Here is a 57671-nt window from a genome sequence, read left to right as displayed (position 1 = left end):
GGGCAAGCATCTGGCACAGGAAGCGCCGGTTGAAGCCGATGTTGTTGTGCCGGTGCCGGATGGGGGCACCCCTGCTGCTATAGGCTATGCACAGGCAAGCGGCATCCCGTTCGAGCTGGGCATTATCCGCAACCACTATGTCGGCCGCACCTTCATTGAACCGACGCAGCAGATCCGGGCCTTTGGTGTAAAGCTGAAACACTCTGCCAACCGTGCAATGATTGAAGGAAAGCGTGTTGTGCTGGTGGATGATTCCATTGTTCGCGGCACAACCTCGCTGAAAATTGTGCAGATGATCCGCGACGCTGGCGCAAGCGAAGTGCATATTCGCGTTGCCAGCCCGATGATTTTCTATCCGGATTTTTACGGCATCGACACGCCGGATGCTGAAAGGCTGCTGGCAAACCAGTATTCCTCGCTGGACGCCATGTGCAAATATATCGGGGCGGACTCCCTTGCCTTCCTGTCGCTGGACGGGCTGTACCGGGCCGTGGGTGGCGAGTCGCGCAATGATGATGCTCCACAATTCACTGATCATTATTTTACAGGCGACTATCCCACGCGCTTGCAGGATCAGGAAACACCGCCTAGCACGGTGCGCAAACTGTCTGTCATGGCAAATTACGGCTGAAGCATTTTCCGGTGAAAACATTCGCGTTTCACTGGCAGGACAATGCGACACATGAGAGTCAGAGCCATTCAGGTGATCGTATGATCATAAATTGGCTCTGGATACCGCGCTCGCATATGCGGCAAAACAGATCCGCGGCGGATTGGCATGTTCACTATGCCGAAACGCCGCGAAATATTGTGACAAGGGCATCAAATGGCCGACAAGCTTAACGGGCGGATAGCCCTTGTTACCGGCGCATCACGCGGTATCGGATATTTCATTGCAAAGCAGCTTGCAGCGGAAGGCGCGCATGTGATCGCCGTAGCGCGGACAGTTGGCGGTCTGGAAGAACTGGACGATGAAATTCAGGCCGCTGGTGGCACCGCAACGCTGGTGCCGCTGGATTTGACGGACATGGCGGCCATAGACCAGCTTGGCGGCGCGATTCACGAACGCTGGGGCAAGCTGGACATTCTGGTGGCCAATGCCGGTGTTCTGGGCGTTCTTGCACCGCTGGGACATATTGAGGCCAAGACGTTTGAAAAAACGATGTCCATCAACGTCAACGCAACGTGGCGAATGATCCGCACCGTTGATCCTCTCCTGCGCATGTCGGATGCAGGGCGCGCTGTTTACCTTTCATCTGGCGCAGCGCACAGCACGAAGGCGTATTGGGGCTTGTATGCGGCGTCAAAGGCGGCGGGCGAGGCGATGATACGCTCCTGGGCGAATGAGACGGTCAATACTCCGCTGCGTGTCAACTCTGTCAATCCAGGGGCGACACGCACTGCCATGCGGGCATTGGCAATGCCGGGGGAAGACCCGGACACCCTGCCCCGCCCGGCTGATGTTGCGGCAAAAATTCTTCCGCTGCTTTACCCGGAAGTCACACGGACCGGCCAACTGTTCGATGTGCCGCAAAACCGTTTTCTCAGCTACCGCGTGCCAGAGTGAGCATTTCCCGTTGAAACTTTTGTTTCAACGAAAGGACAATGCGACCAGAGAAAAACCAGCATTTCCCGTTGAAACTTTTGTTTCAACGAAAGGACAATGCGACCAGAGAAAAACCAGCATTTCCCGTTGAAACTTTTGTTTCAACGCACGGACAATGCGACAAGAGAAAACCAGCATTTCCCGTTGAAACTTATGTTTCAACGCACGGACAGTCCTACACGACAAAGTGCCAGCATCGGCCGCTGAAGCGACATCGTTTCAACGGCATGCCTGTGAGACAGAAAAGTCAGAGAGCTTCAACTGATACGCTGATCAGGTGAAGCTCTCATCATTCGGTTTCGTGATGTTTGGCCAGGGCAATGCGATATGAACGTATGGCGAGGGGCATGGCTGCGTAATAAGCCAGCGAAGAAACAACCAGCGTTTCCCAGAAGTAGCTGAGCAAAAGACCGATATAGAGCACTACCACCAGAACCAGCGGAACCACATGTTCGCGTTTGACCGGAATGGCCATTGTCTTGCCGGAATAGGTCGGAATGCGGCTGGCCATCAACAGGCCGACAACGACCAGATAGACCGAGGCAAACATTGCAGTGATCTGCGGAAAACCGGTGCTTTCGCCGCTGAACCCAAGATAAACGGGAAACAACGCCAGGGCCGCTCCGGCAGGTGCGGGCACGCCAACAAAGTAAGCGCTCTTCCATGCAGGCCGGTTGGGCTCATCCAGCATCGTGTTGAAGCGCGCCAGCCGCAGGGCAGAGCCACTGGCGTAAAGCAGGGCTGCTATCCAACCCCCGGCACCGGCATCGTGAAGTGTGAACGCATACAGCACCAGGGCTGGCGCAACGCCGAAATTGACCACATCCGCCAGCGAGTCCATCTCAGCGCCAAAGCGGCTTTGGCCGTTGACCAGACGCGCAATACGCCCGTCAATCCCGTCCAGAAACGCAGCACCCAGCACCAGAACAACCGCCAGCTCAAAGCGACCCTCAAATGCGTAGCGAATGCCGGTCATGCCTGCGCATATCGACAGAATGGTGATGAGATTTGGTAGAATGTGGCGCACGGGAATGCGGGAGTAATAGCGAATGGTCGCTGGTTCTTCCGGTCCGCCTGCTGGATCCTGCATCAATATCAATCCCTGCGTGCTGGCCAGCTTGCCAATTCCTGCCCGTGTTCGGCAAGCACTGTTTCCCCGGCAATCGCGGTCTGGCCCTCAGCCACACGTGGCACAACTCCATCTGGAAGATAGACATCCAGCCGCGAGCCAAATCGAATAAGTCCAAAACGCTGGCCGGCTTCCAAAGTTTCACCCTGTTTGACAAAGCTGATAATTCGCCGGGCCACCGCACCGGCAATCTGCACCACGCCAACCTCACCAAATGGGCCTGCCAGTATCATGGATGAACGCTCATTAACCTCACTGGCTTTGTCCAGCTCTGCATTTTTAAACTCACCTTCGCGATAGGCCGTGCGCAGGATCGCGCCGCGCACCGGGGCGCGGTTAACATGGCAATTGAACACATTCATGAAAATCGAAATCCGCAGCATTGGCTCATCACCCAACTGCAATTCAGTCGGTGGCACAACATGACCAACCAGCGACACGGTGCCATCAGCCGGGCTGACAACAAGATGGTCGGCCTGCGGCACGATTCTTTCCGGATCGCGGAAGAAATAGGCACACCAGATTGTCAGAACCAGACCGATCCAGAACAGCGGTTCCCACAAAAACCCCAGAATGAGCGAGGCAACAAAAAACCCGGCGATGAACGGGTAACCCGCGCGGTGCACGGGCACCAGAGCGTTGCGAATTGACTGAAGCATGTTCATGGAATTTTTCCTTCAAGCAATTTCACGCACATCTGCCCGTGCAGTTCGCGTTATAAAATTGCGACTGTTCTGTTACAGCGATGTAAAGGGCTTATTGGCCGGGTTCAAGCGGGTCTGACACCCGCTTGCGTTCAACCACACCAAGCGCATCCGCCGCACGGGCGCGCTCCAACGCCTCTTCAGCCTCGTCCACTTCGCGCTGCATGCTCCACATTTCGGCATATAGGCCGCGTTGTGCCAGCAAGGATGCGTGCGTTCCCCGTTCGGCAATTTCGCCGGCGCGAAGCACGATAATTTCGTCCGCATCAACAATGGTTGAAAGGCGGTGAGCGATGGTCAGTGTGGTGCGCTCGCGGGAAACAAGGGTAAGAGCACCCTGGATCTCCTGTTCGGTGTGCGTATCCAATGCCGAGGTTGCTTCATCCAGCACCAGAATTGGCGGCGCCTTCAAAATCGTTCGGGCAATTGCGACACGCTGCTTTTCTCCGCCCGAAAGCTTCAGCCCGCGTTCGCCCACCATGGTTTTATAGCCATCTGGCAGCGATTCTATGAAGTTGCCAATCTGCGCCAGCGCTGCCGCTCTATAAACCTCAGCCTCGGTGGCACCTGGTCGGCCATAGGCGATGTTATAGGCAATGGAGTCATTGAAAAGCACTGTATCCTGAGGAACAATGCCAATGGCAGCCCGCAAGCTGTGCTGGCTGACCTTGGCGATGTTCTGGCCATCAATGGTGATCTGCCCGGAAGACGTATCATAGAAGCGGAACAGCAAGCGTGAAATGGTGGACTTTCCAGCGCCGGAAGGGCCAACAATTGCCACGGAGCTTCCGGCCGGCACGTCAAAGCTGATGCCTTTGAGAATCTCACGCTCCGGATCATAGGCAAAGCGCACATTTTCAAACCGGATTGCGCCCGCAGTCACTGTCAGCGGTGGCGCATCCGGATCATCCTTGACCTCCTGCCGCACGGTCAGCAGGTCAAACATCTGCTCCATATCCGTCAGACCCTGGCGAATTTCGCGGTAGATAAAGCCAATGAAGTTCAGCGGAACCGAAAGCTGCATCAACAAAGCGTTGATAAAAACAAAATCGCCCAGATTTTGCGTACCGGCCTGAACCTCACGCGCGGACATGATCATGATAATGCCCATGCCGATGGCAAAAATGACCCCTTGTCCGAAGTTCAACCAGCCGAGCGAGGTCCAGGTCTTTGTTGCCGCGCGTTCAAACCGGGCCATGGAGCGGTCAAACCGCTCTGCTTCCATGGTCTCATTGCCAAAATACTTCACGGTTTCAAAATTGAGCAGGGAATCAACCGCCCGTGTGTTGGCCTCTGTGTCACTGTCGTTCATCTCGCGGCGAATCACGGTGCGCCAATCACTGGCCCAGACGGTGAACCACGAATAAAGCGCCACGGTCATGGCCACCACAAGCATGTAGGACACGCCATATGTCAGGCCGAAAATTGCTGCTGTCAGCAGGAATTCCAGCAAGGTCGGCATTGAATTGAGAATGGTGAACCGGACAATGGTCTCGATGCCACGGGTTCCGCGCTCGATAATCCGGCTCAGGCCACCTGTTCGCCGTTCCAGATGAAAGCGCAGCGACAGAGCATGCATGTGCACAAAGGTGCGGTAAGCCAGTCGGCGCACAGCATATTGCCCGACGCTGGCAAACAGCGCATCGCGCAGCTGGTTAAATGCGACTGAAATGACCCGCGCAACATTGTAGGCAATAACAAGCGCCACTGCTCCCGTCAGAAACAGCGGCAACCAGCCCGGCGTTGCATTTCCCTGATCCAGCGCGTCCGTTGCCCATTTGTAAAAATAGGGCACGCCAACGGTCAGCACTTTGGCTGTCAGCAGAAAAACGCTGGCCCACACCACCCGCGCGCGCAGATCCGGGCGCTCGGCTGGCCACATATAAGGCCACAATTTGCGAAGTATTCTGAATGTCGCTCCCCCGTCACTTAAGTGGGGGTGCTGGCTCATATCTGTCAAAACGAATATCCGGAAGGCATTTGGGGATGGTGCTTTATGCTTAACTGGCTATGCGATAGCGCATTTGCCAGCCCGCGGCAGCAACAAATACAGTGTCAGCCGCCGGTTGCCCGGTCGCCATCGCCCTCGGGCATAACGAAAATCTGGCCGGGATAAATCAGGTGCGGATTGCGGATCTGGTCACCATTGGCCAGATAAATCACCGTGTAGCGACTACCATCACCATAGGTATCGCGTGAAATCCGCCAGAGCGTATCGCCTTTGCGGATGATGACACGGCCGCCAACCGGCTGCAGAGCGCCATCGGCCGCTGCAAGCTGAGTGGAATCGGCTTTTTCGGCAGCAGAGGCACCCGGCAAGGCAGGCGAAGAGGCCACTGCCGCCATCCTATCCCCCTCAGGCCGGTTGAATGGCACTTCGGCACGCGCCATAACCTGCCCGGCCCGATCCACGACATCTGCCCGCACAACATGCTGGCCAACCGGTACTTCCTGAACTGCGCCAGCCAGAAACTCCCGCTTGTCGCCTATTTCCGTTTCCGTCACGAATTCATCGTTCAGATAAACGCGAACCTTGTCGCCCTTTGCCGCAGTGCCGGCAATGAAAAGCTGGTCACCGTCAATTTCCACCGCACCAATGGCTGGTGCATCCGGGTCGGCAACCGGGGCCTGTGCGGTTGCTACCGCACTGTCCGCCTGCTGCGGGGCAGTGCCAGCCACTTGCGGCGCCGTGCTGGGCGCTGCAATGACCTGAGATGGCCGGTTGGGTTCCTGCAGCATCACCAGAAGCTCTTGTTCACGCCCCGGCATGGGCACGCTGACCAGCACCCGCTGTGCAGATTCAATGGCGCCCTCTCCTTCACCGGACACAATTCGCAGTGAGTGATCGCCGACAACCAGGGGCTGCTCCAACGTCAGAGCAAATTCGCCAGCAGAATTGCTGCGGGCTTTGGCCACAAGCCGCTCGCCGCTGTATATGAAAATGTCGCTGTCCGGCGCACCACGCCCGGCAATCACCGCAGAGCCGTCTGGCTCGACACGAATGATATCAAATTCCGGAATTTCCGCGGCTGCCTGTGCGGGCGCTGCGGGTTCAGGCGATGCGGCAGAAGCAGGAGCGCCGTTTGCCAGTGGCGCGGGCGCAGCCTCGGGCTTTGCCAGAGCAACCTTTTCGTCTGACTGAAGCCGCGCCCCGTCAAACTGCCAATAGCCCACGACAAGACCCACGACGCCAACCGCGCATGCAGTCGCCAGAATGACGCCGTTCTTCCGTTTCATCTCATCTCCGCCAGCATGGGTTGTTACAAGTATACGCTCATAAGCCCCCATGTGACAGTTTATCAAATGAAAACATCATGCAACAAGGTGAATATTCCCTCATCTTTCTGACGTATGCCGGCGAAAAACATGACAATGGCGGAAAAGTTCGGGCTGCCACAAAGCACCGGATCGCCTATGTAGATGTGCAGCAGAACAGGGAATGAAAAGTTATGGGCGCAGAACAGGGTTGGCTGACAATCTTCCGGCTGGCGCTTGTGCAAACAGCAATCGGGGCCGTTGTTGTCCTGACCACGTCTACACTCAACCGGATTATTATTGTTGAATTGGCCCTGCCGGCAATTCTGCCAAGCATGCTGATTGCCGTTCATTATGCCGTGCAGCTGTCGCGCCCGCGTTTTGGCTATGGCTCGGATAGCGGGCAGCGGCGCACGCCCTGGATTATTGGCGGCGTTGCGGTTCTGGCATGTGGCGGCGTCATGGCAGCCCTGGCCACTCAACTCATGAACAATGGCGGCTGGAGCGGTATAGCACTGGCATTTCTGGCATTTTTGATCATCGGTGCGGGTGTCGGCGCGGCGGGCACTTCACTTCTGACCTTGTCTGCAGCCGTTGTCAGCCCGGCCCGTCGCGGTCCGGCCGCAACCATCATGTTCACTATGATGATTGGTGGTTTTGTTCTGACAACGGCTCTGGCTGCGCATTTTCTGGAGCCGTTTTCCTTTTCGCGCCTTGTTCTGATTTCCGCTGTTGTTGGACTTATCGCAACGATAACCGCATATTTTGCCACGCTTGGCATTGAACAGAATTCACAAACAACACCCTCAGCCAGCAAAGGAAAAGCCGGTTTCAATGCGGCCATGCGCGATGCATGGCGCGAACCGGCAACACGCCGCTTTGCCTATTTTGTCTTCGCCTCCATGTTGGCCTATAGCGGGCAAGACGTCGTGCTGGAACCGTTTGGCGGCCTGGCCTTCGGCCTGTCACCCGCTCAGACGACACGACTGTCAGCCTGGCAGAACGGCGGAATTTTTATTGGCATGGCGGCTGTGGCCGTGGCCGGCGGTGTTTTCGCGCCGCGCTGGCCCAATGTTTTGCGCTCTACTGCGCTTCTTGGTTGCGGCGTTTCGGGCATATGTCTGACCGCACTGGCGCTGAGTCCGCTTTACGGCCCGGATTTTCCGTTGACCGGGGTGACTTTTGCGCTTGGCCTTGGTCTGGGCGGTTTCACGGTTTCGGCCATTGGCGCCATGATGGCACTGGCGGGTGCTGCCGGAAATGGACATGAAGGCTTGCGGATGGGCATATGGGGCGCGGCACAGGCGCTTGCCTTCGGATCCGGCGGGTTGCTTGCCGGCGCTATCGTGGATGTAGTTAGCTGGACCCATGGAACACTGGTGACCGGCTATATGCTGGTGTTTCTGCTTGAGGCGGGGCTGTTTGCAGTGGCAGCATGGCTGGCAGTCAATGCCATACAACTGGCAGGCACAAATGCCGCTGCCGCATTTCGCTCCAGCCCTTCACATCACAAAGCCGCATAATTCAGCGACAAACGTGAATAGCTGTCAGCGTGAAAATGCTCTAGCGAAATTCTATTGCATCGCAAAAGCAGGAATATCCAGGATGAACAGCCCTATTGCCTTTATTGATCTGGCTTCACAACAAAAGCGCATCCGAGAGGGCGTCGAAGCGCGGCTGAAGGCAATATTGGACAGTGGCGCCTATATTCTCGGTCCTGATGTGGCGGAGCTGGAGCAGAAACTGTCTGCCTTTGCAGAACTTGAGCACACACTGGGTTGTGCGTCGGGCACGGATGCATTGCTGTTGCCTTTGATGGCTTGGGAATTTGGCCCGGGCGATGCAATTTTCGTTCCAAGCTTCACCTTTGCCGCAACAGCGGAGGTTGCAGCCCTGGTCGGTGCAACACCCGTTTTTGTTGATGTTCTGCCAGACACATTCAACATCGATCCCGAGGGGCTTGAGCGCGCCATTCTGCAGGTTCAGGCGGAAGGCAAACTCACGCCGCGGGCCATCATCGCCGTAGACCTGTTCGGGCAGATTGCAGACTATCCGGCACTGCGCAAAATTGCAGACAAGCATGGGCTTAAACTGGTGGCAGATGCCGCCCAGGGTTACGGCTCCACGCTGAATGGCCAACAGGCAGGCAAATTTGCCGATGTGCTTTCCACCAGCTTTTACCCGGCCAAGCCTCTGGGCTGCTACGGAGATGGCGGCGCGGTGCAAACGGATGATAAAGAGCTCGCCTCGATCATGCGTTCTCTTAGCGTTCACGGACAAGGCATTGATAAATACGACAATTTGAGAATTGGTATAACCGGCCGTCTGGACACATTCCAGGCAGCGGTGCTTCTGGAAAAGCTGCCGCTTTTTGCCGAGGAAATCGCAACCCGCCAGGCAATCGCCGCACGCTATACCAGCACATTGTCTGATATTGTAACCCCGCAAAGACTGCCGGACGGCGTGGTTTCCACCTGGGCTCAATACACCATTCGTGTACCCGGCGGTCACCGTGATGCCTTCATGGCGCATATGCGCGAGGCCGGCGTGCCGACCGTGATCTATTATGGCAAGCCGCTGCATCTGCAGACGGCCTACCGCGCATTCCCGGTCGAATCCGGGCAACTGCCAGTGAGTGAAGCCCTGTCGAAAGAGGTCGTCAGCCTGCCAATGCACCCATACCTTGATGAGCCGACTCAGAACCGCATCATCGACGCTGCGCGCAATGCGATGACGCGCTTGCTGGCTGCCTGATTTTTGTTGCCCTGCAGCCCGGTTTGTTTGCATCTTGCGTGCATCTTGATCAAAGTGGATGCTGCCTGACGAGATAGAGGTCGTATTTTGCCGAATTATCCTTTTGAGGGCTTGGCAAATAAACGAACTGCGACATTCTCTATAAGAGACAAAGACCGGGGGTTGTTGCGCATGCCGTTCGATGAAATGCTGACGAAGGATGGCGGTGTACGGCAGGCATATGACCAGTTCCAGAGCTGGTTTCAGTTACAGGAAGCCAAATCCCTTGCGTTGAAAGCCAGTGAGGCAGAGGGCCTTTTCCGCCGCACTGGCATTACCTTCAACGTCTATGGCGCACAGGATGCGGCAGAGCGGCTTATCCCTTTTGATCTGGTGCCACGCATTATTTCCGGTCAGGAATGGGCACCGCTGGCTGAAGGCATCGAGCAGAGGGTGCAGGCGCTGAATGCCTTTCTGCATGACATCTACCACGATCAGGAAATTGTGCGGGCCGGGATTGTGCCGGCACGCCTGATTGAGGGCAATGAGGCGTTTCTGCCGCAAATGGTTGGCTTTCGTCCACCCGGCGGCGTTTACACACACATTATCGGCGTCGACATTGTTCGAACGGAAGAAAACCGCTTCTACGTGCTGGAGGACAATGCGAGAACGCCCTCCGGCGTGTCATATATGATCGAAAACCGCGAAACGATGATGCAGATGTTTCCGGAACTTTTCGCCCAGAACCGCGTCCGCCCCGTTGAAAATTACCCCCGGCATTTGCGCCGCTCTCTGGCAGGGGTGGCACCATCTGCCTGCAACGGGCCGGTGCGCATCGCCGTTCTGACACCGGGCATCCACAACTCCGCATATTATGAGCATGCTTTCCTGGCCGATCAGATGGGCGTTGAGCTGGTTGAAGGCGCCGATCTGATGACGGTGGACGGACGCATTGCCATGCGAACAACGCAGGGCTACCTGCCCATAGACGTCCTGTATCGCCGTGTTGATGACGCCTATCTGGATCCTGAAGTGTTCAACCCGGAATCGATGCTCGGCGTGCCAGGAATTATGGATGTCTATAAAAACGGTGGCATCACCATTGCCAACGCTCCGGGCACCGGCATTGCAGATGACAAAGCCATCTATTCCTACATGCCGGAAATTGTTCAGTTCTACACCGGACGCAGCGCCATTCTGGAAAATGTGCCGACCTGGCGCTGCACAGAGGCAGACAGCCTTGCCTATGTGCTGGAACATCTGGACGAATTGGTGGTGAAGGAAGTGCACGGTTCCGGCGGCTATGGAATGCTGGTCGGCCCTGCAGCATCCAAGGCGGAAATAGAGCTTTTTGCCGCAAAACTTCGCCAGCGCCCGTCCAATTACATTGCACAGCCAACTTTGGCGCTTTCCACCGTGCCCATTCTTACGGAAGCAGGCCTAGCCCCGCGCCATGTTGATTTGCGGCCATTCGTGCTGGTGGGCGAAACTATCAAAATCATTCCTGGTGGCCTGACGCGCGTGGCGTTGCAGGAGGGTTCCCTGGTGGTTAATTCCAGCCAGGGCGGCGGCACCAAAGACACCTGGGTGCTGGAGGCCTGATTCATGCCATTGCTAGGTCGCACAGCCAACGGGCTGTTCTGGATGCAGCGTTATATTGAGCGAACAGAAAACACTGCGCGCCTGATCGATGCGGGCTTGCGTCTTTCGCTGACGAATCTTTCATCCGAACCCGATGAGTGGAACTCCATTCTGGTAACCGCCGGTGTGCTGGATGAGTATCTGGCCAAACATGGCAGTTTTGATCCTGATAAAATTGCTGATTTCATGCTGCGGGATCCGGCAAATTCATCCAGCATTCTCAACTCCATGGCAGCAGCCCGTACGAACGGTCGCATGGTTCGCACCGCACTGACCCAGGAAACATGGGAAGCGTTGAATGAAAGCTGGATGGTGCTGCGTGACCAGCTTTCCAGGCCCAGATGCGAACTGCCTGTGCTGTTGGGCCTGGTCAAACAGCGGACCGCACTGATCCGCGGCTGTTTCTACGGTACCATGCTGCGCAATGAGATTTTTGATTTCTGCAACATCGGCACATTTCTGGAACGCGCCGACAACACCGCGCGCATTCTGGATGTGAAATACTGGGTGCTGCTGCCGGAACATTCCTCTGTCGGCTCATCACTCGACAATTATCAGTGGGGCTCCATTCTGCGCTCGGTTTCGGCGTTGCGTGCCTATGCATGGGAATATGATGCAGAGCTGAAAGCCGTGGATATTATCGACTTTCTTATCCTCAACCGCCGCATGCCCAGATCTTTGGCCTATTGCTACCGGTTGATTGAAGAGAGCCTCGTCTATCTGGCCCGCACCTATGGCGAAACGCATGAATGCCATGAGACGGTGCACACCATTGTAGCCCGGCTGGAAAACACCACTGTCGGAGATATCATCGATGGTGGGCTTCACGAGTTTCTGGAGCAGTTCATCATCGACAGCAATCGCCTGTCTGATGAAATTGCCAAGGCCTACCGGTTCTATCACTAGACCATTCCGGCTGATGGTCTGCCATGTTGAACGACTGCAACCTCTGGTTTGCCCGCATTCATGCGAAATGCGGCGGACCGGCAGCCGATAGTCCGGGATAACCGGGTATACTCAGTTGCAAGAGCGGCAATTCTGCGCATATTTCAATTTCTGATATCTTGCTGACTGCGCAAAAATCCAGAATCATCGGGTTTTTATGCATAGTTTTTAGCGGCTGCGGCAGATGTCCGTTGCGTGATTGAAATAGAGCGAACAGGCGCGGTTTTGCAGCTCCCAGTGCAGCAACTCGCCGGGGAATTGACGAATGACTTATTGTGTCGGGCTGCTGGTCAATGCGGGCTTGGTTTTCATGTCGGACACCCGCACCAATGCGGGCGTCGACAATATTTCCACTGTCACCAAAATGAAAAGCTGGTCCCTGCCGGACGACCGTTTTCTTTGCCTTCTGTCGGCTGGCAATCTGGCGACCACGCAGGCCGCTGTTTCGTTGCTGGAAGAGCGCGGGCTTCACCCGTCAGAACGCCGCCCATCGCTGTTTACCCAGCCTTCAATGTTTCAAACCGCCAAGCTGGTGGGCGATACGCTCAAAGAGGTTATTGCCTATACCAGCCCATCGGGCCAATCTGCAGACAGTCGCTTTGCCGGCACATTTATTCTGGGTGGGCAGATCAGGGGCGGCAAGCCGCGGCTGTTCATGATCTATCCTGAGGGCAACTTCATCGAAGCCAGTGCAGACAACCCGTTCTTTCAGATTGGCGAGCACAAATATGGCCGTCCAATCATCGTTCGCACCTATGATCCTGAAATGTCGCTGGAGGAAGCCTCGAAGCTGCTTCTGGTTTCATTTGATTCAACCATCAAATCCAACCTGTCCGTAGGCATGCCGCTGGATCTGCAGGTTTATGAGGCGGACTCACTGCAAGCGGGCTATGCGCAACGCTTTGATGAGCGCGACCCATATTATCAAAGCATTTCCGATGGTTGGTCAGATGCGTTGAAACAGGCGTTTGAACGTCTGCCGCCCTTTGTCCCGAACAGGCATCAGGGCTGACAGAGCTCAAGGGCAGCTCAGGGATCGCACGATCCGATCAAACGATGCGCTCTACCGGCTCAATCCCTTCTGCGTCAGTTCGTCGAGGTAGGACTGCCACCGGGTTTCATGCTCGCTGGCAAGCTGTGCCAGATATGCCCAGCTATACAGACCGGAATCGTGGTGATCATCGAACACGATGCGAATGGCGTAATTGCCGACGGGGCGCACATCGGCAATTTTGACATTGCGCTTGCCACCCACCGTCACCCTCTGCTCCGGAGAATGACCCTGCACTTCGGCAGACGGTGACAAAACCCGCAACATTTCGGCTGAGAAGCTGTGCTCTCCCTCCTGGGGACCCACAACCGTCAGAACCGCACGGTCTTTTGAAACGCGAATTTCACGCGGGGGCGCTACTGTTTGACTCATAACACTCTCCAAACCATGTCTGTCTCTTGACCCCGAGGTAGCGCGCTTCCACATTGTGCACAACTGAACGCTGCGGAAAACCGGCATGAACAACGCAAGCAGATTTTTGACAAACCCTCAGTTGGAGGGCGCGATGGTGGACCCGTTCGGGCGGGAAATCACCTATCTGCGTGTTTCTGTGACGGATCGGTGTGATTTGCGTTGTGTTTACTGCATGTCGGAACATGCGCAGTTTCTGCCCAGAAAGGATTTGCTCAGCCTTGAGGAGCTGGACCGTCTGTGCAGTGCGTTTATTGAACGCGGCGTGAAAAGACTGCGGCTGACCGGCGGCGAACCGTTGGTTCGCAAAAACCTGATGTCACTCATTCGCTCGCTGTCGCGCCATTTGCAAAGTGGCGCCTTGCAGGAGTTGACATTGACGACCAATGGCACGCAGCTGGCCCAATATGCCAGCGAGCTGGCAGCCTGTGGAATAAAGCGGCTGAATGTTTCCCTCGACACACTGGACGCCGGAAAATTTCACATGATCACCCGTCGTGGTGACTTTGCCAAGGTTATGCACGGCATTGAAACGGCATTGAAAACCGGCATTTCCATCAAGCTCAACACTGTGGCCCTGCGCAACTTCAATGAGGGCGAAATCCCCCATATGATCGAATGGGCGCACAGCATGGGCATGGATATGACGCTGATTGAAACCATGCCGCTCGGCGAGGTGGATGAGGATCGCACGGAGCATTATCTGCCACTGACGGTGCTGCGTCGCCAGCTTGAGCAGCGACACGGTTTTTCACTTGCAGAATCGAGCCACAGAACGGGCGGGCCAGCCCGCTACTACAACGTTGCGCACACCGGCGGCCGGCTTGGATTCATAACCCCCATGACTCACAATTTCTGCGAAAGTTGCAACCGTGTCCGCATCAGTTGCACCGGCACTCTCTATATGTGCCTGGGGCAGGATGACGCTGCGGACCTGCGAGCGCCTTTGCGCAGCTCGGAGAGCGATGAGGCTCTGCATGCAGCAATTGGAGAGGCGATTGCCCGCAAACCCAAAGGTCATGACTTCGTTATTGATCGCTGGAACAACCAGCCTGCAGTCATGCGCACCATGTCGGTAACGGGCGGCTGAAACAAATTCTCCGTGTCGTAATAGATTTGCAACCTGAATTATGCGACTTTCAGGCCGATTCACAATTGGCAATTAACGAGGGTTTTCGGAAATGACGAGCAAGATCAAGTCGGTCGCTGCCTTGGCGGCAATTGTTCTGCTGACCGCAGGCTGCACTCAGACAGAGCGCACAGTCAGCGGCGCGGCAATCGGCGGCGTTGGTGGTGCAGCCATCGGAAACGCAGTCGGTGGTGGCACAGGCGCGCTGATTGGTGGCTTGGCTGGTGCGGGCACCGGCGCTTTGGTCGGACGCAACACGTATTAATTCCATCGCGATACAATAATTGTATCAAAATACAGGCCGCTGCGGAAACGCAGCGGCATTTTACTGTAAAATCGATCTCGATTTTAAGCCGGATAAGAAGTATTCCATACTATCAGTCCCGCATCTTATTCCGAGATTATCTTGCCTATCGTCAGAGTTCCGATTGCAGGCGCGTCGCCGGCAGAAAATCTTCGTGCCAGCCTTCTCATGATCACGTCGGTTGCGTGCTTCATGATCAATGACACGATCGTCAAGTTCGTCATGCAGGATATGGCGCCAGCCCAGGTTATGGCGGTGCGCGGTGTCATGATCGCCATCTTCATTTTTTCGATCGGCTGGTGGAAAAATGCCCTGCCCGCTCCCCGGCTTCTTCTGAACAAATATCTGCTCATCCGTGCATTCGGCGACTCGTTGACGACACTTCTCTACATGATTGCCCTGGCGCATCTGCCCCTTGCCAACACAACCGCAATCTATCAGGCACTGCCCTTGGCGGTAACGGTGGGCGCGGCGTTGTTTCTGCGCGAAAGTGTGGGCTGGCGGCGCTGGTCTGCTACGGCTGTCGGCTTTATCGGAGTGGTGATCATCGTGCGCCCCGGGCTGGAAGGGTTCACGATGTATTCGGTGTTCGTTCTGCTCTCGGTGCTTGTGTCTGCCATTCGCGACCTTGTGGTGCACAAACTGCCCAAGGAACTGTCGTCGCTGTCAGTGGCAGGTGTCACCTCAACCGCAATTGCGCTGACAGGCGCAGCCTTTCTGCCATTCACCGGCACAACACCCATTTCCAACCCGACTTACGGGTTGCTTTTTGCTGCCGCGCTGCTGATGGGCACCGCCAATATTCTCATGGTTGCTGCCCTGCGTATTGGCGACATGGGCTTTGTTGCCCCACTGCGTTATGCCTCGCTGATATTCGCGGCCATTCTGGGCTATCTCGTGTTTGGAGATGTGCCTGGAAAGTGGGAAATCATCGGGTCGATGATCATCGTTGCATCGGGCCTATATACGTTTTCTCGTGAAAGGCGGCGCAATCGCCTGATACTTGCTCGCACGCAGGCGCATTGATGACAGACCGCATGGAAAAAACCCGTCTCGGCCCACTGCTGGTCCTGTCACTCATATGCGCCTCGGCACTCTCGCCGCTCGCCATCAACATCTTCATCCCGTCCATGGCATCCATTGCCTCGGACCTTAGCGCAGACCCGACGACCATTGCGCTTGGCCTGTCGCTGTTTCTCGTCATGGTGGCCGCGGTTCAACTCGTGGCCGGCCCGCTGTCCGACAAATTCGGCCGCAAACCCGTCATTCTTGCGGGGATGATGCTGTATCTCCTGGGCACCCTGCTCTGCATCTATGCACAGGATGGTCCAACCTTTCTGGCCGGGCGTGTGATCCAGGCCAGCAGCGCCACCGGGATGGTGCTTTCCAGAGCCATTGTCCGCGACCTGTTCTCGCGTGACAAGGCAGCCAGCATGATTGGCTATGTCACCATGGGTCTGGCAGTTGCGCCTTTGTTTGGCCCGGCAATTGGCGGCGTTCTCGACACATGGCTGGGCTGGCGTTCAGTCTTCTGGCTGCTGGCAGTGTGCGGAGTTATTACAACTGCTCTGATTGCGTTTTTTCTGCCGGAAACCAATCAATCCCGCGGCAAACCGATGCTGATGCAGCTCAATTCCTACCGCTTTCTCTTTCGGTCGCTGGCATTCTGGCGCTATGCCAGCACTGCGGCGCTGATTTCTGCGGTTTTCTTTGGTTTCCTCGGGGGCGCGCCCTTCATAGCCTCGCATATTCTGGGCATGAGCCCGGCAGAATATGGCTTGTGGTTCATGGTTTGCTCACTTGGCTATATATTGGGAAACTTTATAACTGGCCGCATGTCGCAAAGGGTTGGCATCAACCGGATGATGGTTATCGGCAGCAGCCTGACGCTGTTTTCTGCAGTCATCACGCTGGTCTGCTTTCTGGCGGGATATATTACCCCCACTACGCTTTTTCTGCCCATGCTGGTTCTGGGTGTTGGCAACGGCTTGTCCGTTCCAACATCCGTAGCGGGCGGAGTGTCCGTTCAACCGGAAGCCGCGGGTGCTGCCGCGGGGCTGCTGGGCGCTTTTCAAATGGGCATCTGCGCCTGTGCTGCCGCATTCGCCTCTGCTCTGGCACACAGCCCCATAGCGGTGGCCACATTTATGGTTGTTATGGGAGTGTTGGGCACCACCTGCGCTGTTTTGCGGGAGCCGCGATGACAATAGCCGGAGTTATCCTGGCCGGTGGAGAAGGAACAAGGATGGGAGGCCTTGTTGCAAAACCGCTGACGCCACTGGGCAAATCCACTCTGATTGAGCGGATCATTCCGCAGATGCAGGGACAGGTCAGCCCGCTTCTGATCAATGCCGCGCTGCACAACGGCTTTGAGCGACTCGGCCTGCCTGTCGTCCCGGACATGTTGACCGGCCATCATGGCCCTTTGGCCGGCCTAAGCGCCGCAGCAGCCCATCTTGAGCGCAATTTTCCCCGGATCACGCATCTGCTATCTGTTGCCGGTGACACACCATTTCTGCCGATTGATTATGTTTCCCGCATGTGTGCAAGGTCTGGCACTGCCGTGAACATGGCAAGCAGCAATGGCAGAGCTCACCCCACTGCGGCACTATGGCCCATGGCATTGCTGAGCCAGCTGGAAAAATATTTGAGTCAGCCGGACGCAAAACTACAGGTTATGGCCTTTGCACGCAGGACGACAATTCACATGGTTGAATTCCAGCCATTTGCCGACCTTGACCCGTTTTTCAACGTCAACACGCCCGACGATCTTCGTAACGCCCAACGGTTTTTGCCAGACGAATGAACGTTCAGTCTGCGGCCAATAGGTAGTTGCCATTTGCGTCGAAACAGGCACTATCGGAATATTATGCTTTGTGCATGTGCGAACGATTAGAAAAATTTGGAGGAATGCCGTCTATGCGTTTATTTTTACGCCTGGTTTCCGCAGTCGCAACTTTTGCATTGGTCGCCGGTGTGGCGAGCGCCCAGAAATCAGATGCTGACAAAACCTGGACAGAGGTGCGAATTGGGACGGAAGGCGCATATCCGCCATTCAACTTTTTGAATTCTGCCGGCCAGCTTGAAGGGTTTGACATCGACATTGCCAAGGCGCTTTGCGATGAAATGAAAGTTACCTGCACTTTTGTCACCTCGGACTGGGACGGCATTATCCCTGCCCTCCAGAATGGCCGGTTTGATGCCATAGTCGCATCCATGTCCATCACTCCTGAACGGTCACAGCAGGTGTTGTTCACCAACAAATACTACAACACCGGTGGCGCTGTTGCTGTACCTAAAGACAGCGACCTGACAGAAGCCACCGCTGAAACCCTGGCCGGAAAAACAATCGGCGCCCAGGGTGGCACGACGCACTCGACCGCTGCGGAAACCTATTTTCCAGATGCGGACGTGCGGGTTTATCCAACAGCTGAGGAATACAAGCTCGATATTGAAAATGGCCGTGTGGATGCGGTTGTTGACGATATCGTCGTTCTTTCAGACTGGATCAACAGCGACGCGGGCGCTTGCTGCAAGATCATTGGCCAGCTGGAAGCCAAGCCGGAGATCTATGGCCCCGGCATCGGCATTGCCTTGCGCCAGGGCAATGAGCAGCTGAAAACCAAGTTTGACGAAGCCATTCTGGCAATTCGTGAAAATGGCACCTACCAGAAGGTGCAGGACAAGTATTTCGACTTTGACGTCTATGGCGAATAGGCCTGCCAAGACCTTAGAAAAATATTCTAATTGATTGATATTGCTGATTTCCGGTGTAGCATTGCTGCACCGGAAATTTGTAGCAGGCAGGGTTTTCAGGTCAGCTCGCCAGAGTTCGGGCCTGAAGGTTTGGAAATCAGCATAAACCGGCAGCTCTGCGGAGCACCGCCAAAGAGGGCCGTTCATGACAGAGCTTTTGTCGCTGCTTGCCTATGGCGATGCGGGCTGGGGCGATGAAATTATCGGTGGCGTTCTGGTGACAGTGTCGCTTTCGCTTGCCACCTTGCCGGTTGGCATAGCGGGCGGGCTTGCCATGGCGCTGGCCAAGCGCAGCGCAGACCCGGCGCTTCGGCTTTCGGCCAATATCTACACGACTATTTTTCGCGGACTACCGGAATTGCTGACGCTGTTTCTGGTTTATTATGGTGGGCAATCTCTCATCAATGCCATGACCGGAGCAACCGGTCTTCCGGCTTTGACCTTATCCAGCTTCGTTTCGGGCATGATCGCACTTGGACTGGTGTTTTCGGCCTTTGCATCGGAAGTTTTTCTTTCGGCCTTCCAGGCCATTTCGCCTGGGCAGGCAGAGGCCGGTCGGGCGCTGGGCATGCATCGCTTTGCCATTGGCTACAAGATCGTTTTTCCGCAATTGATGCGCCATGCTCTGCCCGGACTGTCCAACTGCTGGCAAAACCTTCTGAAGGATACAGCGCTGGTTTCCGTTATCGGGCTTGCCGATATCATGCGCCAAACCGGAGTGGCGGCGCGCGTCACGCGGGAACCTTTCCTGTTTTTCTCGCTGGCCTGCGTGCTTTTTCTCATCCTTACTTTTGTTTCGGGCATCGGCATCTCCCGTATTGAGCAATGGACCCGCCGTGGGGAGGCAGCACGATGAAGGCGGCCAGCGCGACAACCAACCGGCCGGGGCTGGCCGGAATACTGGCAATGGGTTTCTGGGCGGCGGCCGCTGCCGGACTGATCTACTATTTGTTCAGTGTGTACAATCCGGCGCTCGTCGAGCGCTATGGCGAACGCTATCTGTCAGGCCTGTACATCACCGTCAAATTCGTTGCGGTGTCATTTGTCATCGGTGCGGCGCTTTCGGTTCCCGTGGCCTTTGGTCGCCTCTCAACCAACAGGATAGCGCGGGGCACCGCCTCCGGATTTGTCAATTTTTTCCGTGGAACGCCGTTTATCGCGCAAATATTCCTGATCTATTATGGCCTGGGCAGTTTTCGTGCAGAGTTTGAAACCGTTGGCCTCTGGTGGTTTTTCCGTGACCCCTGGTACTGCGCCGTATTGGCAATGGTGTTGAACACCGCGGCCTATCAAGCGGAAATCCTGCGAGGCGCCATTCAGGGCGTTGCCCGCGGGCAATGGGAGGGTGCGCGGTCACTGGGCATTCCACCCGTCATCGCATTTTTCAAAGTCATTCTGCCTCAGGCGATGATGGTGGCGCTGCGACCCTATGCCAATGAGCTGATACTCATGGTCAAATCATCAGCCATTATTGCCATCGTCACTGTGTTTGATCTGTTCGGCGTCACCCGTCGTGCCTATAGCCAGACTTATGATTTTCAAACCTATGTCTGGGCAGCGGTGATTTATCTCCTGATCGTGGAAACAATCCGCAATCTCACGGTTCTGGCGGAACGCAGGCTGACGCGGCACCTCGTTCGGTAAGCGCTATTTCAGCTTCCTGCTGTGTGAACTGCATCCATGAAGAAACAGCTCCACGCATTGCTGAACATGCCTTTCATGCTCCGAAGTGAAAACCAGCCGGAACTCGGAGCTTAGAGCCAGCCGCATTGGCTCAGTGGCAACCAGAGCAAGAAATTGCCCCGCGCGAACCTTGTTGTTGCCGGGGCACAGTTCGCCGTAACGAACAGCCACATCCAAAACCTTCTGCACCACATCGCGCAGGGTCACTGTCAATCGAAACCAAAGATTGGCAATTTCAGGAAATTTCCACGATTCCGCCAGCATGATTCTGAAACAGTCGCGAGATGAAGGCTGGAAGCACAGTCTGACAATGTAGTGCCCCAGCTCGGTCAACCTTTGTTCCACGCCATCTGATCGCGGCCTGACAAAATCGCGTGGAGAAATGGTCTTCAGCACATTGTGCACCACGTCCTCGAAAAGTTTCATCTTCGAGGCGTATCGAGAATACAGAGACCGTTTGGTTGTGGCTGCGTCGCGCGCAATTTCCTCTATGCTGGTTTCCTGAAACCCGCGAACCATAAAAAGTTTGGTTGCACTAGCAAGAATGCGTTGGCGCAATGCATCCGAGCTTAAAACCGGATTTTCCATTGCATTGTCCCCGACATTGAAACGTTCAGTCGGCCTGATACCTGCGGTAAAAGCATATCATGACATTTGGCAAATGAAAGTGCATAGAATGTAATGCTTAATCTGTATTTCAATAATTCCCATGATGCTCAATCGATCATCGAAATTTTCATGACCGCACTGGCAGATGACGCAAAACTGTTGCTAAACATAGACTGAGTGTGGGTAACAAGAGCAGTCTGGAAAGTAAAAAATGGCAAAAGTTGCATTCATCGGCCTGGGCGTCATGGGCTATCCAATGGCCGGACATCTGAAACGCAAGGGCGGTCATGATGTTACAGTTTACAACCGGACATTGGCGAAGGCCGAAAAATGGGCTGGCGAGTTTTCAGGCTCCGCAGAAGCAACACCAGCCAAGGCGGCTGCAGATGCAGATTTTGTGTTCATGTGCGTGGGCAATGATGACGACATCCGCTCGGTCACATACGGTCCGGATGGTATTCTGGCAGCTCTGAAGCCCGGCGCTATTCTTATCGACAACACAACAGCCTCTGCGCTTATGGCGCGTGAACTGGACGAGGCGGTGCGTGCAGCCGGCGGGCGTTTTCTGGATGCTCCCGTTTCAGGTGGACAGGCTGGTGCGGAAAACGGCGTGCTGACGGTCATGGTTGGCGGCGAGGAAGCCGACTTCAACGAAGCGCGCCCGGTCATTGACGCTTACGCACGCATGGTGGGTTTGATGGGGCCGGCAGGCAGTGGGCAACTGGCCAAGATGATGAACCAGATTTGCATTGCAGGTCTGGTGCAAGGTCTGGCGGAGGCCGTGCAGTTTGGCCGCAATGCCGGGCTGGACATTCAGAAGGTCATCGAGGTCATCTCGAAGGGCGCAGCGGGTTCGTGGCAGATGGAGAACCGGCATAAAACCATGATCGCTCAGCAATATGAGTTTGGTTTCGCGGCTGAGTGGATGCGCAAGGACCTTGGAATCTGCCTTGAGGAGGCAAGGGCTAATGGCTCCACGCTGCCAATTACAGCCTTGATTGACCAGTTTTATGGTGAAGTGATTGCGATGGGCGGGTCGCGTTGGGACACCTCGTCCCTTCTGGCACGGCTTGAGCGCTGAAACCCCGCGCATGAATTCGCATGGCTGACCTCAGTGGTCAGCCATGCGCGCATCTGCGCTTTCAGATATCGCGCTGTTCCTTGTCCAGTATCAGATAGTCCAGCGGCATCTGCGTCGTGTATTTGATCTGCTCCATCGCAAAAGATGACGACACGTCACGAATGTCGATTTTGGTGATCAGACGTTTGTAGAAGGCGTCATAAGCGGCAATATCCGGCACGACCACCCGCAGCAGATAGTCAATATCACCGCTCATCCGGTAAAATTCGATCACTTCGGGAAATTCAGCTACGATTTCGGAAAAGCGCAGCAGCCATTCATTGGAGTGTGATGAGGTGCGCACGGCAACAAACACCGTAACGCGGGCGTTGATCTTCTGCGGGTCCAGAATGGCAACGCGCCGCTTGATAACGCCCTCTTCCTCAAGTTTCTGAATGCGCCGCCAGCAGGGTGTGGTGGAAAGCCCGACACGCTTGGCAACATCAGCAACCGCCAGAGTGGCATCTTCCTGAAGCAGTCTCAGTATCTTTTTGTCGAGCCTATCCATCTACTGTCCCATATACGCGAAATCAGGAACCTTCTTGTGCTATGGTCAGACCACTTGCGCAAGTCCGGATACGTTTCAAAACCGCGCTCACCTTGGCAAGCCTTTGCGCTACATCCATGGCTTGCGCAAAATCCACCACACATATACCGAAATTGCTCTTCGTAACCTATATGCAATCAGGCATGGTGCTGACAAAAGGTTATTGCATTTCATGATCATTGTTCCGTTCGCTTCCTGCAAGGGTCGCGTCCATTTTTAATTCAGCTTTGCTCATGGATAGACCTGAATGAGAAACAGCACGATTTTGATCTTTATCCTTGCAATTCTGGGGCTGGCGGCTCTGGTACTGGTGCTGGATACGGATGGGCAGGTGGCTGGTTTGCCAGCCGATGATTTTGCCCAGCTTGTTTATCTGGGAGCCATTGGCGCCGTGCTTGGCACTTCCATGCTGTTCATGTTTCGCGGCCACTTTGCCCAGGCCGTTCGCAGCGCACTTTTATGGGTGTGTGCATTTGCGGTTCTGATCATGGGCTACACATTTTCATCGGAGTTTGAATCGGTCGGGCAACGTATGCTCGGAGCGCTTGTGCCGGGTCGCAACGTTGTCAGCACGGTCGATGGTCAGCAGCAGATTTCCGTTGCGCGGGGTTTTGACAGGCATTTCAATGTTAATGGTCAGGTCAATGGTGTGGACGTTTCGTTTCTGGTTGATACCGGCGCAAGCACCATTGCTTTTGACAGGGAAATGGCTCGCAGGATTGGTGTTGACCCTGACAGCCTTTCCTACACAGCGCAGGTGCGCACGGCCAATGGCATAGCATCTGCAGCGCTGATCCGGCTCGACACAGTGTCGATCGGCCCCATCACCCGGCGCAATGTCAATGCGCTGGTCACCGACGGTGACGGCATTGGCATGGCTTTATTGGGCATGAGCTTTCTGGGGCAGCTCGCTTCAGTCGAGTTCCGCGGCGACAGGCTCATTCTCACCGATTGACGCCTCATTGCCGGCAAACTGCACCTTCGCCATGGCCTCCAGCAACAGCGCCGGGCTGGCACCTGGCGCATAGGCCGCCTGTGACAGGATCTGGCGCCACTGCCGCGCACCGGGGCGGCCATTGAACAGGCCCAGCATATGCCGTGTCACCTGCCCCAGCTTGCCGCCATTGGCAATATGGTGCGCGGCATAATCCGCCATCTGCATCACCACGTCGGCCAGTCCGGCCACGGGCGCTTTCCGCCCGAACAACAGCGGATCCACATTCAACAGATCAGCGGGGTCATGATAGGCAGCACGGCCCAGCATCACCCCGTCCAGATGTTGCAAATGAGGTTGCGCAGCAGCAACATTGGCAATGCCTCCGTTAATGCCGACAAATCGCGCGGGGTATCGCTGTTTCAAGCGGGTTACGCGTGTGTAGTCCAGCGGAGGGATTTCACGGTTTTCCTTTGGGCTCAGACCTTTAAGCCAGGCTTTGCGGGCATGCACCCAGATGCCGGCGCTACCGGCATCAAACACCGCATCTGCCAGATTGTCCAAAGCCGGTTCGGGATCCTGATCATCCACACCGATGCGACATTTAACGGTTACCGGCACGGCAACGGCATTGTGCATGGCGGCAACGCATTCGCCCACCAGCTCCGGCTGAAGCATCAGGCAAGCGCCAAACGTGCCGGATTGAACCCGGTCCGAGGGGCAGCCGACATTCAGATTGATTTCGTCATAGCCGAACTGTTCGGCAATTCTGGCCGCTTCTGCCAGTTTTGCCGGGTTGGATCCGCCCAGTTGAAGCACCAGCGGGTGTTCTGCCGGATCAAAACCCAGTAACTTCTGACGATTACCGTGCAAAATCGCCTCATCCACGACCATTTCCGTGAACAGCCTTGCGTGACGCGTCATCAATCGGTGAAAAAAACGACAATTTCTATCAGTCCAGTCGATCATCGGCGCCACGGCGAAAACCGGAACGTTGCTGCAACCCGTTTGTTGTTTTATTTCCGTCTGTTGCACTGATTTTCTCACGGCGTCGTCAACTGAATATATGCGCAAAACAATTCGGGCGGCCTGTGACAGCCGCCCGTTGATCCAAGCCTTATATCAGAAACTGCCGCGGAAGGGCAATTTTGCCGTTGCAACGGCCTGGCCTTACTTTCCCGTGAAAACCGGGGGGCGCTTCTCTACGAAAGAACGAGTGCCTTCCAGCTTGTCATCCGTCATGGAGTTGCGCCAGATCGCATCCCGTTCAAAGGCAATGCCATTCTCCAGCGTGGCACCCACTGCGGTGCGAATGCATGCCTTGGTGTTTTTAACCGCAATTGGTGCGCGTTCGGAAATAGTGTTGCCTATGGCTATAGCCCGCGCCACTGTCTGCTCCACTTCACAAATCTCAACCACAAAGCCGAGTTGATAGGCGCGCTCGACCTCGATCGGGTCGCCGGTCATCAGCATATAGGCCGCAACATTCGGACCCATTTTGCGAGGCAGGCGTTGCGTGCCGCCATCCCCGGCCATGCCGCCAATCTTGACTTCAGGCTGGCCAAACTGAGCATTGCGACCGGCAATGATGAAGTCGCACGTCATGGCAAGCTCGTTGCCAGCGCCAAAGGCAATGCCGTTCACGGCTGCGATGACAGGCTTGGGGAAGTTTTCAATCCGCCGCCATGCCGCTACCCGAAGCGGGTTGTTGGCTGTGCCGGATGGTCCATGCTCCAGCATTTCCTTGATATCAGCCCCGGCTGCGAAAATCTGCTCGGTGCCGGTCAGCACCACACAGCGCACGGTATCATCGGCTTCCAATTGGCCAAGCAAGCGGCCAATCTCAATCACCATGGAGCTGTGAAGCGCATTGCGCTTTTCGCCCCGCTCAATACGGATCAACGCCACATGCTTTGACGGGCGTTCAAGAAGAATGTGGTTGCTCAAGTCGGCCATGCGGCAACTCCTGAATGGCAGATTGGAAAATCAGGCGCGACCGCGCGGGCGATACAGTGCATCGGCATAGCCATGTTTCTCAAACAGAGCGTCGATAACCGCCTTGTCGGCATCTCGAATACCCGGTTGCGGCGCGCGTGTGACGGTGTTGGGAAGAACGCCCTGCCGCGCCAGAACATATTTCATCCGCGGGCGATAATCGCGCAGCGGTGCGCTCCAGACAAAGCGGGCCAGCGGTCCAAGACGCGTCCAGACCTCATGCGCCTCTGTTATCTCGCCAGCCGCAACATGGCGCTGCATTTTCACCAGTTCGGCTGTTGCAGTGCCTGCATAACCAATCAAGGCGCCCGGGCAACCAAGCATCAGAGATTCCAGCACGAATGTATCATTCCCCGTCATGACAACAACGCGGTTGCCGGTCTCTTCCGCCTCATCCACCATTTCGGCGGTGATTTCGATGTTGAAAACCGCATCCTTGATGGCAACCAGCGACGGAATGTCCGACAAAGCTTTGATAGTCCCCGCCGGATAAGTTGCATTGCCGGTGTTGAAAGCAATGACCGGCATCTTCACAGCCTGCGCAATTGCCGCGTGATGGTCCACCACCATGGCAACATCCACAGGCCGGGAACTGAACGTTGGCAATGGCGGAAAGACGACAATGCCCTCTGCGCCGGCATCTTCAACTTCTCTGGCAATGCGTATGGCGCCATTGGTCGAACCGGAAACGATGCCTGCGACAATCGGGCATGCGCCTGCAACGGCTTTGGTTGCGCGCCTGACCGCCTCAACCTGCTCTTCCAGTTCAAGGGTTGTTACCTCTGCCGCCGCCATGTTGACGGCAATGGCGCTGGCGCCGCCATCAGCCATTTCAACCATATAGCGATCAAAGGTTTCCCAATCGACGGATGCATCGGTGTTGAACGGCATGACAGGTGCCGGGATGATACCCGCACGCAAGGCATCGGACATTGGTCGCTCCTCGAATCAAAAATACAGTAACCGGTTACAGTTCTAGCCAAGGCCATTAACACGGTCAAGCAATGGCTCAAGCTTGCAAACGCGTGCCACCGGAAGATTGGCGCACCAAGAGATCGGCCTCGAATACCGTGCGTGAAGCCACGGTTTCTCCGGCGATTATGCGCAGCAAAACGCGCATTCCCTCAGCTCCTATCAGCCGGGCGGGCATATCCATTGTGGTGAGTGAGGGGCGCAGGTAGTGACTTGTGGCAATGTTGTCAAAGCCGACAAATGCCACATCATCAGGAATACGAAGGCCAAGATCGACCACAGCCGCCATACCGCCAAGGGCAATGCGATCATTGCCAGCCAGCACGGCGGTTGCCGGAAAATTCCGCCCCAGATGCAGCACCCGCTGATAGGCATTCTCTTCGGCAAAATCTCCAAACAGCAGCATATCCTGTTGAAATTCTATGTCATTTTCGGCAAGACATGCTTTAAACCCTGCTATGCGATCGCTGCCATCGGGCCATTTTTCCGGTCCGCCCAGAAACAGAAACTGGCGGTGGCCAAGGTCGACCAAATGCTGGGTTGCGCGGTACCCCGCACGAAAATTGTCCGCGTGAACCGAGGGATAGTCCAGCCGCTCATTTCGACCCAGCACAACGAATGGTGCGTTGCCGTTGGCCAGGCGGCCGGAGCCGCTTTCATAATCGGTTCCGCTGCCGCAGATGATGATGCCATCCACCCGCTTTTGCAGGAGGAGGTTAATGTCCTGCTCCCGCTTGGCAATATTGTGGTTCGTGTTGCAGAAGATGATGGATATGCCGTTTTGCGCGGCAATTTCCTCAACCCCGATAACAACGCGCGCATAATACAGATTCACGAGATTTGGCACGATAACGCCAACGGTGTTGGTGCGGCTTTGCGTCAGGCCGCGGGCCAGATCATTCGGGACGAAATTGAGTTTCTTGACGGATTCCAGAACCTTACGCCGTGCTTCATCCGATACTGGATAGCCATCTCCGGCCAGGGTGCGCGAAACCGTGGCAACGGAAACCCCGGCATCGCGAGCAACATCGCGAATGCCAATTCGCCCCTCACCGCCGCGTCGGGTTCTTTTTTCGCTCATCCGCTCACGCTCCATCTGACCCAGCTTGACCATGCCAGGCAATTACAGTAACCCGTTACTATAAACTTCGCAAAAATAGACATGGCTTCATGCCGCTTTCAGCCACTACCGACCACATTTTTACGCCACGGGGAAATATGAAACTCATCGACGCGAAAGCCGCAGCTTCCATGGTGCGCGACAACGCAACAATTGCAATTTCCGGTGGCGGATATCGCGTTGAGCCGGAATCGCTGATCGAGGCTGTCTCCGATCGTTATGTGGCGGAAAATTCCCCATCGGACCTGACTGTTATCGCAGTGGCGATGGTAGAGCGTGCGCGCGGCGGCAAAGGTGGCAAGGACACAGGCCTGAACCGGCTGGCGAAGCCCGGCCTGATGAAACGGATTTTTGTGTCCAGTTTCTCCAGGTCTTCCGAACATGAGCTGAATGTCGGCATCCGAGAAAACCATTTTGCCACCTACAATTTTCCCATGGGCAGCATCGTGCAATGGCTGCGGGCCATTGCATCCGGTCGGCCGGGACTGGCCACTCCTGTAGGTCTTGGCACCTTTGTTGACCCCGCTGTCGAGGGTGGCCGAGTCAATGATGCGGCAACGCCCTATAGCCGCATTGTCGATGTGGATGGCCACAAGATGATCTACTATCCATCGCTCAGGATTGACGTTGCACTGGTCAAGGCCAGCGCAGCGGATGAGCGGGGAAACCTGTATTTTGATCGCGAGGCGTTCAATCACGGTGTGCTGGATGTCGCCTTTGCCGCGCATAACAGTGGCGGTATTGTGCTGGCAGAGGTGAACCGGATTGTAAAAGCTGGCGAAATCCACCCGCGCATGGCGCTTATTCCCGGCGCGATTGTCACGGCAGTCGTGGTGCAGCCAGAGCCTTGGGAGGATGAGCAGGACCCGGTCATCACCGGTGCCACGCGTGAAGAGCTAGCCCCACCGGTGCCGCGCAATCTGCCGCGCGATGTTATTGCCCGCACGGCTGTTTCGCTGCTGGCAGAGGGTGACATGGTCAATCTGGGCGCGGGCATTCCAATGTATGATGTGCCCGAAGCTGCACGAATGATCGGGCGCGACGACATCTACTTCACCGTTGAACAGGGGCCAATGGGCGGCTGGCCCAAGGTTGGCGGCGCATCGCGCAATCTGGAACTGGTGCTGGAACAGCAGGAAGTCTTCCATTTTTACGAAGGTGGCGGCCCGGATGTTTCCATACTGTCTTTCGGTCAGGTGGATCAGTATGGCAATGTCAATGTCAGCCGGTTTTCCGGCATGCTGCCGGGATGCGGCGGCTTCATCAACATTGTTCACGGCATCAAAACGCTGATGTTCTGCGGAACTCTGACGACCGGCGGGCTGGAAGAAGAAATTTCCACGGATGGTGTGACGGTCAAGACCGAAGGGCGGATTCAGCGCTTTGTCGAAAATGTTGAGCAGGTGACGTTCAATGCAAGGCAGGCTTTTGCTGCGGGCAAGTCAGTCACTTACCTTACAGAACGGGGCATTTTCGCACTGACGGAAACTGGTTTGCACCTGACGCATATTGCGCCTGGGATCGACCTTGAAAAGCATATTCTCTCGCAGATCCCGTTCAAAATCACAGTCGCTGAAAACCTGAAGCTGATGGATAAGAGCCTGTTCGAACCGGCTGCTTGATACAAGTCTGGTTTTTGGTGGGGAGGACATACGCATGACACAAGAGAATTTGCAGTTTGGCAAACGCGTTGCTGCCTTTGCAGTTGGCACGAAATCTGCCACGCTGCCAGACGATGTTGCGCTGAAAACCAAGATCCATATTCTGGATACACTGGCTGCTATCGTCTCTGGCGCCGCGCTGGAAGCGGGCCTTGCCGGGCAGCGTTATGCCGGCATAACCGGCGGCCATGCGCAAGCTTCCATTATTGGCACCAATCAACGCAGTTCACTGATTGAGGCGGCCCTGGCCAATGGCATGGCGGCGCATGCCGATGAATCCGATGACTCGCATGAAGACAGCCAGACGCACCCCGGTTGCGGCGTTTTGCCGGCGGCACTGGTGGTGGCGGAAGCGCGCAAGGTTTCCGGGCGCGATTTCCTCAATGCAGTGTATCTGGGTTATGAAATGACCATTCGCTTTGGCGAGGCAATGTCCCCCGCCATGAGCTTTGCGAGGTCATCGCTTTCCTGCCACGCTTATGGGCCGCTGTTTGGCGCTGGCTATGCATCCGGCAGCCTGATGGGCTTTGACGCCGAGCGTTTCCAGATTCTGCTGAACTATCTGGCGCAGGAAGCCTCCGGCATGACGACCTGGCGGCTGGACGGAGCGCACACGCTGAAGAGCTATGTTTTTGCGGGCATGCCTGCCAGCAACGCCGTGAAAGCGGCATTGCTGGTGGATTCCGGCTTTACCGGCAGCGGCGACGTGATTGACCCCGCGGACCGCAATTTCTTTGAAGCGCTGTCGCCGGCAACCAAGCCGGAGCGGCTTTTTCACGAGTTGGAAACGCGCCATAAAATTCTGGAAACCGACATCAAGAAATATTCTGTCGGCTTTCCCATTGCGGCACCGCTTGCAGCACTGGAGGATATTATGGCGCGGGACGGCTTCGACGCTGCGAAGGTTTCCGCCATCCGGCTGCGTTACGACCCTGACTGGTACAAGGTGATTGGTGACCTTAACCGCATGCCGGACCTTAACCTGCGCCACTGCATGGCCGCCATGCTGGTTGAAGGGCGGCTGGGCTTTGATGCCTCGCATGACCCGGAGCGGATGAAAGACGAAGCCATATTGGCAATGGGCCGCAAAATTGACCTGAAGGACAATGATGCGGGTCAGGACCGGTTTGAAGCGCGGGTTGAAGTTGAATGCAACGGGCAGATATTTGAGGCTTCGCAGGGACTGAATGTTCTGGGGCGCAAGGAAAACCCGATGACCACAGAACAGGTTGTCGAAAAGGCCACCGAGTTGCTGTGCACAGTGCTGAGCGAAGATGCGGCTAAGCGCACAGTGGATCTGGTGTTCGAGATAGAGTCAGAACCATCCATTGACCGGCTGGTGGCAGCCATGCGCCCGGAGGGACAGTCATGAGCAGGCCCCCATTGCGAATTGCCGTTTGTGGCACGGCCCACTGGGCTGAAACCGTGCATATTCCGGCTTTGCAAGCTGCGCCGGATATTGATCTTGTTGCGGTTTATGGTCGCAATGCCGACCGTGTTGCGGCACTGGCAGACAAATTCGGCATTGCCGGGCTTACGGATTTTGACGAAACATTGGCTCAGGTGGATGCGCTCAGCTTTGCCCTGCCGCCCAATATTCAGCCAGCGCTGGCTATTAAGGCAATTTCAGCCGGCAAGCACGTGATTTTGGAAAAGCCGATTGCAACTACGCAGGAGGAAGCGCTTGCGATTTGCAGCGCGCTTGTCGCCAGCCCGGTTGCTGCGGTCTGCTTCCTGACCCGGCGCTATATTCCCGAAGTTGCGGCATTTATTGCTGAAACAGATGCGGAAAAAACCGAATTTGGCGCTTCCAGCTTTCGTTCCGGCGGCATGGCGCCAGGCAGCCCCTATGCCAATTCTGTCTGGAGGCAGGCTGAAGGTGCAACCCTGTGGGATGTTGGGCCGCATGTTCTGACACCGCTGCTGGATGTTCTTGGTCCCATTGCGCAAGTGCAACTGCAACGCGATGAAGGTGGCACCCTCACAGCCCGGCTGACACACAGCAATCATGCGACGTCGCGCTTCGAAATCAGCCAGAATGGTGAAGCGGGCAGCCTGTTGGAAACCTATGCCTTTGACGCGGGTGACGGTGAAAGAAGGCTTCAAGGCAAGCCATATGACCGCGTGGCCGCATTTGGCCGGGCGGCAGCAGAACTGCTTGCTGGCGCGGAAGAACCACGCCCGACACGCCTGCGTTTTGCCGCTGCCGCGCATATTGTCGAAGTTTTAACGGCAGCCTCGGCCAGTCTTCAAAACGGCGAGCCGGTCAAAGTTGAGCGTAATTTGTATGACAACATCTTGGCGAGCGCTGCTTCATAAATTCATTTGACAATAGCACTCAGCCTAATAGAGATAGGCAGTTCGATTGTATATTTGTGCCCGACGATGAGAAGAACTGCCGCCAATTCCGGAAATTTGTCTTACAAAATATTTGTTCTGCGGAAGAGAACAGCAGCCTAGTGGAGACCGTCTCAATTGAGCGATATCACTGAAGCCAGCCGGCCGGTTGGTCGCCTTTTTGCTGTCGGAATGGGAAGGCTGGCATGGATTGTCGCCTGCCTGTGGCTGTTTTTCCTGATTGCGCTGCCCATCCTCGTCATCATTTTCAGCAGTGTTTACGATGAGGGTGTAACGCTCGACCATTATTCCAGTTTTTTCGGCAGCAACGCGCTTCTGACAGCCACTTTGAACAGCCTTCTGGTTGCAATAGGCATAGCCGTATTGAGTGTGGTTATCGGCGGGCCACTGGCTTTCGGCGTGGCGCGAACTGACATGAAATTCAAAGGGCTGGTGCGCGTGACCATGCTGATCGCGCTTATCAGCCCGGAATTTCTGCTGGCAATGGGCTACATTCTGCTGGCCGGGCCGAATGCCGGCTATTTCAACATGCTGATACGCGGCATGTTCGGCATCTCTTCGCCCACCGGTCCGCTTAACATCTTCTCGCTCTGGGGCCTTATTCTCACCGCGTTGCCCAGCGGCGTTGCCTTTGTGTTTCTGACGCTCGTGCCTGCCTTCAACAATATTGATCCGGCTTTGGAAGAGGCAGCCCGCATGAAAGGCGCGTCTGCCCTGCGTGCCATCCGCCAGATCACCATTCCGCAGTTGCGCCCTGCCGTTCTGTCCGGTGCGCTTCTGGCCTTTGCCACAAGTCTGGCAATGTATGGCCCGCCGCAGATGCTGGGCATCAATGTGCTGACTGTGGCCATTCGTGATGCCATGGTGCGGTTGAACTTTGCCACCGCCTCCGTTGCCGCAATGGTGCTGATCAGCCTTTCCATTCTGGCGCTGCTGGCCCAGCGTTTCAGCACACGCCATGTCGAGCGCTATCGCACGTTGGGCGGAAAGTCCTTTGGTTCCCGCACGATCAACATGGGCTGGATCACGCATCTGCTTACAGTTCTGGGTGTGGTTTACACTTTTGCCTCGCTGGTCGTTCCCTATGGTGCAATGACCGCCGCGTCGTTGATGAAAAGCATCGGCAATGGCTTCACGGCGGGCAATTGGACGCTGGACAATTATGTGCTGGTTTTCAACGATCCCAGCATTCTGCGTGCAGCAACATTGAGCCTGGGTCTGGCGACAGGCAGCGCCACTCTGGTTTCCATCATGGGAGTGGTGGTTGCCTATGTTATCCTGCGCACCAAAATTCGCGGCCGGGCTTTTCTTGATTACCTGTCCATCCTGCCGCTGGCCATTCCGGGCACCGCACTCGCCTTTGCCCTTGTGGTTGTGTACCTGACATGGCCAATGAACATGCTGGGTTTCTATGGCACGCCCATGATCCTGCTTGTGGCCTATCTCGCCCGGTTCATTCCTCTGGGCGTGCGCAACAGCCAGACCACCCTTTTGCAGATTGCGCCGGAACTGGAAGAAGCATCCCGCGTTTTTGGCGCCAGCGAGTTCAAGACGCTGCTGCGCATCACCGTGCCACTGATGTTGCCGGCCATCGTCTACACCTGGCTGCTGGTGTTCATCATGGCCATTCCGGAACTGAGCGCCTCTGTCATTCTGCGTGGCTTCGGCACGCAAACCTTGTCCACCGCCCTGCTCGGCATCTGGAATGGCAATGGCGGGCTGGCAGTCGCAAGCGCCTTTGGCATGACGATTTTCGCGGTGGTTGGCGCGCTGTTCGGGCTGGCGACCTTTGTGGCCCGCCGCACGGGAGCCATGCGTGGCGTGGCTCTGTCTTAAGCCAAAAAGCAGTCTGCACTTAAACTTATAAACTAAGGGAGAGAACCATGACGACAAGAAAATATATAACAATGGCGGTTGCCGGTGCGACCACAACCATGCTGCTGGCCACCAGCGCACTGGCCCAGAGCGGACCTCTGCGGATCTATTCGGCCTATCCTGATGAACATATGCGCCCGCTGATCGCAGCGTTCAACGAAGACCATCCGGATGTGCGCGTTGAGGTTTCGGTGCAGCCGGGTGAGGAACTGCTTTCAACGCTGGAACTTGAGTTGCGGGCCAACAGCCCACAGGCAGACGTGGTGGGCCTTAATCAGGCATCGCTCAATTCCTTGCAGGCACGCCACAATGCGCTTGAGGCCTATGAACCCGCAGACATTGAAGGCATTCGGCAGGAAGCACGCGACCCCGCCAATATTGTTATCCCTGCCTGCATCAACCCTTATCTGATCCAGTACAACACCAATCAGATCAAGCCGGAAGATGCCCCCACCACCTGGAAGGACCTGCTGGATCCGAAGTACAACGGCAAGATCTCCATGGCTGATCCCGCCAGCTCGCAATCGATCCATTCCTTCCTGTGGTTTGTCACCCAATATTTGCCGGAACACGGTGAAGAGGGCTTTGGCTGGGACTATTTCACCGGCTTGAAAAACAATGGCATGCGGCTGGAAAGCTCACACGGCACCATCCGCGATCTGACCGCCAGCGGCGAGCGCCCTATCGGCATTCAGCTTCTGGCCAATGGCCAGACTTCGGAGCGGCGCGGCGACCCGACTGCGCTGGTCTGGCCGGAAGCCGGTTCGCCGGGTGAACTGTCTTCCTTTGCCATGTTTGCCGGCTCCAGCAACAAGGATGCTGCAAAGGCATGGCTGGATTTTGTGGTCAGCACAAAAGCCCAGGCAATCATGCCGGATGCGCTTGGCTGCGCGCCTATCCGCAATGATGTGGACTACACCCTGCCCGGCGGCACAGCCGTTGCGGATGTGAACATCGTGCCGGTGGATTCTGCCTACATCACTGAAAATCGTGAACAGCAGACCGCAGACTTCGCCAAGGCATTTGGCCAGTAATCGAACTTCTGGAGACGAAGATGACCACAATTGCAAAAGCCGGCTCCAAGACCGACGCTCACGATCTTCGTCTCCGGGATCTGAAAAAGGACTATGGCACATTTCAGGCCGTGCGCGGTATTGACCTGCATGTGCCCGCCGGAAACATGGTGTCCCTGATCGGCTCCAGTGGTTGCGGCAAAACCACGACTTTGCGGATGATTGCCGGTCTGGAAATTCCGACATCCGGCACCATTCAATCCGGTGGCATGGTCATGTCTGACGGGCCAAGGGTCATGCCGCCGGAAAAGCGCGATATGGGCATGGTGTTTCAGACCTATGCGCTGTGGCCACATATGACCGTGGCGCATAATGTTGGCTATGGCCTGAAGCAAAAGGGCTTCAGCAAAGACCAGACTGCGCGCAAGGTGCAGGAAGTTCTGGACATTGTGAACATGGGCAATCGGGGTGAGCGCTACCCGCACCAGCTCAGCGGTGGCCAGCAGCAGCGCGTGGCACTGGCGCGCGCTATTGCATCGGAACCGCGCACCTTGTTGTTTGATGAGCCATTGAGCAATCTGGACGCAGTGCTGCGTGAACAGATGCGCTTTGAAATCCGCTCCCTGCAACAGCGACTGGGCATAACAGCGGTCTATGTAACGCACAGTCAGGAAGAAGCTCTGGCGCTGTCCGATTCCATTGCGGTCATGCGCGACGGGCTGATCGAGCAGAGCGGCGAGCCTTCGACAATCTACAATCTGCCGCGCAACGAGTTTGTTGCTTCCTTTATCGGGCTGGCAAACATTCTGACGCTGGAAAATACCAGCCGAGATGGTGAAAGCCTGATTGGCCAGCTCCATGGTACAGCCATACGTGCCGCCGGCGGTGCGCTTGGCAATGGCACTGGCGCGGTCAAGCTCTGCGTGCGCCCGGTGGATATTTCCATCAGCAGGCAATCGCAAGCCAAAGAGCCGGGATTCAACGAGCTGGAAGGCGTGGTTGATTCCACCGTGTTTACTGGCGGTCTGGTGGATTATTTTGTCAGGTTGAACAACAGCCCGGAAACGATCCTGCGCGTTCAGTCCACCCCGCCTGCGCGGGCCACCACGGGCGATGCGGTGCGCCTGTCATTTGACCCTGAACGCACAGTCGCGCTGGAAGACTAAAGCTGTTCCTGTCGGAACAGTGTCGCGCCAGCGGCCGGACAAAACGGCAGACCAAAAGCCATCGCTTCCACAGTATCAAGTCATGAGGACCTCTGCATGAGCATCACCAAAGCCACGAGCTGGATTTTGCGTTTTCCATCCAATCGGGCGGCAGCAGAACGCAGCGATGAAGAGTTCGAGCTGATTGGCGTGACCGTTGAGGACAGTTCCGGCCATACCGGCACCGGCTGGACATTCACGTCAGACTACGGTGGCGGTGCCTCTGTCAAAGCCTTGCTGGACACCATCCTGCTCGAGCGGATTGTTGGCCGCGAGTCATATGAAGTTGAAATCATCAACGCCGAATTGTTCCACTATACTCATCGCTTGGGCCACGGCATTGCCTCCATGGCCATCGCCGCGATTGACATTGCGATCTGGGACCTGCGGGCAAGGCAGCAGGGGCTTTCACTGGCAAAGGCACTGGGGCAGGCTCGTGACAGGGTGCCATGTTACGGCAGCGGCAAAGCCAGCCCATCACTGCCGATGAACGATCTGGTAGAGCTTTCGGCCGGATATATTGCCGAGGGCTTCAAAGCGGTGAAAATTCGTGTCGGGCGCGAGCCGGACAAGGATATTCAGCGCATCACCGAAGTGCGCGCCGCCATTGGCGATGAGCCGTTGATCATGTGTGATGCCAATGAACGGTTGAGCCTGCCCGCTGCGCTCTGGCTGGGCAAACGCCTTGCCGATCTCAACGTGTTCTGGTTCGAAGAGCCCATTCTATCGCAGGATATTGAGGGCTACCGCCGTTTGCGCTCGGCGTTGCCAATGGCCATTTCCATGGGTGAGCACGTGCATTCGCGCCGCGATTTCATGCCATTCATCCGCGAGGGTGTGGCCGATGTTCTCAACCCGGATATCTGCTTTGTCGGCGGCATCAGCGAAACCATGAAAATCGGCCATGTTGCGGACAGTTTTGGCCTTGGCCTTGCGCCGCATTTCATGTCGGTGCTGAGCATTCATGTTGCTGCGGCCCTGCCACGCTCAACCTATCTGGAATTCTACCCGTTCATGGATGATCTGCTGGTCCATCCATTGTTGATGGAAGATGGCGAGATTGTTGTGCCGGATCGCCCTGGCCACGGCGTGGAATTCACGCAGGAAGCCTGGAAAACCTATAAGGTCGCCTGATCTTCAGAGGGCTTTTCTTCATAATGCGACACGGCAAATGCCGTGTCGTAAAAATGTGCATCAAGGTGATATTGCGCCTTGCGAATATCGCCCTCTTTTACTGCATCAAAAATGCGGCGGTGGTGGGCTGCAGTTTCGTCCAGCCGCTGCGTGTGGGAAAGCCTGTGCGGATCCAGCCGTGAAAACGTGCTCCAGAAAAGATCCAGGACGCCGTTCATCACCTCGTTTCCCAGACCACTGTAAAGAAGCCGGTGAAACTCGTAATCTTCGTCGGCAAAAAACTCGCCAGCCTGTGCCTTTTCTTCGATCTGCTGCGTCACCTCTTCCAGTCTCTGCAGGGCCTTGGGGCTGATTTTCGGCGCAGCAACCGGCAGAATATTCACCTCCAGCAACTGGCGTATGAACAACAGATCCAGCAGCCGCTTGTCCTTCAGCGGCACAAAGCCGGCCAGCCCGACCAGCGCGGTGTTGAAATCCATCGGCAGCAGAACACGCCCGCTTCCCTTGCGGGTTGCCAGCATGCCCACAGCTTCCAGCCCGGCCAGCGCCTCGCGCAGCGCCGGGCGGCTGACATCCAGAATTTTGCACAATTCCAGCTCAGGCGGCAGTCTGTCGCCGGGTTTCAAACCTTTTTCAGCGAAAAGGCCGGTCAGGCGGTGCGCAAGCAAATCCTCTGTTCTGGCTGGCAGTGACACGTCAGACCCCTTTGCATGCAGCGCTTTATGTAAGACAGCTTATGCCGCAGTTGGCCGCAATAGCAAAGCGATACCGGCAATTGCAAAACCGGCCATCAACAGAAATGCCCATGCCGGGCCGATATTGTAGAGGGCAAACACCAGCGTGGAGGCTGCCACGCCTGTGCCAATCTGCACAAACGCCATCAGCCCTGCCACATAGCCAATGGCAGACCGCATGGGAGCCAACGCCAGTTGCGCAGCATTGGAACTGACAAGGCCAAAGGCGAATGTGGAGCACCACCCCAGACTGATGCAGGACCACACGGCCAGGTTGCTGGTGGCAAGCAGAACAAACAGCGCGATGCTGGCGCCGAGGCAGATGCACTGCCCGGCCAGCATGATATAGCGCGGGTTGACACGAAGACTGTTAAGCCTGCCGCTTAGCAGACTGCCAAGCAGCATGCCGGTGGCAGCAGTGGCAAATGCAAGCCCGAATGCTGCTGCAGAAAGTTGCAGCCGCGTCATCAGCAACAGCGGCGAGGCACTGACATAAACAAACTGTCCGCCAAAAGCGCAGGCCGCCAGCATGATGTTTGTGCGCACGGTGGCGTTGCCCAACACGGCACGGTAATGCTGCCAAACTTCAATGGCGCGCACCCTGACCCGGTGTTCCGGCAAAGTTGTTTCAGCAAATCCAAACCAGACACAAAGGCCAATGGCTGCGGCAATCGTGCCAAGCGCCAGATAGATGATCTGCCAGTCAGCATAGAACAGCAGAAGTGCGCCCAGAATTGGCCCGCAAAGGGGGCCGCACATAGCCACAACCTGCGCATATGACTGCGCAGAACGCGCCTCTGCCCCATCAAAACCATCGCGGATGATGGCCATAACCAGTGGACGGCAGACACCCGCGCCCACGCCCTGCACCAGCCGCCAGCCAATCAACCCCGGCAGACTGGTTGCAAACACGGATACATACGATGCCGCGGCCAGCAGAAAAATGCCGGACAGCAAAACCGGCTTGCGGCCAAATCTATCCGACAGTGGGCCGTAGAACAGAGGCGAGGTAGCAAAACCAACCATGAAGGATGAGAGCGCGTAACCCACTTCTGCCGGAGTTACACAATAAGCCAGAGCCGTGGCGGAAAACGACGCCATTGCCATGTCTGTACCAAGACTGGGCAGGCCCAGTGTCAGCCCCAGCAACAACAGATAAGACCGGGATTGCGGGTGAATTGCCACGATATGTCAGGGCCTGGAATGCAGAAAAGCAGATCCGCGCTGATAGGGCCGGGTCATGGACCATTGACGCCCGCTGTCTGCCGCCAGCCTGCTGGCCAGTGCTGTCGCTTCATGCACGACACGCTCACTGCTTTCCGCTTCCAGTTCCAGCACAACACCGTTTCGGGTTATCCGGCAGCGCACATCCGCAGGCGCACCACCAATCTGCCGGACCGCGCTTTCAACCATATGCACAAAGGCCAGGTCGTCAGCGTTAATGCCAATGCCGGTTTCAATTCGGCTGCTGAGGCAGGGCTGGGCCGCCAACTCGGCAAGATCGTCAAGCCGTTCGGCGCGGGCCAGTTCCCGCACCATTTGCTTGTTGATCTGCGCTTCAATCAGCGGGTGCACAACCTGCCGTTCCGCTGCCGCCAGCAAACCGGGGCGATAGTCGCCAAGATCATCCAGATTGGCGCCGGAAGCGATTTTGCGCGGGCTGAGTTCTGATATTCGCTGATACAGGTTCGACTTGCAGAAAAAACAGCGATTGACCGGATTGGCCAGATAATCCGGATCTTCAAACTCGCGCGCTCGCGCAACTGTCAGCTTCCAGCCAAACCGGTTTGCATATGCCTCAACCCGCGCCGTTGCCTCAGCGGGCACCGCCGGTGAACTGGCGTGGATCATCTCCACATCGCTGATCCTGTGGGCCAGAAAAGCCAGTGTCATGCTGTCCACCCCGCCGCTGACGGCAATAGCCAATGGCGGATGTGCTGCCAGCGCCGTTTCAAGACGCTGCAATGCGGCTACAATGCCCTGCGCGGTCAAGTTTCGCTCCCCTGCCGCGCTGCGCGTCTGCGCGCTGCAAGTGTGCCGATATTCTGCAAGGCGTCGCTTTCCACCTTGGCGGTCCGCGAGCCATCTGGCCGGATTACAATCTTATGGGCGGCCTGCCCGTCACCTTCGGCAAATTCCTGTCGAGGCAGGGTGACACGCGCCTCCCGGTGTCGGCGCAGACCAATGGTGGACGTTTCCGAAAGGCACAGGCTGGCAATTGCATCGGTGTTTTCGGGACGGGCGAGAATGCGAAAATCCACTAGCGGGCGGGATTTCTTGCCAATGCGCTGGCCAACAGAAACATCCAGCACACCGGGTGCAGCGCGCAGCCGGTCCAGTGCAACGCCGATTTCTTCGCCAGTCATATCATCCACATCAAAGCTGATGACATCCACTTCATCTGCACCAGCCTGAGCTACAGCCTGAAAAACCAGCACACGAAGAATATTGGGTATGCCCGGCAGGTTTCGGGTACCGGCGCCGGTGCCGCTGCCATGCAGCGTCTGGGCCCCTGCCGAAACTGGCATTTCAGGATGTCCAATCAAATGCCGCACAATTGCAGCGCCGGTCGGCGTCACCCGCTCGCCCGGTACGCCATCATCGCGCCAGATGAAATCTTTCAGAATTTCCGTTGTGGCAGGCGTGGGCACCGGCAACTGCCCATGTTGCGTTTTCACCAGTCCGCCACCGCGTGGCAACGGCGATGCTGTCCAGCGCGCGCCGTGCAAAGCGGCGGCTATGCTGCCTGCGGCGACCACGTCCACCAGCGAATCCCAGTCAGCAATCTCGTGGAAGTGCACCTGATCCAGCGTTGTACCGTGCACAAGGGCCTCGGCCTCACCAATCACCGTTAGAATGGCAATGGCCTGTTCGGCAGTGCCTTGCGACAGATTGGCTGCGGCGATGACCGCTACCAGATCCGTATATTTTGAAGAATGCGCACCGATATGCCGGTGGTGGTGACTGTGGTCATGGTCATGGTCATGATCCTCATGGCTGTGATCATGGTTGTGGTGATGGTGATGGTGATGGTGATGGTGATGGTGATGGTGATCGCCTGCCAGTTCGACCAGAAAACGCAATGCTGAAATATGCGCGCTTTCCCCCGGCTCAAGCCGAACCTGACCGACATTCTCCGGCAGAATGGCACTGATATCCGCCAGAACCCGCTGGCGCAAATGCGGAAATGCATCCAGCATGGCGGCAGCAAACATGTCGCCAGCAATTCCCCCGACAGCATCGAGATGAATGGTCAGTTCGAAATTGCTGGCTGAAGCCATAATATCCGCTTCCTCTTAACGTCTGGGCTGATTGAGCTGAAGCTGAATTGTCCGCAGTTCGGTGAACTCTTCAATAGCAAACCGGCCACGCTCATGCCCCACGCCACTGTCGCCCAAACCGCTGAGCGGCAGTTCCGGCGCGCCTGCCAAGAATGTGTTCACCTCAACCGTACCTGCTTTCAACTGGCGGCCAAAGGCAAAAGCAGTATCCAGATCGCGCGTCCACAACCCGGCGGAAAGCCCGTATGGCGTGCTGTTGGCAATCGCCAGCGCATCATCAAAGGTTTTGAACCGCATGACAGACAGAACCGGGCCGAAAATCTCTTCCTGCGCAATGACCATGGATGGTTGAACGCCCGTGAAAATAGTGGGCTGCACGAAGTATCCCGGCAAGGCACCCGCCCCGCGATCCTGCAAGGCCCATTTTTCGCAACCGGCGTCTTCGCCCGCCGCGATATAGCCATTCACCCGGTCGAACTGCACTTTACTGACCACCGGACCCATAGTTGTTGCCGGGTCCAACGGATCACCCACCACCAACTTGCTGATTTCCTTTTGCACCGCTTCGACAAAATTGTCGGCAATGCTTTCATGCACGACCAGCCGGTGGCCACCCACGCAAGCCTGGCCGGCATTGCGCGTTGCGCCCAGAGCCACTTTTTCGGCAGCCAGTTGCAGGTCGGCATCCGCGCAGACAATATGCGCTGCCTTGCCACCCAGCTCCAGCGAAACCTTTTTCAGCGTTTCACCGGCCACCCGGCCAATGATCCGGCCAATGGTGGTTGAACCGGTAAAGGACACCATGTCCACCTTGGGGCTGCGGCTCATGACATCGCCCAGTTCAGCGCCCGAACCGGCCAGAATGTTGACAACACCGGCTGGCAGTCCGGCTTCCAGCAGCAACTCGCCAAGACGCAGCGCCGTACCGGATGAAAGTTCGCTGGGCTTGACCACCGCACAACCACCGACCGCCAGCACAAATGGCAGCTTCTGGCTGAGGATCAGGAAGGGATAGTTCCACGGCGTGATCAATGAGACGACGCCAATCGGCTCGCGGAAAACGAACGCCATATTGTTGTCGCCAAGGCTGTCATAGGTGTCGCCATATGCGTGGCGTGCAAGGGTTGCCGCATATTCCCAATGTGCAATCGTGCCGTTGATTTCGCGGTCAACCAGGCTGATGGGCTTGCCAACTTCCAGGCTTTCAATTTCCCGCAGCTCAACACGGTTTTCATCAATCAACCGTGCTACGCGCAGCAGAAGCCGTGCACGCTCGGCACCCGACATATCGCGCCATACGCGGCTATCGGCTGCGCGGCGGGCCGCATCAATTGCGGCATGGGCATCGGCAACGGTGGCGCGCGGATAGAGGCTGACCGGTTTGCAATGGGCCGGGTTCTCACGAACAATCGGCTCGCGCTCCGAAACCGGAATCAGCTTGCCGTCGATCAGCAGTGAAAACGGCCTTGGCGTGGCCGGCAGGGTCAATCTGGTCATTTGTGTCTCCGGGTATGCTTTAAATCTCAATGTTGAAACGAGGCCGCTTCAACAAAAACGCTTCATGCCGCGTGCACTTCGGCATCGGCCAGGATCAGGTCGGACATGCGTTCCGCCAGCATGATAACCGGCAGATTGGTGTTGCCACACGGGATTGTCGGGAAAATTGAGGCATCGATGACCCGCAGGCCCGAGGTATTTTTAACCCTGCCTTCAGGATCAACCACCGCCATCGGGTCTTCCATTGCGCCCATTCGGCACGAGCAACTGGCATGCCACACACCAACGGCCGCGCGGCGCACAAAGGCTTCCAACTCATCATCATCGCGCAGCAGCACCTCCAGCGGCGCGCCTTCGAGTATGAATGTGCGGATCAGCATGCGACGCAGGCTGTCTGGCCCGTCCAGCATTTTTGCCAGAATGGAGGTCAGAACACGGTTGCGCGGGGTGATGGCTGCCACCTGCCGCACCTTGTCGCTGTAGCTGGCCGGGAACGGGTCTGCCACTGCATCGCTCATCAATGGCGACTGGATTGCCGCCGCCATGGTTTTGAAGGCGGCCATCAGCCGCTCAATATCGCGCGGGTCTGCCAGAAGGTTGAAGTCCACCGCAGGCTGGTCGCGCCAGTCCGCAGATTTCAACCTCACTTCGCCCTTGTCGGAATAGGTTTTGTTGACCCAGATATTGGCGGTCGCCAATTGGTCACCCACCTTATGCCAAGCCGACTTGGTCGAGATTGACACCGCCATGTCGCCCGCGGGAATGCCCGCCATTCCGGAAGAAAGCCGCAGACCCAGCATCAAATGTCGGCGGGTGCGACCGTTGATGCGCGCCTGCGGTTTGACAAAGGCGGCAACGGCCACAGCCGGGTGGTCCATCAGCCGTTTGCCGACACCGGGCACATCCGCCACAACATCAATATTCAATGCGCGCAGCTCTGCCGCCGGCCCGATGCCAGAGCGCAGCAGCAGCGCAGGCGAATAAATTGCACCGCTGGAAACAATAACCTCTCTTGCGTGGTAGGTTTTCTCACCAGACTTGTCGGCAGCGACCACCCCCACGCAGCGTGCGCCATCAAACAACAGGCGGCAAACCTGTGTTCGGGTCAGAATGGTCAGATTAGGGCGCTGCCGCACGGTGGAGGTCAGATAGGCGATTGCCGTGGAAACGCGACGATCATACACATTGCTGATGGCTACCGGATAATAGCCATCAACAAATTCGCCATTCTGATCGGCGATATAGTCAAAACCCGCCTCCTCCAAGGCTCGTGCCATGGCCTTTGCATGTTCCGGCCACTGATCTTTGAAAATGCGGGAAACAGCAATCGGCCCATCTTTGCCATGCAGCGGGCCATCAAAATCATAGTCGCGTTCCAGCTTGCGGAAATAGGGCAGAACGCTGTCCCAGTTCCAGCCGGAAGCGCCGAGGCTTTCCCATTCATCATAGTCTGCCGGAGACCCGCGATTGGCGAACTGCCCGTTGATGGAGGAGCCGCCGCCCAGCACACGCGCCTGCTCATATTTGCGCGCGCGCGGAGCCTGCTCCGGCCGGTTGTGAGAGCGCAATTCAGTGGTGACGCGCAGATCGTTCCACAAAAACCGGTCGTTCAGATATGCCAGTCCGGCAAAACTGTCGAGAATTTCGGCGGGCACACGCCCCGGCGGCGTGTCTTCCCCCGCCTCAATGACCAGCACTTTAACATCCGGCCGTGCCGAAAGGCGATTGGCAAGAACCGCCCCCGCCGTGCCACCGCCTGCAATAATGTAGTCATATGTCATGCGACTATTCCTGAAGTGCCGGAACTGCGGCTGCGCTGCCTGCCGCCCTGGACGAATGGCTGATCCAGCCGCCATAGCGTTCGTGATGCTGATCCATTGGCAGCGACACGGTCTCATCGGTTTCAGCAGAGTGAAACAGTGCCGTCACCAGTTCCAGAGAGCGGCGCGCATCTTCCAGCGTTACGGCAAATGGTTCACCGGTGTTGATTGCCCGGTGAAACTGCGCAAACTGGAATGCAAAGCTTGTGTACTGCTCGGCCGGTTCGGCGGAAATGTCCGCCACCTTCCGGGCGACTTCGTCACTGACGGGCACAATCGTCCAGGGCTCGTTTCCGGGCCGCGGCGCTTCCTCATCGAAACACTGCCGCTCGATCACCATGTTTTCGAAACACAGTCTGATGCGCGTGACGGGACGGATGGAGCCAAGCGTCGCGGTGAGCGAGGCCAGCGAGCCGTCTTCCATGCGCAGGGCTGCAACAGCGCAGTCCTCCACCTCAATCGGGTTCACGCGGGTGGCTTTGAAGGCTTTGACCTCCGCAACCGGCCCACGCAAGTAAAGAAACAGGTCGTGGATGTGGATTGACTGGGTCAGAAGAACTCCCCCCAGTTCGGTTGCAAATTTGCCGCGCCATGGCACCGCGTAATAGTCTGATCCGCGCCGCCATGCGGTTTCAACGGATGAAGTGTAGGCCTTGCCCGCAATTCCGCTGGCCAGAATGCGGCGTATGCGCTGAAGACCGGGCGCGAAGCGATATTGAAACACCGGCATCACCCGCGCTGATGAAAGCGCTTCCATTGCCATGATGTCATCCACCAGTTCCAGCGAGCTGGTGAAAGGTTTTTCGCAAATGACGTTTTTTCCTGCCGCCAGAGCGGCCTTGACCATGGAATGGTGCAAGGATGGCGGCGTGCAAATGCTCACCGCATCAATCTGCGGGTCTGCCAGCACAGCCTCATAGCTGGCCACAGCCTCCGGCAACCCATATTCCCGCGCAAATGCCTGGGCTTTCGCCAGGTCATTGTCGCAAGCGGTTTGGACATTGAACAGGTCGGAAACATGGTTGAACCCGTTGATCATTTGCAGCCCGGCCACCCAGCCGCACCCGATCAGGGCCACGTTCATCTTCACTACGGTCATTTCACGTCTCCGGCTTCATCTCTGGCATAAGCGTGGCTCAGCATGCGCCCTTGCTCATCAAAGCGCAGATCGAACAGGGGGCCAATGTCTGCGGCCTTGCCACTGGCTTGCACCTCGTCCAGCAGCGAGGCGGAAACCAGAATTTCTTCCAGATGCAACGTCGAGCGAATGATGCAAAGCCGGGTTTCCGGGTCGGAGCGCGACCAGCTCGTGGACACGGTGGCGCGCAAAGCATCCAGATCGTTCTCCAGAACAATGGGAATGCGCGATTTCTCAACCAGAGTGGAGGTCAGCGAGTTCATGTAAATCTGTTGCAGGTCAATGCGCGAAACAACATCCACCGTGCTGAAATCCGCCAGCCCGACACCCAGCCCGTTGCCGCCCGTTGCCTCTGACAGACCCAGAACCGTAACGCGCGAGGCAAAGGGTTCTGCCGGATTGGGAATGGTGCGCAGATCGGCGCGGCCCATAACCGCGTAATCCATGCCCGCGCCGCTGATGTCCTTGCCAATCAGCTCCACAACCAGCGCATCCATTTTACCGAAAGGCAGCCGGGCGATGAAGGATTTGGCCACTTTCAAAAGCCGCTTGTCGCTTTCAAAAAAGTCCTCGGGCGCAACGCCCTCAACTACGACCAGGTCTTTTTGCGCGTTTTCAACCAGCGCAATGCCCAATGCAATCGGTGATTTTTCCAGCGAAATTCGCGCCAGCTCCGGCAGCACATCCATAAATGCCGGCGGGCCGGTTCGGTGCACAGAGCGCGCGCCCTCTGCCTTGCCCAGCCCCACGGCCACCATTTTAACCAGCCCGCTTTCAATCTCGCGGTCAAAGGTCGTGTGTGATTTGACACGGTTGATCACCACCACCGCGTCAGCCCCGGCGGCATTTTTGTCAAACTTGCAGCGCGAGCCATCCGGCGTTACGCCGTAATCCACCACATTCATGGTGGCGTGCACTGGCGCACCCAGCGCTTCCTCGCTCAACCCCAGCTTGCGCAGCACATCCACCTGCCCCGCCGCCGTGCCGCCACCATGGCTTCCCATGGCCGGCACAATAAATGGCTCATGCCCCATGGCGCGCACAGTATCGATGGCAGCTTTTGCAATCAGCGGAATTTTGGCAATGCCACGGCTGCCCAGCGCAACAGCGACAGAGCTGCCCGCTGGCAGATTCTGCAATCTCCTGCTCTGCAAAACTGCGTCACGCACGGCTTGCGCCACATCGCCAATCGGTTCACCGCGTGGATGCACCAGCTTGACCCGCGCAACCTGCGGAAGCTCCACGCTGTCCAGGTGAGCAAACCGCATTGCAGGAAATTGAACAGATGGCATGAAAACCTCTTACAGGGTTTTGTTGTTAAGCGGATATTTGCGCAGAAAATCAAAGTCGCAGCCGTGCTCCGCCTGAAGAACCTGCTGGAAGTAAAGTCTCCGATACCCACGCTCGATGTCGACGAATTCGGGCATATTCCACTCTTTGGCGCGGCGCTGCAATTCGTCTTCAGGCACATCCAGACGGATAGACCCCGCTTCAACGTTCAGTTCAATCATGTCGCCGTCTCGCACAAGCGCCAGAGGCCCACCATCGGCGGCTTCCGGGCTGATGTGCAATACAATGCTGCCAAAGGCGGTGCCGCTCATCCGTGCATCGGAAATGCGCACCATGTCTTTCACGCCCTGCGCCGCCAGTTTTTTGGGAATTGGCAGATATCCAGCCTCCGGCATGCCCGGTGCGCCTTTCGGTCCGGCGTTCTGCAACACCAGAACATCATCTGCCCGCACGTCCAGATCCGGCAGATCCAGCCGCTCGGCCATATCCTGCAAAGAGGTAAAAACCACCGCGCGGCCGCGATGCTTCAACAATTCGGGCGTGGCTGCTGCCTGCTTGATAATCGCACCATTGGGCGCGAGGTTGCCGCGCAAAACGCGAATTCCGCCACCGGAATGAATGGGGTCACTCAATGGCCGCACCACATTTTGCGGCCAGCTTGGCGGTGCTGCCTCAATTTCTTCACCCAGCGTGCGCCCGGTAATGGTCAGCGCGTCCTTTTCCAGAAGATGGGCAATGTTTTTCAACACGACCTGCAGGCCGCCCGCCTTGTGCAGATCTTCCATATAGCCTTGGCCGGACGGCTTCAGATCCACCAGCACCGGCGTTTCCGTACCCATGCGGTCAAACTCCTGCATGTCGATATCAAGGCCCAGCCGTCCGGCAATCGCCGCCAGATGCACAACACCATTGGTGGAGCCGCCAACCGCCTGCAACACACGCAGCGCATTGCGCAGCGAGGCCTCGGTCATCACACTTGTGGGCTTCAAACCTTCCCGGGCAATTTCCACCGCGCGCTCGCCGGTGGCTTCTGCATGGCGCAATCTGTCGGCATGCACCGCAGGGATTGCGGCCCCGCCTGGCAACATCATGCCCATGGCTTCTGAAACCAGCGCCATGGTGCTGGCAGTTCCCATCACCATGCAGGTTCCCGGCCCGGGCGCCAGCTTGCCGCTGATTTCCTCAATTTCCTGCTCGTCAATCGTGCCAGCGCGGTGCTGGCCCCACAGGCGCCGGCAATCGGTACAGGCACCCAGTCTTTCGCCCTTGTGGCTGCCGGTTATCATTGGCCCGGTCACTGTCAGAATAGCCGGAACATCGGCACTGGCCGCGCCCATCAGCAATGCGGGCACGGTTTTATCACAACCGCCAATCAGCACCACAGCGTCCATTGGCTGCGCTCGAATCATTTCTTCCGCATCCATTGACATCAGGTTGCGGGTGAACATGCTTGTCGGGTGCGAAAACGCCTCATGCATTGAAATAATTGGAAAATCGATCGGCAGCCCACCGGCCATCAACACGCCGCGCTTTATGGCCTCGATCAATTCCGGCACATTGCGGTGGCAGGCATTGTAACCGGAATAGGTGTTGGTAATGCCGATGATTGGCCGGTCCAGCGCCTTGTCGGAATAGCCCATGGCCTTGATAAAGGCCTTGCGCAGAAACAGGGAAAATCCGGCGTCTCCGTAATTCGCGAGCCCTTTGCGCATCCCTTTGATTTTATCGGACATTCCAGACGCTATCCCAACAAGCTTTACAAGCGCTAGCAGCCCGCTGTCGGGGCGATCGCTCTATCGTTTTTGGATCGTGCAATTTTAAATCGTGCAGCGCGTGCGACGTTCGAAATCGCCTTGGTTTCATTATATAACCAGCTTATATGATGACCTGATAGGCAAGTCTATAGCGCACTTTCATGAAAGCGCCGTGCTCTGTAGTTTCTTTTAAATTTTAAAGGCAGTCGGGCACACGGAGCGGCACATATGACCACAGGTTTTGTCGGGGATTGGAACAGACAGGCGCGAACTGGAATTGCCGAGGCGGTGTTCTGTCAGAGCAAGTCGACGGCGCAGATTGCCGACATTCTGGGCGAGGCAACAAACGGCCAGCACCGCATGCTGTTCACCCGCCTCTCTGCTGAAAAATTTGCCGATCTGCCGGATTCAGCGCGCGATGCACTGAACTATGAGCCGGTGTCGCAAACAGCTTTTCTGGGCGCGATTTCACCCGTGTCACAACCGAATGCAATCTGCATTGTGTCCGCTGGCACGTCGGACGATGCGGTGGCAAGAGAAGCGCAGCGCACATTGGAATTTATGGGTCAGGGCGCAAGCATGGTGCGCGATGTTGGTGTGGCCGGCCTGTGGCGGCTGATGGAAAGAGCGGAGTTTATTGGCCAGCATCGCATCGTCATTGCAGTTGCAGGCATGGAAGGCGCACTGTTTTCAGTTATCGCCGGTCTGGTCAACGCATTGGTTATCGCCGTTCCCACATCGGTGGGTTATGGAGTTGGGCAAGGCGGGGCCACTGCCCTGCATTCGGCACTGGCAAGCTGCTCACCCGGCATTGTTACGGTGAATATTGACAACGGCTTTGGAGCTGCGTGTGCCGCCATGAAAGCGCTTCGCTTGTGACGGGCCGCAGCGATGGCTGTTCAAACCCGGCCTTTATATTATAGTCGCAGCAAAACATATCCGGGCCGAAAGCGCTTGGCATTTTGCCCGGATCCAATGTGCAGCAACGACTGCCTTAAGGAATTGCATTGGCTCCTGAACCTACCACCAAGCGTCGCCGCACGCGGCGTTCCACGTCCTCAAGGGTCAAGCTGGAAGATGTCGCCCGCACGGCTGAAGTGTCATCAGCAACCGTGTCGCGGGTGTTGAATGCTCCGGACACGGTTTCCGAAACAACCAAAGATCGCGTGCACGCCGCGATCAAAGATCTGGGCTGGATTCCGCATGGCGCTGCCAAGGCGCTTGCCACCTTGCGCACACGCACCGTTGGCGCACTCATTCCAACTCTGGGGCACCAGGCCATCGCGGCCATGCTGGAAACGCTGCAGCGCACTTTGGGCGAACAGGGTTATACTCTGCTGCTGGGCCGGCCGGACGAATATGCGGACCGCACCTTGGCGCAGGCTGAAAAAATGATTCAGCAGGGCGTCGAATGTATGATCCTGATGGGAGAAGACCATCCCGATGCGCTGTTTGAACTGCTCGACAAACGCGGCATTTTCACCGTCATCACCTACACATCGGGTCATTACGGACGACCCAACTGCATTGGCTTCGACAATTTTGGTGAAATGGCCAAGCTGACGCACCATCTTCTGGACCTGGGTCACCGGGATTTCGCAATCATCACCCGGCCATTTGTGGGCAATGACCGTATTCGCCAGCGTATAGAAGGCATTAATGCCGTTTTGGCAGACGCCGGCCTTGCGGTGCGCCCGAAGCACTTCATCCCCGTGCGGGACTGGACAATCGGCTCCGGGCGAATGGGCATGCGGCAATTGCTGGCGGAACCCACCCACCCGACAGCGGTGATGTGTGCCAATGACTATCTGGCAGCCGGGGCGCTGATCGAGGCACGGACATCGGGCTACAAAGTGCCGGAAGATTTCAGCATCACCGGTTTCGACAATGTGGATCTGGCCGAGCACATGGACCCGCCCTTGACAACAATTCAGGTCCCCGCGAGAGAGATCGGTCAGGCTGTGGGTGAGTTTGTTGTGCGTTATCTTGAACTGGGCGAACTTTCAGTACCGCATCGGCTGGAGGCTGCGCTCATCATCCGCGGCTCCACCGCCGTTCCGCGCGGCACCAGCAAAGCAAAATGATCCGGGGCATTGCAGCGTTTAACTGATATGCCCCGAAACCCGCGGACTATGTGCGGCCCGCATCCAGCCGCTTGCCGCTTGCCGGGTCAAACAGCAAGGCAAGCGAAAGATCAAAATCGATCGGCAATCTGTCACCCACTGCCGGGGCAATATCGGGCTGCACACGGCATAAGGTGCGCTTTCCATTCAGCGTGGCGAAAACCAGCGTATCGGGCCCTGTCGGTTCAATAATATCCACCAGAACATTCAGGCGCTGCATGGCAGAGCCGTCCGCCTCCTTGCCAACCTTTGAGGTCAGGCGTTCCGGACGGATGCCCAGAATGATATCATCACCAGGCCGGGCAGACACGGTGTCCAATTGGAAAGGCAGCATCAGCAAGCCGCTTTCCGCACCGGTTTCCAGCCGCATGGCCAAACGTTCACCAGCCATTTCCAGCTTTCCGGGAATGAAGTTCATGGGCGGCGCGCCGATGAAGCTGGCCACATACATGTTGGAAGGCGAGTCATAAACCTCCTGCGGGCGGCCAAGCTGCTGCACAACGCCATCCTTCATAACGGCGATGCGGTCGCCCAGCGTCATGGCTTCCACCTGATCATGGGTAACATAGCAGATTGTCTTGCCGGTGCGCTGGTGCATCAGCTTGATTTCCGAGCGCATCTCGATGCGCAACTGCGCGTCCAGATTGGACAATGGCTCATCAAACAAGAACAGTGTCGGATCACGGGCAAGCGCCCGGCCCATGGCAACCCGCTGGCGCTGCCCGCCGGAAAGCTGCCTGGGCTTGCGATCCAGAAGGTGGGTAATCTGCAGGGATTCAGCCACGCTGTTGACGATGCGCTTCTGCTCCTCGGCCGGAACCTTGCGGATCTCCAGACCGAAAGAGATGTTCTCCCGCACAGTCATGGATGGGTACAGCGCATAGGACTGAAACACCATTGCAATATCGCGGCTCTTTGGCGGCAGATCGTTGACAACCCTGCCGCCGATGCGAATTTCACCGGTGGTGATGCTTTCCAGTCCGGCAATCATGTTCAGAAGCGTGGATTTTCCACAGCCGGAACTGCCGACGAGAATGAGGAACTCACCCTCTGCAACTTCAATATTGATGCCCTTGAGAACCGGCACGCTGCCGTAATTCTTGTGGACGTCCTTGATGCTCAAGCCTGCCATTATCGTTTCCTTACAGCGCGTGGCCGTACCGTTTGAACTGAAAGCTGCCCTTGCGGCAGAAGAAGCTGGGTGAAAGCGCGCTCATCCTTTGACAGCGCCAGCGGTCAGGCCGCGCAGGAAATATCGCCCGCCCACAATGTAGACAAGCAAAGTCGGCAAGGCGGTTATCAGCGCCGCCGCAGTGTCGACATTGTATTCTTTGACGCCCTCGGACGTGTTGACCAGGTTGTTGAGGCCAACCGTGATCGGGCGGGAATCCGGACCGGAAAACACCACGCCGAAAAGAAAGTCGTTCCAGATGTGCGTAAACTGCCAGATCACACAGACCATGAAGATCGGCAGGGTCAGCGGCAGAAAAATCCGTCGGAATATGAGAAAGAACCCTGCCCCATCAACACGTGCCGCTTTTACCAGCTCGCCGGGGATGGCAACGTAGTAATTGCGAAACAGCATCGTGCAGAAAGCTATGCCGTAGACCGTTTGAATGATGATCAGGCCCGGAATGGTGTTGGCCAGCCCGACAAAACCCAGAAATTGCGCTGCCGGCAGCAAAATGGCCTGAAACGGAATGAAAAAACCAAAAAGCAACATTGTGAAGATGACTTCCGACCCCGGAAACCGCCATTGCGACAAGGCATAGCCGTTGATCGCGCCAAGGCCCGATGAAATCAGCACCGAGGGAATGACAATCATGACAGAGTTCATGAAGAACGGCCGCAGTCCTTCGCAGGCCGCACCGGTGCAAGCCGTGCCCCAGGCCTTTGCCCATGCGGCAAAGGTCAGCCCTTCGGGAAGGGCGAGCATATTGCCCTGCCGCAGCTCGGGCAGCGTTTTCAGCGAGGTGACGATAACCACGTAAAACGGCATCAGAAACAGGGCGGCAAACAGAAACAGCAGCCCGTAGATAGCCAGACGCGCGAGAGTGTGTTCATGCCGCATTTTTTTGCGCCCGCTTTTCCATATACATCAGTGGCACCAGCACAGTAACCACCATAACAAGGATCATCACCGCCGAAGCCGCACCCACACCCATTCGCCCGCGTTCAAAGGCAAAATTATACATGAAGATGGACGGCAACCATGTTGATGTTCCGGGTCCGCCCGCTGTCATGGCCACCACAAGATCGAAGGTTTTGATCGACATGTGGGTGAGCAGCAGCACCACCGAAAAGAACACCGGCCACATGGCTGGCAGCACTATACGCCGGTAGATTGTGGGCATTGATGCACCGTCCACCATTCCGGCCTTGATGATTTCTTCGTCCACACCGCGCAAACCAGCCAGAAACAGTGCGGCAACAAAGCCGGTGCACTGCCAGGTGGCGGCGATCACCACGCAGGCCATTGCCATCCGCGGGTTGTTGAGCCAGTTGAATTCAAACCCCTGCCAGCCGAATGAGCGCACTGTGGCCTGAATTCCGTAATCGGGGTTGAACAGCCATTGCCAGGCCGTGCCCGCAACAATCTGCGACAGAGCCAGCGGGTAGAGGTAAATGGCGCGCAACGCGCCCTCCATCCGAATGCGCTGGTCCATCAGAATTGCCAGCAGCAGGCCCAGAAACAGGCTGATGACAATAAATGGAATGGCAAAGTAAGCCAGATTGACAACAGAGGTCCACCAGACCCGATTGTTGAACAGGTCAATATATCGATCGAAGCCCGTGAAAACATATCGCGGCATCAGCGTGGAGTTGGTGAATGACAAGACAGCCGTTGCCGCAAGGAAGCCATATACGAAAATAAAGCTGAGCAGCATGCTGGGTGACAGTACAAGCAGCGGAATCCAGCGATCAGCCCAGAGAGATAAGGCCGATGGCTGCCGGAGGCCGCGCGCTGCACTGGTTGTGGTTTCTTGAAGAGCACTCACTCGGTCTGATCCTGTCGTTTCAAGAACATTGCCATTCCTCCAGAGCGTTTCAGATGATCTTTTGACGACCCGGAACGCTCAAACTCTTTGTTTTCAAAAACTGATCTTGGCAAATGCGCTGCGCGTACCCGCTGAAAATGACGTCATTTCCATCGCAGTGTTCAACGCAAAACCGCTGCGCACTTTTGCTGAAAATGACGTCGTTTCCATCGCAGTGTTCAACGCAAAACCGCTGCGCACTTTTGCTGAAAATGACGTCTTTTCCATCGCAGTGTTCAATGCAAAACCGCTTCGCACTTTTGCTGAATATGACGTCTTTTCCATCGCAGTGTTCAACGCAACCGCTGCACACTTTTGCTGAAAATGACGGCTTTTCCACCGCATTGTTCAACGCAAAAGCGCTGCGCACTTTTGCTGAAAATGACGTCTTTTCCATCGCATTGTTCAACGCAAAACCGCTTCGCACTTTTGCTGAAAATGCTTGAGCGCCACAGGCAGAGGCCTAAGCCCCCGCCCATGCATCACCTCAAACCCTACTTCGCTGCCTGCACGGCATTAGCCAACTCGGCTGCCGCACTTGCGGAATCCTGATTGGAGTTGATGAAGTTCGTCACAACATCCCGGATTGCGCCAAGAACCGCTTCCGTCGTTCCCTGATTTTGAGATGGCACCAGACCACCGGATTCCGACGTTGCCAGAAGATCCGCTGCTGCCTTCTGCGAGCATGAATCAAAACCGTCCAGAGAAGCGGACTTCATAGCCGGAATAGCGCCCTTGAACTTTGCGCCACGCTCCTGAAAATCAGGGCTGGAGATCACCGATGCCATCTCCAATTGACCCGGCGTTGCACCGTCACTGCCTCTTTGGCCGAAGAAAGTGAAACCATCCGCAATAAAGGTGAAAATGCCTTCATTGCCCGGACGAACGGCGCAGATGTAATCCACATCCGGCACCTTGCCAGCGGCAGAGAACTCACCCTTGGCCCAGTCTCCCATGAACAGGAAGCCGGCCTTGCCCTCAATCACCATGGCAGCCGCCAGGTTCCACGGGCGACCCTGTGTGGCACCGTCGAAATATTCGGTCGACTTGCGCAGAATATCAAAAACCTCAACCATCTGCGGCGAGTTCAGCGCTTCCGGATCACCTTCCAGAATGGCCTTGCGGTAGAAGTCCACGCCCTGAGACTGGACGATGCCCTCAAAATACACAGCGTCGTGATATGGCGTGCCGCCATGCGCAATCGGAATGTGGCCCGCTGCCTTCAACTTGTCAGCAACTACGAAAAACTCATCCCAGGTTGTTGGAACCTGCGCACCAACTTCATCCAGCAATGGCTTGTTGATGTACATCCAGTTAACCCGGTGCACCCAGTTCACCACGCCGTAATATTTGTCGTCATATTTCAAAGCGTCGGCAATGGCTGGCGGCAGTTCTTCATCCCAGTTCTGGGATACAGCTTCCAGATCAACCAGTGCCCCCTGCTCTGCCCAATCCTGAATGGCTGGTCCGCGCATCTGCACTGCCTTTGGCGCATCGCCGGAGATGACACGGGTTTTCAAAACCGTCATCGCGTTGGCCCCACCACCACCGGCAATCGCGGAATCGATCCATTTGTTGCCCTTGGCCTCAAGATCTTCCTTGAGAACATTGACCGCCAGCGATTCGCCGCCGGACGTGTAGTAGTGCAAAACCTCAATATCTTCAGCAAACACAGCCGTGCTGCACAGAAGTGCCGCTGCGGCGGAAATGCCTTTAATCAATTTCATGCCCATAAACTGCCTCCCAGAAGTGTGGAGCGGACCGCAAATTTGGAACCGCTTACATTCGCCCTTATCTCTCGCAACTTCCTCAAGTCAACACGCTCAATCGTTGAAATTCAATCAATGCTGACTGACAAATTTTTACTGACTTCATTCAGCCCGGACCCGAAGGCCCGGAAACCCGAGACTGAGATGCCATGCGAGACGCGGCTGCCCTGTGCCGCGCTATCATCCTGTGATATGATAAGCTGATACGTTTACCGTGATTGTTAGGAAATGCAACCGATGATCGACAAGAACTCCATTGTGCAGCGCTCCCCAAGCTTGGTTGACCAGGTCGAAACCGGCCTGCTTGCGCAGATTCTCAATGGCGAACATGCACCCGGCAGCATGCTACCTTCGGTCCAGGCACTGTCCACCAGTTGGGGGGTCAGCCGCACGGTTTTGCGAGAGGCGCTGGCGCGCCTGGCCTCCAGCGGACACATCATTTCCCAGCAGGGAAAGGGCGTATTTGTCAGTCATACTTTGCCGCCGAGACCTTTGGAGTTCACCACACCCACAGAGGACAGCGACATCATTGCGATGATCGAACTGCGGCTCGCTCTTGAAGCCGAATCGGCTGGCCTGGCCGCCAAGCGCCGCTCTTCTGAAGACCTGCTGGAGTTGGAAAAGACCATTGAGCTTATGGAAACCAGCCTCGCCGGTGGCAACAGTGAGCTTGGGCTGGAGGCCGACGTTCAATTTCACCAGTTGATTTTCAAGGCGGCCGGCAATCAGCACTTTGAAACGCTGTTCAATCTTCTGGTGGACTCCGTCATGAAAAGCATCGCTGTGGCCCGGGCCAATTCCGCGCTCAAGCAAGGCCAGGGATCAAAATCGCAGGAAGAGCACAGAGCAATTTTCAACGCCATTCAGGCGCAGGATACTCGGGCAGCCCGTGCCGCCGCCCGCATTCACATTCAAAATACGGCCTCGCGGCTGGGCATGGAACTGAATGCCGAAGACGCGCCTCAGGCTGCCTGACATATTTTCAGATTTTTTTCTGCATTCCGCTATGTCCAGCCAAATTCCGGTTGACATCGCGCCAATTCCCGGCGCAATTTCTGATGCATTGAAAAATTTGTCAGACTTATTTGCTTTATTGCTGCAGTGGATTCTCAATCACTGCCGTCGATAAATCGCATCCGGTCGCAGTCTCGTTAGGATCCTGTCGTGCAGCATAAGATCAAGAAGGTTGACGTCCATCTGGTGTCGACGCCCATCACTGGCGGCTTTGCCGATGCCACCCGCAAGGTGGAGATGATCGGCTACACGGTTGTTCGCATCACCACCGATCAGGGGCTGGAAGGCATCGGGGTCACCTATCACGAGGTGGGCGGCGAAGCCACGCGTGAGCTCATCAACCGCAATATGGCGCCGATGCTGATTGGCCGTGACCCGCTGGAATCCGAAGGGATCTTCAACGAATTTTTCCACTATCTGCGTGGTGTTGGTCGCAAGGGGTTGATGTATTGCGCCCTGAGCGCCATCGACATCGCGCTGTGGGATCTGAAAGGCAAGATTGTTGACTTGCCGCTCTATCGCCTGCTTGGCGGCAGCCGCACCAAGGTTCCGGTCTATTCCAGCGGCGGCTGGACCTCCTATTCCGACGACGAGCTGGTGGCTGAAATGCAGTCGATGGTGGCTCGCGGCTTCAGCAAGATCAAATTCAAGGTCGGCGTGGAAGGCGGCACAAATCCGCGGCGGGATGTGCAGCGTGTGCAGAAGGTGCGCGAGGCTGTCGGCCCGAACATTGATCTTCTTCTGGACGCCAACAATTGCTGGGACGCGGCGACCGCCGTTCAGGTTGCCAACCGTGTTCGGGAGTTTGACATCTACCTGTTTGAGGAACCGGTATTTGCCGATGACATTCCGGGTCTGGCAAAGTTCAAGCGCGGCACGGACATTCCGCTGGGCACCGGTGAGCACGAATACTCGAAATTTGGTGTGCGTGATCTGGTCATGGCCGAAGCCGTGGACATTCTACAGGTAGACGGCGCACGCGTGGGTGGCTACACAGAGCTTCTCAAAGCGGCGGCAATCGCGCAGGCATGGAACATCAAGTTTGCACCGCATGCTATGGAAAATATTCATCTTCAGTTGGTTGCAGCCGTTCCGAACGGCTTGTTCCTGGAACGCCTTCTGATGTTTGAGGACATAACCGGCATGTTGTTCCGCAATGCGCCGGTACCGATTGATGGCTTCATGCACATTCCGGACCTTCCCGGCCTTGGACTGGAACTGGATATGGACTTCATCAAAGACAATGATGAAACCGGCCGGGCGGAGTAAACACTGATGACGACTTCCCCCCGCGGGCTACGTGGCCTGCATGCTGCCTTGATG

Annotated in this window: 54 protein-coding genes (2 of these 54 cut by a window edge); 29 read left to right on the top strand and 25 right to left on the bottom strand. The window is 56.5% G+C overall.

What is annotated here, in order from left to right; translation table 11 throughout:
• Together purF and FPY71_RS06595 are read left to right on the top strand one after the other, a co-directional pair.
• A protein-coding gene (purF, locus tag FPY71_RS06600; protein WP_149298953.1) for an amidophosphoribosyltransferase crosses the window boundary here: on the top strand, window positions 1-631 show its end. Its footprint begins 851 nt before the window's first position; the window shows 631 of its 1482 coding nt (coding positions 852-1482); the start codon falls outside the window, past its left edge; the stop codon is at window positions 629-631.
• A 195-nt stretch (window positions 632-826) separates the two neighbouring features.
• Entirely contained in the window at window positions 827-1567 is a 741-nt protein-coding gene (locus tag FPY71_RS06595; RefSeq protein WP_149298951.1) for an SDR family NAD(P)-dependent oxidoreductase, read from the top strand.
• Window positions 1568-1895: 328 nt separating this feature from the next.
• Here the strand turns inward: FPY71_RS06595 and pssA are convergent, their stop codons facing one another.
• The 4 genes from pssA to FPY71_RS06575 form a co-directional block, all read right to left on the bottom strand.
• Window positions 1896-2696, bottom strand: coding sequence for a CDP-diacylglycerol--serine O-phosphatidyltransferase (gene pssA / locus FPY71_RS06590; RefSeq protein WP_149298949.1), 801 nt, complete (start codon window positions 2694-2696; stop codon window positions 1896-1898).
• Between the two features lie 5 nt (window positions 2697-2701).
• Entirely contained in the window at window positions 2702-3400 is a 699-nt protein-coding gene (locus FPY71_RS06585; protein ID WP_149298947.1) for a phosphatidylserine decarboxylase, read from the bottom strand.
• Window positions 3401-3491: 91 nt separating this feature from the next.
• Window positions 3492-5390, bottom strand: coding sequence for an ABCB family ABC transporter ATP-binding protein/permease (locus FPY71_RS06580; RefSeq protein WP_149298945.1), 1899 nt, complete (start codon window positions 5388-5390; stop codon window positions 3492-3494).
• Between the two features lie 104 nt (window positions 5391-5494).
• Window positions 5495-6676 (bottom strand): LysM peptidoglycan-binding domain-containing protein, encoded by a 1182-nt coding sequence (locus FPY71_RS06575; protein WP_188052245.1) that lies wholly within the window; start codon window positions 6674-6676, stop codon window positions 5495-5497.
• A 212-nt stretch (window positions 6677-6888) separates the two neighbouring features.
• Here FPY71_RS06575 and FPY71_RS06570 point away from each other — a divergent pair, with 212 nt between their 5' ends.
• The 5 genes from FPY71_RS06570 to FPY71_RS06550 all read left to right on the top strand — a co-directional run bounded on the left by FPY71_RS06570 (window position 6889) and on the right by FPY71_RS06550 (window position 13025).
• Window positions 6889-8217 carry a BCD family MFS transporter gene (locus tag FPY71_RS06570; RefSeq protein WP_149298941.1) on the top strand — a complete coding sequence of 443 codons (1329 nt, stop codon included), beginning with the start codon at window positions 6889-6891 and terminating at the stop codon, window positions 8215-8217.
• An 82-nt stretch (window positions 8218-8299) separates the two neighbouring features.
• On the top strand, window positions 8300-9448 hold the full coding sequence (locus FPY71_RS06565) for a DegT/DnrJ/EryC1/StrS family aminotransferase (protein ID WP_149298939.1): 1149 nt from the start codon (window positions 8300-8302) through the stop codon (window positions 9446-9448).
• A 171-nt stretch (window positions 9449-9619) separates the two neighbouring features.
• Window positions 9620-11029, top strand: a complete 1410-nt coding sequence (locus FPY71_RS06560; protein WP_149298937.1) for a circularly permuted type 2 ATP-grasp protein — start codon at window positions 9620-9622, stop codon at window positions 11027-11029.
• 3 nt (window positions 11030-11032) lie between these two features.
• Window positions 11033-11974: an alpha-E domain-containing protein gene (locus FPY71_RS06555; RefSeq protein ID WP_149298935.1), complete on the top strand. Its 942-nt coding sequence runs from the start codon at window positions 11033-11035 to the stop codon at window positions 11972-11974.
• A gap of 304 nt (window positions 11975-12278) precedes the next feature.
• The gene (locus FPY71_RS06550; protein ID WP_149298933.1) at window positions 12279-13025 is read left to right on the top strand and encodes a proteasome-type protease; all 747 of its coding nucleotides are present in this window, start codon (window positions 12279-12281) and stop codon (window positions 13023-13025) included.
• Window positions 13026-13076: 51 nt separating this feature from the next.
• Here the strand turns inward: FPY71_RS06550 and FPY71_RS06545 are convergent, their stop codons facing one another.
• Entirely contained in the window at window positions 13077-13436 is a 360-nt protein-coding gene (locus FPY71_RS06545) for a gamma-butyrobetaine hydroxylase family protein (protein ID WP_149298931.1), read from the bottom strand.
• A gap of 85 nt (window positions 13437-13521) precedes the next feature.
• Between FPY71_RS06545 and moaA the strand changes: the two genes are divergently transcribed.
• The 8 genes from moaA (at window position 13522) to FPY71_RS06505 (ending at window position 20308) form a co-directional block, all read left to right on the top strand.
• The gene (gene moaA, locus FPY71_RS06540) at window positions 13522-14565 is read left to right on the top strand and encodes a GTP 3',8-cyclase MoaA (protein ID WP_246160178.1); all 1044 of its coding nucleotides are present in this window, start codon (window positions 13522-13524) and stop codon (window positions 14563-14565) included.
• Between the two features lie 91 nt (window positions 14566-14656).
• On the top strand, window positions 14657-14869 hold the full coding sequence (locus FPY71_RS06535; protein ID WP_149298929.1) for a YMGG-like glycine zipper-containing protein: 213 nt from the start codon (window positions 14657-14659) through the stop codon (window positions 14867-14869).
• 141 nt (window positions 14870-15010) lie between these two features.
• Window positions 15011-15934: a DMT family transporter gene (locus FPY71_RS06530; protein ID WP_188052244.1), complete on the top strand. Its 924-nt coding sequence runs from the start codon at window positions 15011-15013 to the stop codon at window positions 15932-15934.
• A complete protein-coding gene (locus FPY71_RS06525; RefSeq protein ID WP_246160177.1) occupies window positions 15934-17112 on the top strand; it encodes a multidrug effflux MFS transporter in 1179 nt (392 codons plus the stop codon). Before FPY71_RS06530 ends, FPY71_RS06525 begins: the two co-directional genes overlap by 1 nt.
• A complete protein-coding gene (mobA, locus tag FPY71_RS06520; protein ID WP_149298925.1) occupies window positions 17109-17714 on the top strand; it encodes a molybdenum cofactor guanylyltransferase MobA in 606 nt (201 codons plus the stop codon). Before FPY71_RS06525 ends, mobA begins: the two co-directional genes overlap by 4 nt.
• A gap of 113 nt (window positions 17715-17827) precedes the next feature.
• Window positions 17828-18625, top strand: a complete 798-nt coding sequence (locus FPY71_RS06515) for a lysine/arginine/ornithine ABC transporter substrate-binding protein (RefSeq protein ID WP_149298923.1) — start codon at window positions 17828-17830, stop codon at window positions 18623-18625.
• A 184-nt stretch (window positions 18626-18809) separates the two neighbouring features.
• Entirely contained in the window at window positions 18810-19520 is a 711-nt protein-coding gene (locus tag FPY71_RS06510; RefSeq protein WP_149298921.1) for an ABC transporter permease, read from the top strand.
• On the top strand, window positions 19517-20308 hold the full coding sequence (locus FPY71_RS06505; protein ID WP_246160176.1) for an ABC transporter permease: 792 nt from the start codon (window positions 19517-19519) through the stop codon (window positions 20306-20308). Before FPY71_RS06510 ends, FPY71_RS06505 begins: the two co-directional genes overlap by 4 nt.
• 3 nt (window positions 20309-20311) lie before the next feature.
• Here the strand turns inward: FPY71_RS06505 and FPY71_RS06500 are convergent, their stop codons facing one another.
• The gene (locus FPY71_RS06500; protein WP_149298917.1) at window positions 20312-20935 is read right to left on the bottom strand and encodes a TetR/AcrR family transcriptional regulator; all 624 of its coding nucleotides are present in this window, start codon (window positions 20933-20935) and stop codon (window positions 20312-20314) included.
• 232 nt (window positions 20936-21167) lie between these two features.
• Here FPY71_RS06500 and FPY71_RS06495 point away from each other — a divergent pair, with 232 nt between their 5' ends.
• Window positions 21168-22037 (top strand): NAD(P)-dependent oxidoreductase, encoded by an 870-nt coding sequence (locus tag FPY71_RS06495; RefSeq protein WP_149298915.1) that lies wholly within the window; start codon window positions 21168-21170, stop codon window positions 22035-22037.
• A gap of 61 nt (window positions 22038-22098) precedes the next feature.
• Here the strand turns inward: FPY71_RS06495 and FPY71_RS06490 are convergent, their stop codons facing one another.
• On the bottom strand, window positions 22099-22584 hold the full coding sequence (locus tag FPY71_RS06490) for an Lrp/AsnC family transcriptional regulator (RefSeq protein WP_149298913.1): 486 nt from the start codon (window positions 22582-22584) through the stop codon (window positions 22099-22101).
• Between the two features lie 286 nt (window positions 22585-22870).
• Between FPY71_RS06490 and FPY71_RS06485 the strand changes: the two genes are divergently transcribed.
• Window positions 22871-23578, top strand: coding sequence for a retropepsin-like aspartic protease family protein (locus FPY71_RS06485; RefSeq protein WP_149298911.1), 708 nt, complete (start codon window positions 22871-22873; stop codon window positions 23576-23578).
• On the opposite strand, the gene dusA is transcribed toward FPY71_RS06485, so the two are convergent.
• The 4 genes from dusA to FPY71_RS06465 form a co-directional block, all read right to left on the bottom strand.
• Window positions 23537-24577 carry a tRNA dihydrouridine(20/20a) synthase DusA gene (gene dusA, locus FPY71_RS06480; protein ID WP_281287498.1) on the bottom strand — a complete coding sequence of 347 codons (1041 nt, stop codon included), beginning with the start codon at window positions 24575-24577 and terminating at the stop codon, window positions 23537-23539. The genes FPY71_RS06485 and dusA overlap by 42 nt on opposite strands.
• A gap of 150 nt (window positions 24578-24727) precedes the next feature.
• A complete protein-coding gene (locus FPY71_RS06475; RefSeq protein WP_149298907.1) occupies window positions 24728-25513 on the bottom strand; it encodes an enoyl-CoA hydratase/isomerase family protein in 786 nt (261 codons plus the stop codon).
• A gap of 30 nt (window positions 25514-25543) precedes the next feature.
• Window positions 25544-26485 carry a dihydrodipicolinate synthase family protein gene (locus tag FPY71_RS06470; protein WP_149298905.1) on the bottom strand — a complete coding sequence of 314 codons (942 nt, stop codon included), beginning with the start codon at window positions 26483-26485 and terminating at the stop codon, window positions 25544-25546.
• A 76-nt stretch (window positions 26486-26561) separates the two neighbouring features.
• A complete protein-coding gene (locus FPY71_RS06465; protein ID WP_188052243.1) occupies window positions 26562-27605 on the bottom strand; it encodes a LacI family DNA-binding transcriptional regulator in 1044 nt (347 codons plus the stop codon).
• Between the two features lie 137 nt (window positions 27606-27742).
• On the opposite strand from FPY71_RS06465, the gene FPY71_RS06460 reads away from it, so the two are divergent.
• From FPY71_RS06460 to FPY71_RS06430, 7 genes are all read left to right on the top strand, one after another.
• On the top strand, window positions 27743-29266 hold the full coding sequence (locus FPY71_RS06460) for a malonate decarboxylase subunit alpha (RefSeq protein WP_188052242.1): 1524 nt from the start codon (window positions 27743-27745) through the stop codon (window positions 29264-29266).
• Window positions 29267-29300: 34 nt separating this feature from the next.
• Complete coding sequence (locus tag FPY71_RS06455; protein ID WP_149298900.1) at window positions 29301-30677, top strand: MmgE/PrpD family protein; 1377 nt, start codon at window positions 29301-29303, stop codon at window positions 30675-30677.
• Complete coding sequence (locus FPY71_RS06450) at window positions 30674-31624, top strand: Gfo/Idh/MocA family protein (RefSeq protein ID WP_149298898.1); 951 nt, start codon at window positions 30674-30676, stop codon at window positions 31622-31624. The genes FPY71_RS06455 and FPY71_RS06450 overlap by 4 nt, the downstream gene beginning before the upstream one ends.
• A 156-nt stretch (window positions 31625-31780) precedes the next feature.
• Window positions 31781-33499: an ABC transporter permease gene (locus tag FPY71_RS06445; protein ID WP_149298896.1), complete on the top strand. Its 1719-nt coding sequence runs from the start codon at window positions 31781-31783 to the stop codon at window positions 33497-33499.
• Between the two features lie 47 nt (window positions 33500-33546).
• Window positions 33547-34572, top strand: a complete 1026-nt coding sequence (locus tag FPY71_RS06440) for an ABC transporter substrate-binding protein (RefSeq protein WP_149298894.1) — start codon at window positions 33547-33549, stop codon at window positions 34570-34572.
• 20 nt (window positions 34573-34592) lie between these two features.
• The gene (locus tag FPY71_RS06435; protein WP_149298892.1) at window positions 34593-35717 is read left to right on the top strand and encodes an ABC transporter ATP-binding protein; all 1125 of its coding nucleotides are present in this window, start codon (window positions 34593-34595) and stop codon (window positions 35715-35717) included.
• A 96-nt stretch (window positions 35718-35813) separates the two neighbouring features.
• Window positions 35814-36890, top strand: a complete 1077-nt coding sequence (locus FPY71_RS06430) for a mandelate racemase/muconate lactonizing enzyme family protein (RefSeq protein ID WP_149298890.1) — start codon at window positions 35814-35816, stop codon at window positions 36888-36890.
• Here FPY71_RS06430 and FPY71_RS06425 read toward each other — a convergent pair.
• From FPY71_RS06425 to FPY71_RS06385, 9 genes are all read right to left on the bottom strand, one after another.
• Window positions 36875-37585 (bottom strand): FadR/GntR family transcriptional regulator, encoded by a 711-nt coding sequence (locus FPY71_RS06425; protein WP_149298888.1) that lies wholly within the window; start codon window positions 37583-37585, stop codon window positions 36875-36877. The genes FPY71_RS06430 and FPY71_RS06425 overlap by 16 nt on opposite strands.
• A gap of 39 nt (window positions 37586-37624) precedes the next feature.
• Complete coding sequence (locus tag FPY71_RS06420) at window positions 37625-38809, bottom strand: MFS transporter (RefSeq protein WP_149298885.1); 1185 nt, start codon at window positions 38807-38809, stop codon at window positions 37625-37627.
• A 6-nt stretch (window positions 38810-38815) separates the two neighbouring features.
• Window positions 38816-39616, bottom strand: coding sequence for an ATP-dependent sacrificial sulfur transferase LarE (larE, locus tag FPY71_RS06415; protein WP_246160175.1), 801 nt, complete (start codon window positions 39614-39616; stop codon window positions 38816-38818).
• The gene (gene larC, locus FPY71_RS06410; protein ID WP_149298883.1) at window positions 39613-40905 is read right to left on the bottom strand and encodes a nickel pincer cofactor biosynthesis protein LarC; all 1293 of its coding nucleotides are present in this window, start codon (window positions 40903-40905) and stop codon (window positions 39613-39615) included. The genes larE and larC overlap by 4 nt, the downstream gene beginning before the upstream one ends.
• A 15-nt stretch (window positions 40906-40920) precedes the next feature.
• Window positions 40921-42402 (bottom strand): aldehyde dehydrogenase family protein, encoded by a 1482-nt coding sequence (locus FPY71_RS06405; protein WP_149298881.1) that lies wholly within the window; start codon window positions 42400-42402, stop codon window positions 40921-40923.
• A gap of 62 nt (window positions 42403-42464) precedes the next feature.
• Window positions 42465-44183, bottom strand: a complete 1719-nt coding sequence (locus FPY71_RS06400) for a GMC family oxidoreductase (RefSeq protein ID WP_149298879.1) — start codon at window positions 44181-44183, stop codon at window positions 42465-42467.
• Window positions 44184-44187: 4 nt separating this feature from the next.
• Window positions 44188-45321, bottom strand: coding sequence for a Gfo/Idh/MocA family protein (locus FPY71_RS06395; protein WP_149298877.1), 1134 nt, complete (start codon window positions 45319-45321; stop codon window positions 44188-44190).
• Window positions 45318-46652: a nickel pincer cofactor-dependent isomerase, group 22 gene (locus FPY71_RS06390; protein ID WP_149298875.1), complete on the bottom strand. Its 1335-nt coding sequence runs from the start codon at window positions 46650-46652 to the stop codon at window positions 45318-45320. The genes FPY71_RS06395 and FPY71_RS06390 overlap by 4 nt, the downstream gene beginning before the upstream one ends.
• Window positions 46653-46661: 9 nt before the next feature.
• The gene (locus FPY71_RS06385) at window positions 46662-48383 is read right to left on the bottom strand and encodes an IlvD/Edd family dehydratase (protein ID WP_149298874.1); all 1722 of its coding nucleotides are present in this window, start codon (window positions 48381-48383) and stop codon (window positions 46662-46664) included.
• A gap of 249 nt (window positions 48384-48632) precedes the next feature.
• On the opposite strand from FPY71_RS06385, the gene larB reads away from it, so the two are divergent.
• Together larB and FPY71_RS06375 are read left to right on the top strand one after the other, a co-directional pair.
• On the top strand, window positions 48633-49283 hold the full coding sequence (larB, locus tag FPY71_RS06380) for a nickel pincer cofactor biosynthesis protein LarB (protein WP_149298872.1): 651 nt from the start codon (window positions 48633-48635) through the stop codon (window positions 49281-49283).
• A gap of 128 nt (window positions 49284-49411) precedes the next feature.
• Window positions 49412-50488, top strand: a complete 1077-nt coding sequence (locus tag FPY71_RS06375; protein WP_149298870.1) for a LacI family DNA-binding transcriptional regulator — start codon at window positions 49412-49414, stop codon at window positions 50486-50488.
• 46 nt (window positions 50489-50534) lie between these two features.
• On the opposite strand, the gene FPY71_RS06370 is transcribed toward FPY71_RS06375, so the two are convergent.
• From FPY71_RS06370 to FPY71_RS06350, 5 genes are all read right to left on the bottom strand, one after another.
• Window positions 50535-51659 (bottom strand): ABC transporter ATP-binding protein, encoded by a 1125-nt coding sequence (locus FPY71_RS06370; protein ID WP_149298868.1) that lies wholly within the window; start codon window positions 51657-51659, stop codon window positions 50535-50537.
• 81 nt (window positions 51660-51740) lie between these two features.
• On the bottom strand, window positions 51741-52598 hold the full coding sequence (locus tag FPY71_RS06365; RefSeq protein WP_149298866.1) for a carbohydrate ABC transporter permease: 858 nt from the start codon (window positions 52596-52598) through the stop codon (window positions 51741-51743).
• Window positions 52588-53415, bottom strand: a complete 828-nt coding sequence (locus FPY71_RS06360; RefSeq protein ID WP_149300508.1) for a carbohydrate ABC transporter permease — start codon at window positions 53413-53415, stop codon at window positions 52588-52590. The genes FPY71_RS06365 and FPY71_RS06360 overlap by 11 nt, the downstream gene beginning before the upstream one ends.
• Before the next feature lie 160 nt (window positions 53416-53575).
• Window positions 53576-53974 (bottom strand): hypothetical protein, encoded by a 399-nt coding sequence (locus FPY71_RS18440; protein ID WP_188052241.1) that lies wholly within the window; start codon window positions 53972-53974, stop codon window positions 53576-53578.
• 85 nt (window positions 53975-54059) lie between these two features.
• Complete coding sequence (locus tag FPY71_RS06350; protein ID WP_246160174.1) at window positions 54060-55292, bottom strand: ABC transporter substrate-binding protein; 1233 nt, start codon at window positions 55290-55292, stop codon at window positions 54060-54062.
• Between the two features lie 279 nt (window positions 55293-55571).
• Here FPY71_RS06350 and FPY71_RS06345 point away from each other — a divergent pair, with 279 nt between their 5' ends.
• The 3 genes from FPY71_RS06345 to FPY71_RS06335 all read left to right on the top strand — a co-directional run.
• On the top strand, window positions 55572-56309 hold the full coding sequence (locus FPY71_RS06345; RefSeq protein ID WP_188052240.1) for a FadR/GntR family transcriptional regulator: 738 nt from the start codon (window positions 55572-55574) through the stop codon (window positions 56307-56309).
• Window positions 56310-56498: 189 nt separating this feature from the next.
• Window positions 56499-57617: a mandelate racemase/muconate lactonizing enzyme family protein gene (locus FPY71_RS06340; RefSeq protein ID WP_149298858.1), complete on the top strand. Its 1119-nt coding sequence runs from the start codon at window positions 56499-56501 to the stop codon at window positions 57615-57617.
• Window positions 57618-57623: 6 nt separating this feature from the next.
• Window positions 57624-57671 carry the 5' portion of an N-acetylneuraminate lyase gene (locus tag FPY71_RS06335; RefSeq protein WP_149298856.1) on the top strand. 849 nt of this gene lie beyond the right edge of the window, so 48 of the gene's 897 nt are visible here — the first part of the coding sequence; it begins with the start codon at window positions 57624-57626; its stop codon lies beyond the right edge, outside the window.

This window comes from Aureimonas fodinaquatilis (assembly GCF_008369445.1).
Classification (GTDB): domain Bacteria; phylum Pseudomonadota; class Alphaproteobacteria; order Rhizobiales; family Rhizobiaceae; genus Aureimonas; species Aureimonas fodinaquatilis.
The sequence above is the reverse complement of the archived record's forward strand: the minus strand, read 5'-3'. Positions and strand labels throughout refer to the sequence as shown.

What these genes read in the sequence shown, in the direction of transcription:
- FPY71_RS06350 (WP_246160174.1), bottom strand. Translation starts at nt 55,292, where the DNA reads ATGAAATTGATTAAAGGCATTTCCGCCGCAGCGGCACTTCTGTGCAGC.
- FPY71_RS06395 (WP_149298877.1), bottom strand. Translation starts at nt 45,321, where the DNA reads ATGACCGTAGTGAAGATGAACGTGGCCCTGATCGGGTGCGGCTGGGTG.
- FPY71_RS06570 (WP_149298941.1), top strand. Translation starts at nt 6,889, where the DNA reads ATGGGCGCAGAACAGGGTTGGCTGACAATCTTCCGGCTGGCGCTTGTG.
- FPY71_RS06360 (WP_149300508.1), bottom strand. Translation starts at nt 53,415, where the DNA reads ATGCTGCTCAGCTTTATTTTCGTATATGGCTTCCTTGCGGCAACGGCT.
- FPY71_RS06470 (WP_149298905.1), bottom strand. Translation starts at nt 26,485, where the DNA reads ATGTCCGATGCCTTGCGTGCGGGTATCATCCCGGCACCTGTCATGCCG.
- FPY71_RS06365 (WP_149298866.1), bottom strand. Translation starts at nt 52,598, where the DNA reads ATGCGGCATGAACACACTCTCGCGCGTCTGGCTATCTACGGGCTGCTG.
- FPY71_RS06430 (WP_149298890.1), top strand. Translation starts at nt 35,814, where the DNA reads ATGAGCATCACCAAAGCCACGAGCTGGATTTTGCGTTTTCCATCCAAT.
- FPY71_RS06435 (WP_149298892.1), top strand. Translation starts at nt 34,593, where the DNA reads ATGACCACAATTGCAAAAGCCGGCTCCAAGACCGACGCTCACGATCTT.
- FPY71_RS06495 (WP_149298915.1), top strand. Translation starts at nt 21,168, where the DNA reads ATGGCAAAAGTTGCATTCATCGGCCTGGGCGTCATGGGCTATCCAATG.
- FPY71_RS06555 (WP_149298935.1), top strand. Translation starts at nt 11,033, where the DNA reads ATGCCATTGCTAGGTCGCACAGCCAACGGGCTGTTCTGGATGCAGCGT.
- larB (WP_149298872.1), top strand. Translation starts at nt 48,633, where the DNA reads ATGACCACAGGTTTTGTCGGGGATTGGAACAGACAGGCGCGAACTGGA.
- moaA (WP_246160178.1), top strand. Translation starts at nt 13,522, where the DNA reads ATGAACAACGCAAGCAGATTTTTGACAAACCCTCAGTTGGAGGGCGCG.
- FPY71_RS06405 (WP_149298881.1), bottom strand. Translation starts at nt 42,402, where the DNA reads ATGACCAGATTGACCCTGCCGGCCACGCCAAGGCCGTTTTCACTGCTG.
- FPY71_RS06455 (WP_149298900.1), top strand. Translation starts at nt 29,301, where the DNA reads ATGACACAAGAGAATTTGCAGTTTGGCAAACGCGTTGCTGCCTTTGCA.
- FPY71_RS06585 (WP_149298947.1), bottom strand. Translation starts at nt 3,400, where the DNA reads ATGAACATGCTTCAGTCAATTCGCAACGCTCTGGTGCCCGTGCACCGC.
- FPY71_RS06575 (WP_188052245.1), bottom strand. Translation starts at nt 6,676, where the DNA reads ATGAAACGGAAGAACGGCGTCATTCTGGCGACTGCATGCGCGGTTGGC.
- FPY71_RS06500 (WP_149298917.1), bottom strand. Translation starts at nt 20,935, where the DNA reads ATGGAAAATCCGGTTTTAAGCTCGGATGCATTGCGCCAACGCATTCTT.
- larC (WP_149298883.1), bottom strand. Translation starts at nt 40,905, where the DNA reads ATGGCTTCAGCCAGCAATTTCGAACTGACCATTCATCTCGATGCTGTC.
- FPY71_RS06475 (WP_149298907.1), bottom strand. Translation starts at nt 25,513, where the DNA reads ATGGCCGACTTGAGCAACCACATTCTTCTTGAACGCCCGTCAAAGCAT.
- FPY71_RS06370 (WP_149298868.1), bottom strand. Translation starts at nt 51,659, where the DNA reads ATGGCAGGCTTGAGCATCAAGGACGTCCACAAGAATTACGGCAGCGTG.
- FPY71_RS06505 (WP_246160176.1), top strand. Translation starts at nt 19,517, where the DNA reads ATGAAGGCGGCCAGCGCGACAACCAACCGGCCGGGGCTGGCCGGAATA.
- pssA (WP_149298949.1), bottom strand. Translation starts at nt 2,696, where the DNA reads ATGCAGGATCCAGCAGGCGGACCGGAAGAACCAGCGACCATTCGCTAT.
- FPY71_RS06580 (WP_149298945.1), bottom strand. Translation starts at nt 5,390, where the DNA reads ATGAGCCAGCACCCCCACTTAAGTGACGGGGGAGCGACATTCAGAATA.
- FPY71_RS06440 (WP_149298894.1), top strand. Translation starts at nt 33,547, where the DNA reads ATGACGACAAGAAAATATATAACAATGGCGGTTGCCGGTGCGACCACA.
- FPY71_RS06385 (WP_149298874.1), bottom strand. Translation starts at nt 48,383, where the DNA reads ATGTCCGATAAAATCAAAGGGATGCGCAAAGGGCTCGCGAATTACGGA.
- FPY71_RS06535 (WP_149298929.1), top strand. Translation starts at nt 14,657, where the DNA reads ATGACGAGCAAGATCAAGTCGGTCGCTGCCTTGGCGGCAATTGTTCTG.
- FPY71_RS06465 (WP_188052243.1), bottom strand. Translation starts at nt 27,605, where the DNA reads ATGAGCGAAAAAAGAACCCGACGCGGCGGTGAGGGGCGAATTGGCATT.
- FPY71_RS06515 (WP_149298923.1), top strand. Translation starts at nt 17,828, where the DNA reads ATGCGTTTATTTTTACGCCTGGTTTCCGCAGTCGCAACTTTTGCATTG.
- FPY71_RS06460 (WP_188052242.1), top strand. Translation starts at nt 27,743, where the DNA reads ATGAAACTCATCGACGCGAAAGCCGCAGCTTCCATGGTGCGCGACAAC.
- FPY71_RS06565 (WP_149298939.1), top strand. Translation starts at nt 8,300, where the DNA reads ATGAACAGCCCTATTGCCTTTATTGATCTGGCTTCACAACAAAAGCGC.
- FPY71_RS06485 (WP_149298911.1), top strand. Translation starts at nt 22,871, where the DNA reads ATGAGAAACAGCACGATTTTGATCTTTATCCTTGCAATTCTGGGGCTG.
- FPY71_RS06345 (WP_188052240.1), top strand. Translation starts at nt 55,572, where the DNA reads ATGATCGACAAGAACTCCATTGTGCAGCGCTCCCCAAGCTTGGTTGAC.
- FPY71_RS06545 (WP_149298931.1), bottom strand. Translation starts at nt 13,436, where the DNA reads ATGAGTCAAACAGTAGCGCCCCCGCGTGAAATTCGCGTTTCAAAAGAC.
- mobA (WP_149298925.1), top strand. Translation starts at nt 17,109, where the DNA reads ATGACAATAGCCGGAGTTATCCTGGCCGGTGGAGAAGGAACAAGGATG.
- FPY71_RS06390 (WP_149298875.1), bottom strand. Translation starts at nt 46,652, where the DNA reads ATGCCATCTGTTCAATTTCCTGCAATGCGGTTTGCTCACCTGGACAGC.
- FPY71_RS06400 (WP_149298879.1), bottom strand. Translation starts at nt 44,183, where the DNA reads ATGACATATGACTACATTATTGCAGGCGGTGGCACGGCGGGGGCGGTT.
- FPY71_RS06450 (WP_149298898.1), top strand. Translation starts at nt 30,674, where the DNA reads ATGAGCAGGCCCCCATTGCGAATTGCCGTTTGTGGCACGGCCCACTGG.
- FPY71_RS06525 (WP_246160177.1), top strand. Translation starts at nt 15,934, where the DNA reads ATGACAGACCGCATGGAAAAAACCCGTCTCGGCCCACTGCTGGTCCTG.
- FPY71_RS06560 (WP_149298937.1), top strand. Translation starts at nt 9,620, where the DNA reads ATGCCGTTCGATGAAATGCTGACGAAGGATGGCGGTGTACGGCAGGCA.
- FPY71_RS06490 (WP_149298913.1), bottom strand. Translation starts at nt 22,584, where the DNA reads ATGGATAGGCTCGACAAAAAGATACTGAGACTGCTTCAGGAAGATGCC.
- FPY71_RS06510 (WP_149298921.1), top strand. Translation starts at nt 18,810, where the DNA reads ATGACAGAGCTTTTGTCGCTGCTTGCCTATGGCGATGCGGGCTGGGGC.
- FPY71_RS06595 (WP_149298951.1), top strand. Translation starts at nt 827, where the DNA reads ATGGCCGACAAGCTTAACGGGCGGATAGCCCTTGTTACCGGCGCATCA.
- FPY71_RS06550 (WP_149298933.1), top strand. Translation starts at nt 12,279, where the DNA reads ATGACTTATTGTGTCGGGCTGCTGGTCAATGCGGGCTTGGTTTTCATG.